57 protein-coding genes and 2 tRNA genes (1 of these 59 cut by a window edge) are annotated in these 54625 nt (G+C 72.1%); 32 read left to right on the top strand and 27 right to left on the bottom strand.

The genetic code is table 11. From position 1 onward, the window contains the following. Window positions 1-402, top strand: the final stretch of a protein-coding gene (gene cml / locus VGO20_RS20940; protein ID WP_327504323.1) for a CmlA/FloR family chloramphenicol efflux MFS transporter. The gene continues 801 nt to the left of window position 1, outside the view; 402 of the gene's 1203 nt are visible here — the last part of the coding sequence; its start codon lies off the left edge, out of view; it ends in the stop codon at window positions 400-402. 78 nt (window positions 403-480) lie between these two features. Here the strand turns inward: cml and VGO20_RS20935 are convergent, their stop codons facing one another. Both VGO20_RS20935 and VGO20_RS20930 read right to left on the bottom strand, forming a co-directional pair. Next, complete coding sequence (locus VGO20_RS20935; protein WP_327504322.1) at window positions 481-1365, bottom strand: DMT family transporter; 885 nt, start codon at window positions 1363-1365, stop codon at window positions 481-483. After that, entirely contained in the window at window positions 1362-2291 is a 930-nt protein-coding gene (locus VGO20_RS20930; RefSeq protein ID WP_327504321.1) for a bifunctional helix-turn-helix transcriptional regulator/GNAT family N-acetyltransferase, read from the bottom strand. The genes VGO20_RS20935 and VGO20_RS20930 overlap by 4 nt, the downstream gene beginning before the upstream one ends. A 201-nt stretch (window positions 2292-2492) precedes the next feature. Between VGO20_RS20930 and VGO20_RS20925 the strand changes: the two genes are divergently transcribed. Both VGO20_RS20925 and cydB read left to right on the top strand, forming a co-directional pair. Further along, a complete protein-coding gene (locus tag VGO20_RS20925) occupies window positions 2493-3899 on the top strand; it encodes a cytochrome ubiquinol oxidase subunit I (protein ID WP_327504320.1) in 1407 nt (468 codons plus the stop codon). 2 nt (window positions 3900-3901) lie between these two features. After that, complete coding sequence (gene cydB / locus VGO20_RS20920) at window positions 3902-4909, top strand: cytochrome d ubiquinol oxidase subunit II (RefSeq protein WP_327504319.1); 1008 nt, start codon at window positions 3902-3904, stop codon at window positions 4907-4909. On the opposite strand, the gene VGO20_RS20915 is transcribed toward cydB, so the two are convergent. From VGO20_RS20915 to cobT, 8 genes are all read right to left on the bottom strand, one after another. Continuing rightward, window positions 4903-6198: an MFS transporter gene (locus tag VGO20_RS20915; RefSeq protein ID WP_327504318.1), complete on the bottom strand. Its 1296-nt coding sequence runs from the start codon at window positions 6196-6198 to the stop codon at window positions 4903-4905. The two genes, cydB and VGO20_RS20915, sit on opposite strands and share 7 nt — an antisense overlap. Before the next feature lie 76 nt (window positions 6199-6274). After that, entirely contained in the window at window positions 6275-7144 is an 870-nt protein-coding gene (locus tag VGO20_RS20910) for a type 1 glutamine amidotransferase (protein WP_327504317.1), read from the bottom strand. Between the two features lie 8 nt (window positions 7145-7152). After that, window positions 7153-8325: an iron-containing alcohol dehydrogenase gene (locus VGO20_RS20905; protein WP_327504316.1), complete on the bottom strand. Its 1173-nt coding sequence runs from the start codon at window positions 8323-8325 to the stop codon at window positions 7153-7155. A gap of 20 nt (window positions 8326-8345) precedes the next feature. Next, window positions 8346-9737, bottom strand: a complete 1392-nt coding sequence (locus VGO20_RS20900) for an aldehyde dehydrogenase family protein (RefSeq protein WP_327504315.1) — start codon at window positions 9735-9737, stop codon at window positions 8346-8348. 7 nt (window positions 9738-9744) lie between these two features. After that, window positions 9745-11112 carry a glutamine synthetase family protein gene (locus tag VGO20_RS20895; RefSeq protein ID WP_327504314.1) on the bottom strand — a complete coding sequence of 456 codons (1368 nt, stop codon included), beginning with the start codon at window positions 11110-11112 and terminating at the stop codon, window positions 9745-9747. 18 nt (window positions 11113-11130) lie between these two features. Then, on the bottom strand, window positions 11131-12675 hold the full coding sequence (locus tag VGO20_RS20890; protein WP_327504313.1) for an amino acid permease: 1545 nt from the start codon (window positions 12673-12675) through the stop codon (window positions 11131-11133). A gap of 179 nt (window positions 12676-12854) precedes the next feature. After that, on the bottom strand, window positions 12855-13706 hold the full coding sequence (locus VGO20_RS20885) for a c-type cytochrome (RefSeq protein ID WP_327504312.1): 852 nt from the start codon (window positions 13704-13706) through the stop codon (window positions 12855-12857). A 112-nt stretch (window positions 13707-13818) separates the two neighbouring features. Continuing rightward, window positions 13819-14850, bottom strand: coding sequence for a nicotinate-nucleotide--dimethylbenzimidazole phosphoribosyltransferase (cobT, locus tag VGO20_RS20880; protein ID WP_327504311.1), 1032 nt, complete (start codon window positions 14848-14850; stop codon window positions 13819-13821). A gap of 156 nt (window positions 14851-15006) precedes the next feature. Here cobT and cobS point away from each other — a divergent pair, with 156 nt between their 5' ends. The 3 genes from cobS to VGO20_RS20865 are packed head-to-tail and all read left to right on the top strand — an operon-like array spanning window position 15007 to window position 17167. Continuing rightward, window positions 15007-15786, top strand: coding sequence for an adenosylcobinamide-GDP ribazoletransferase (gene cobS, locus VGO20_RS20875; RefSeq protein WP_327504310.1), 780 nt, complete (start codon window positions 15007-15009; stop codon window positions 15784-15786). Next, a complete protein-coding gene (locus tag VGO20_RS20870) occupies window positions 15783-16406 on the top strand; it encodes a histidine phosphatase family protein (protein ID WP_327504309.1) in 624 nt (207 codons plus the stop codon). Before cobS ends, VGO20_RS20870 begins: the two co-directional genes overlap by 4 nt. Continuing rightward, window positions 16403-17167: an FkbM family methyltransferase gene (locus tag VGO20_RS20865; RefSeq protein WP_327504308.1), complete on the top strand. Its 765-nt coding sequence runs from the start codon at window positions 16403-16405 to the stop codon at window positions 17165-17167. The genes VGO20_RS20870 and VGO20_RS20865 overlap by 4 nt, the downstream gene beginning before the upstream one ends. On the opposite strand, the gene VGO20_RS20860 is transcribed toward VGO20_RS20865, so the two are convergent. After that, window positions 17154-18743 carry a sulfatase-like hydrolase/transferase gene (locus tag VGO20_RS20860; RefSeq protein WP_327504307.1) on the bottom strand — a complete coding sequence of 530 codons (1590 nt, stop codon included), beginning with the start codon at window positions 18741-18743 and terminating at the stop codon, window positions 17154-17156. The genes VGO20_RS20865 and VGO20_RS20860 overlap by 14 nt on opposite strands. 52 nt (window positions 18744-18795) lie before the next feature. On the opposite strand from VGO20_RS20860, the gene VGO20_RS20855 reads away from it, so the two are divergent. Next, window positions 18796-19263, top strand: coding sequence for an MgtC/SapB family protein (locus VGO20_RS20855; protein WP_327504306.1), 468 nt, complete (start codon window positions 18796-18798; stop codon window positions 19261-19263). Window positions 19264-19374: 111 nt separating this feature from the next. Beyond that, complete coding sequence (locus VGO20_RS20850; RefSeq protein ID WP_327504305.1) at window positions 19375-20571, top strand: GAF domain-containing sensor histidine kinase; 1197 nt, start codon at window positions 19375-19377, stop codon at window positions 20569-20571. On the opposite strand, the gene VGO20_RS20845 is transcribed toward VGO20_RS20850, so the two are convergent. Both VGO20_RS20845 and VGO20_RS20840 read right to left on the bottom strand, forming a co-directional pair. Further along, window positions 20525-20743, bottom strand: coding sequence for an N-acetyltransferase (locus VGO20_RS20845; protein WP_327504304.1), 219 nt, complete (start codon window positions 20741-20743; stop codon window positions 20525-20527). The two genes, VGO20_RS20850 and VGO20_RS20845, sit on opposite strands and share 47 nt — an antisense overlap. 8 nt (window positions 20744-20751) lie before the next feature. Next, window positions 20752-21366, bottom strand: a complete 615-nt coding sequence (locus VGO20_RS20840) for a type 1 glutamine amidotransferase family protein (protein ID WP_327504303.1) — start codon at window positions 21364-21366, stop codon at window positions 20752-20754. A gap of 498 nt (window positions 21367-21864) precedes the next feature. On the opposite strand from VGO20_RS20840, the gene VGO20_RS20835 reads away from it, so the two are divergent. Beyond that, entirely contained in the window at window positions 21865-22965 is a 1101-nt protein-coding gene (locus VGO20_RS20835; protein WP_327504302.1) for a hypothetical protein, read from the top strand. 30 nt (window positions 22966-22995) lie between these two features. On the opposite strand, the gene VGO20_RS20830 is transcribed toward VGO20_RS20835, so the two are convergent. Then, on the bottom strand, window positions 22996-27864 hold the full coding sequence (locus VGO20_RS20830) for an NAD-glutamate dehydrogenase (RefSeq protein WP_327504301.1): 4869 nt from the start codon (window positions 27862-27864) through the stop codon (window positions 22996-22998). A 201-nt stretch (window positions 27865-28065) separates the two neighbouring features. Here VGO20_RS20830 and VGO20_RS20825 point away from each other — a divergent pair, with 201 nt between their 5' ends. Continuing rightward, complete coding sequence (locus VGO20_RS20825) at window positions 28066-29244, top strand: NAD(P)/FAD-dependent oxidoreductase (protein ID WP_327504300.1); 1179 nt, start codon at window positions 28066-28068, stop codon at window positions 29242-29244. An 88-nt stretch (window positions 29245-29332) separates the two neighbouring features. After that, window positions 29333-30391 (top strand): hypothetical protein, encoded by a 1059-nt coding sequence (locus VGO20_RS20820; RefSeq protein ID WP_327504299.1) that lies wholly within the window; start codon window positions 29333-29335, stop codon window positions 30389-30391. Between the two features lie 128 nt (window positions 30392-30519). On the opposite strand, the gene VGO20_RS20815 is transcribed toward VGO20_RS20820, so the two are convergent. Then, window positions 30520-31374: a universal stress protein gene (locus VGO20_RS20815; protein WP_327504298.1), complete on the bottom strand. Its 855-nt coding sequence runs from the start codon at window positions 31372-31374 to the stop codon at window positions 30520-30522. Between the two features lie 110 nt (window positions 31375-31484). Between VGO20_RS20815 and VGO20_RS20810 the strand changes: the two genes are divergently transcribed. The 3 genes from VGO20_RS20810 (at window position 31485) to VGO20_RS20800 (ending at window position 34267) form a co-directional block, all read left to right on the top strand. Further along, a complete protein-coding gene (locus VGO20_RS20810) occupies window positions 31485-32366 on the top strand; it encodes a helix-turn-helix domain-containing protein (protein ID WP_327504297.1) in 882 nt (293 codons plus the stop codon). Next, entirely contained in the window at window positions 32363-33130 is a 768-nt protein-coding gene (locus VGO20_RS20805) for a VOC family protein (RefSeq protein WP_327504296.1), read from the top strand. Before VGO20_RS20810 ends, VGO20_RS20805 begins: the two co-directional genes overlap by 4 nt. Before the next feature lie 192 nt (window positions 33131-33322). Further along, on the top strand, window positions 33323-34267 hold the full coding sequence (locus tag VGO20_RS20800; protein WP_327504295.1) for a DMT family transporter: 945 nt from the start codon (window positions 33323-33325) through the stop codon (window positions 34265-34267). A 6-nt stretch (window positions 34268-34273) separates the two neighbouring features. Here the strand turns inward: VGO20_RS20800 and VGO20_RS20795 are convergent, their stop codons facing one another. After that, the gene (locus tag VGO20_RS20795; RefSeq protein WP_327504294.1) at window positions 34274-34885 is read right to left on the bottom strand and encodes a TetR/AcrR family transcriptional regulator; all 612 of its coding nucleotides are present in this window, start codon (window positions 34883-34885) and stop codon (window positions 34274-34276) included. 103 nt (window positions 34886-34988) lie between these two features. Here VGO20_RS20795 and VGO20_RS20790 point away from each other — a divergent pair, with 103 nt between their 5' ends. Both VGO20_RS20790 and VGO20_RS20785 read left to right on the top strand, forming a co-directional pair. Beyond that, window positions 34989-35729: an SDR family NAD(P)-dependent oxidoreductase gene (locus VGO20_RS20790; protein WP_414639869.1), complete on the top strand. Its 741-nt coding sequence runs from the start codon at window positions 34989-34991 to the stop codon at window positions 35727-35729. A gap of 1 nt (window position 35730) precedes the next feature. Beyond that, window positions 35731-36048: a DMT family transporter gene (locus VGO20_RS20785; protein ID WP_327504293.1), complete on the top strand. Its 318-nt coding sequence runs from the start codon at window positions 35731-35733 to the stop codon at window positions 36046-36048. A 10-nt stretch (window positions 36049-36058) separates the two neighbouring features. Here VGO20_RS20785 and VGO20_RS20780 read toward each other — a convergent pair whose 3' ends face one another. After that, window positions 36059-36658, bottom strand: coding sequence for a TetR/AcrR family transcriptional regulator (locus tag VGO20_RS20780; RefSeq protein WP_327504292.1), 600 nt, complete (start codon window positions 36656-36658; stop codon window positions 36059-36061). Between the two features lie 77 nt (window positions 36659-36735). Here VGO20_RS20780 and VGO20_RS20775 point away from each other — a divergent pair, with 77 nt between their 5' ends. The 5 genes from VGO20_RS20775 (at window position 36736) to VGO20_RS20755 (ending at window position 39693) form a co-directional block, all read left to right on the top strand. After that, the gene (locus VGO20_RS20775; RefSeq protein ID WP_327504291.1) at window positions 36736-37731 is read left to right on the top strand and encodes an SDR family oxidoreductase; all 996 of its coding nucleotides are present in this window, start codon (window positions 36736-36738) and stop codon (window positions 37729-37731) included. Next, a complete protein-coding gene (locus VGO20_RS20770) occupies window positions 37731-38198 on the top strand; it encodes an anthrone oxygenase family protein (RefSeq protein WP_327504290.1) in 468 nt (155 codons plus the stop codon). Before VGO20_RS20775 ends, VGO20_RS20770 begins: the two co-directional genes overlap by 1 nt. Before the next feature lie 73 nt (window positions 38199-38271). Beyond that, on the top strand, window positions 38272-38622 hold the full coding sequence (locus VGO20_RS20765; RefSeq protein ID WP_327504289.1) for an ArsR/SmtB family transcription factor: 351 nt from the start codon (window positions 38272-38274) through the stop codon (window positions 38620-38622). Further along, window positions 38619-39092: an SRPBCC family protein gene (locus VGO20_RS20760; protein ID WP_327504288.1), complete on the top strand. Its 474-nt coding sequence runs from the start codon at window positions 38619-38621 to the stop codon at window positions 39090-39092. Before VGO20_RS20765 ends, VGO20_RS20760 begins: the two co-directional genes overlap by 4 nt. Window positions 39093-39108: 16 nt before the next feature. Continuing rightward, the gene (locus tag VGO20_RS20755; protein ID WP_327504287.1) at window positions 39109-39693 is read left to right on the top strand and encodes a glutathione S-transferase N-terminal domain-containing protein; all 585 of its coding nucleotides are present in this window, start codon (window positions 39109-39111) and stop codon (window positions 39691-39693) included. On the opposite strand, the gene VGO20_RS20750 is transcribed toward VGO20_RS20755, so the two are convergent. From VGO20_RS20750 to VGO20_RS20740, 3 genes are read right to left on the bottom strand one after another with little or no spacing between them, the layout of a single operon-like run. After that, the gene (locus tag VGO20_RS20750) at window positions 39627-41123 is read right to left on the bottom strand and encodes an MFS transporter (RefSeq protein ID WP_327504286.1); all 1497 of its coding nucleotides are present in this window, start codon (window positions 41121-41123) and stop codon (window positions 39627-39629) included. The genes VGO20_RS20755 and VGO20_RS20750 overlap by 67 nt on opposite strands. Before the next feature lie 37 nt (window positions 41124-41160). Continuing rightward, window positions 41161-42045, bottom strand: a complete 885-nt coding sequence (gene sigJ, locus VGO20_RS20745) for an RNA polymerase sigma factor SigJ (RefSeq protein ID WP_327504285.1) — start codon at window positions 42043-42045, stop codon at window positions 41161-41163. Between the two features lies 1 nt (window position 42046). Further along, window positions 42047-42472, bottom strand: a complete 426-nt coding sequence (locus VGO20_RS20740) for a carboxymuconolactone decarboxylase family protein (RefSeq protein WP_327504284.1) — start codon at window positions 42470-42472, stop codon at window positions 42047-42049. A 211-nt stretch (window positions 42473-42683) separates the two neighbouring features. On the opposite strand from VGO20_RS20740, the gene VGO20_RS20735 reads away from it, so the two are divergent. Beyond that, entirely contained in the window at window positions 42684-43370 is a 687-nt protein-coding gene (locus tag VGO20_RS20735; protein ID WP_327504283.1) for a glutathione S-transferase N-terminal domain-containing protein, read from the top strand. Here the strand turns inward: VGO20_RS20735 and VGO20_RS20730 are convergent. From VGO20_RS20730 to VGO20_RS20715, 4 genes are all read right to left on the bottom strand, one after another. Next, complete coding sequence (locus VGO20_RS20730) at window positions 43367-43798, bottom strand: RidA family protein (RefSeq protein ID WP_327504282.1); 432 nt, start codon at window positions 43796-43798, stop codon at window positions 43367-43369. The two genes, VGO20_RS20735 and VGO20_RS20730, sit on opposite strands and share 4 nt — an antisense overlap. Before the next feature lie 100 nt (window positions 43799-43898). Next, a complete protein-coding gene (locus tag VGO20_RS20725; RefSeq protein ID WP_327504281.1) occupies window positions 43899-44603 on the bottom strand; it encodes an SDR family NAD(P)-dependent oxidoreductase in 705 nt (234 codons plus the stop codon). Between the two features lie 111 nt (window positions 44604-44714). After that, window positions 44715-44789 (bottom strand) — tRNA-Gly (locus tag VGO20_RS20720). A 38-nt stretch (window positions 44790-44827) separates the two neighbouring features. Beyond that, window positions 44828-44902, bottom strand: a tRNA-Gly gene (locus tag VGO20_RS20715). A gap of 126 nt (window positions 44903-45028) precedes the next feature. On the opposite strand from VGO20_RS20715, the gene VGO20_RS20710 reads away from it, so the two are divergent. The 5 genes from VGO20_RS20710 to VGO20_RS20690 all read left to right on the top strand — a co-directional run bounded on the left by VGO20_RS20710 (window position 45029) and on the right by VGO20_RS20690 (window position 47867). Then, the gene (locus tag VGO20_RS20710; RefSeq protein ID WP_327504280.1) at window positions 45029-45571 is read left to right on the top strand and encodes a prolyl-tRNA synthetase associated domain-containing protein; all 543 of its coding nucleotides are present in this window, start codon (window positions 45029-45031) and stop codon (window positions 45569-45571) included. Window positions 45572-45646: 75 nt separating this feature from the next. Next, complete coding sequence (gene trxA / locus VGO20_RS20705; protein WP_327504279.1) at window positions 45647-46567, top strand: thioredoxin; 921 nt, start codon at window positions 45647-45649, stop codon at window positions 46565-46567. Continuing rightward, on the top strand, window positions 46564-47232 hold the full coding sequence (locus VGO20_RS20700) for an LON peptidase substrate-binding domain-containing protein (protein WP_327504278.1): 669 nt from the start codon (window positions 46564-46566) through the stop codon (window positions 47230-47232). The genes trxA and VGO20_RS20700 overlap by 4 nt, the downstream gene beginning before the upstream one ends. A gap of 30 nt (window positions 47233-47262) precedes the next feature. Continuing rightward, window positions 47263-47481, top strand: a complete 219-nt coding sequence (locus tag VGO20_RS20695; RefSeq protein WP_327504277.1) for a Trm112 family protein — start codon at window positions 47263-47265, stop codon at window positions 47479-47481. Continuing rightward, the gene (locus VGO20_RS20690) at window positions 47478-47867 is read left to right on the top strand and encodes a gamma-butyrobetaine hydroxylase family protein (protein ID WP_327504276.1); all 390 of its coding nucleotides are present in this window, start codon (window positions 47478-47480) and stop codon (window positions 47865-47867) included. The genes VGO20_RS20695 and VGO20_RS20690 overlap by 4 nt, the downstream gene beginning before the upstream one ends. On the opposite strand, the gene VGO20_RS20685 is transcribed toward VGO20_RS20690, so the two are convergent. Together VGO20_RS20685 and VGO20_RS20680 are read right to left on the bottom strand one after the other, a co-directional pair. Beyond that, window positions 47810-48670, bottom strand: a complete 861-nt coding sequence (locus VGO20_RS20685; RefSeq protein ID WP_327504275.1) for a helix-turn-helix transcriptional regulator — start codon at window positions 48668-48670, stop codon at window positions 47810-47812. The two genes, VGO20_RS20690 and VGO20_RS20685, sit on opposite strands and share 58 nt — an antisense overlap. After that, entirely contained in the window at window positions 48667-49125 is a 459-nt protein-coding gene (locus VGO20_RS20680; RefSeq protein ID WP_327504274.1) for an ester cyclase, read from the bottom strand. Before VGO20_RS20680 ends, VGO20_RS20685 begins: the two co-directional genes overlap by 4 nt. Window positions 49126-49383: 258 nt before the next feature. Between VGO20_RS20680 and VGO20_RS20675 the strand changes: the two genes are divergently transcribed. The 5 genes from VGO20_RS20675 to VGO20_RS20655 are packed head-to-tail and all read left to right on the top strand — an operon-like array spanning window position 49384 to window position 54368. Then, window positions 49384-50550 (top strand): extracellular solute-binding protein, encoded by a 1167-nt coding sequence (locus VGO20_RS20675; RefSeq protein ID WP_327504273.1) that lies wholly within the window; start codon window positions 49384-49386, stop codon window positions 50548-50550. Window positions 50551-50585: 35 nt separating this feature from the next. Continuing rightward, window positions 50586-51695: an ABC transporter ATP-binding protein gene (locus tag VGO20_RS20670; RefSeq protein WP_327504272.1), complete on the top strand. Its 1110-nt coding sequence runs from the start codon at window positions 50586-50588 to the stop codon at window positions 51693-51695. Window positions 51696-51698: 3 nt separating this feature from the next. Continuing rightward, on the top strand, window positions 51699-52583 hold the full coding sequence (locus VGO20_RS20665) for an ABC transporter permease (protein ID WP_327504271.1): 885 nt from the start codon (window positions 51699-51701) through the stop codon (window positions 52581-52583). 7 nt (window positions 52584-52590) lie between these two features. After that, window positions 52591-53403, top strand: coding sequence for an ABC transporter permease (locus VGO20_RS20660; protein ID WP_327504270.1), 813 nt, complete (start codon window positions 52591-52593; stop codon window positions 53401-53403). A 38-nt stretch (window positions 53404-53441) separates the two neighbouring features. Beyond that, window positions 53442-54368 carry a DUF6925 family protein gene (locus VGO20_RS20655; protein WP_327504269.1) on the top strand — a complete coding sequence of 309 codons (927 nt, stop codon included), beginning with the start codon at window positions 53442-53444 and terminating at the stop codon, window positions 54366-54368. Here the strand turns inward: VGO20_RS20655 and VGO20_RS20650 are convergent. Continuing rightward, window positions 54369-54625, bottom strand: a 257-nt coding sequence (locus VGO20_RS20650) for a hypothetical protein (RefSeq protein ID WP_414639867.1), incomplete at its 5' end; no start/stop codon positions are given.

Below are 54625 nucleotides of genomic sequence, written 5' to 3'. Positions count from 1 at the left end.
TTCGTGAAACGGTTCGTCACGACCTGGGGCGTCGCGGGCAGCCTCGCCCGGGGGATGGCGACGTTGCTTCTCGGTGCCGTGCTCCTGGCGGTCGGACACCTGGTCTCGGCCCCGTCGTTCTGGACCTTCGTCCCGCCGATGTGGGTCGCCGCGGTCGGGATCGTCCTCGCCTCCTCGGTGACGGCGAACGGCGCGCTCCGGGAATTCGGCCATGTCGCCGGAACGGCGGTCGCCCTCTACTTCTGTATCCAGAGCCTCGTCGTCGGCACCGTCGGCACGCTGATGGTCGTCCTGCTCGGGGGCGACACCGCCTGGCCGCTGGTGGGCTACTCCTCGGTCATGGCGCTGGTCACGCTGGTCGCCATGAGGCGCCTGCAAGCACGGCGGCCGGCGGTCGGATAGCCGGAGCCTAGCGAACCGGGACCGGGCTCGACCGCACCCTGCGAGCCCGTCCCTCCCGCCCGCCGTCCTCCGGCGCCGTCACCCGCGCACCGGTCGCCCCTCGGGAAGCGGCCGGTGCGCGAACCAGATGCCGAGCGCCACGCAGGCGACGCCTGCGGCGAGCGCCGGCGATACCGCCTCGCCCAGGAGCGCCCCGCCGAGCACCGAAGCCGCGACGGGGCTCAACGTCAGGAACACCGCCACCCGCGTCGGCGTCGCCCGCCCGAGCGCCCACAGCCACAGCCAGAAGCAGGCGCCGCTGCTGATCCCGATGAAGGCGACGGCGAGCCAGCCCGCGGCCGTGAAGCCGGGGACCGCCGCGAAGAACCCCTCGGCCGCGGCCGGCATGGCGAGGAACGCGATCGAGGCCAGCATGGCCAGGACGCCCACCGGCAGCGCCGGGTACCGGCCGAGATAGGGGCGGTAGAGGATCGTGCACGCAGCCCCGCACGAGGCGCTGGCGAGGATCGCCGCCTCGCCCGCCCACCCCGGCCCGCCCGTGAAAGCCCCCTCGCCCAGCGCCAGCGCCACGCCGAGGAGGGTCAGCAGGACGCCCGTCACTTTTGGCACCGAAGGGCTCTCGCGCCCGGCGGCGACGGCCAGCACCAGGGTCAGCAGCGGCATCGTCGAGAACAGGAGGGCGGCACGGCCCGCTGGGACGGTCTGCAGGCCGAGGTTCAACAGCGCGATCAGGACGCCGAACTGCCCGACGCCCAGCAGGGCGATCGGCAGCAGGTCGCGGCCGGCGATTCGGACCCGCGCCGTCGCGAGCAGGACCGGCAGCAGGACGAGCGCACCGATCGCGTAGCGCAGCAGGGCCAGGGACGCCGGCCCCGTCTGGTCGAGGACGAAGCGCGTCGCGACCATGGCGGCGCCGACCTGGATGCCGGTGACGGCCCCCGCCAGCGCCGCGGCGCCGCTCACAGGTCGCGTTCCCAGGTCTGCGCCATGAGGTCGTGGCCGAAGCTGTGGTGCCTCTCCTCCTCGACGAGGCGGAAGCCCGTCGCCTCGTAGATCCGGCGCGCGGCGACGAGCACGTCGTTCGTCCACAAGGTGATCTTCCGATAGCCCGCGAGCCGCGCGAAGCGGATGCATTCCTCGACCAGCCGGCGGCCGACGCCGAGGCCCCTGGCGGCAGGCTCGACATACAGCATGCGCAGCTTCGCGACCTCGTCCGAGTGGCGGACCAGGAACACGGAACCGATGGTCTCGCCGTCCTTCTCCGCGATCCAGCAGCGTTCGCGCCGCGGGTCGAGGTTCTGGACGAACTTGGCCGCGATCTCCGCGACCAGCGCCTCGAACCGCTCGTCCCAGCCGTATTCGAGCGCGTAGAGCACGGCCTGGCGGTGGATCACCCAGCCCATGTCGCCTGGCCGATGAGGCCGCAGCACGTAAGGCTCGGGGACTGCGGCGCGGTCGCCCAGGACCTCCTCGATCGTGCGCATCGCCTCCGTCAGGCGCCGCCGGTCCGCTTCGGGAAGGCCGGCCAGCAAGGCGGCGACCTCTTCATGCGAGCGGGCGTTCAACTCGCCGAAGGCCACACGGCCCGCCGCCGTCAGGGACAGCAGCATCTGGCGGGCGTCGTTCGGCGAGGGCACGCGCGTCACCAGGCCTTGGCGCTCGAACGCGCGCAGCATGCGGCTGAGATAGCCGGCATCCAGCCCGAGATCCTTCGCCAGCCCGGCCGCGTTCAGCCCGTCGCGATGCGCGAGTTCGTACAGGACGCGGCTTTCGGTCAGCGAGTAGGGGCTCTTCAGCAGCCCCTCGTGGAGCACGCCGATCTGGCGCGTGTAGAAGCGGTTGAAGCGGCGGACGTCCGCGATCCGGCCCTCGACGTCGACTTCCGTCATCTGTTCCTCCCAATATCGATGACATAGTCAACTAAATTAACTGCCTTAGTCAACTATCTGTTCGCCGCGTCCCGATGCCGCGGCCCGGCGGGCTTTCCCGCTGCCCGGCCGGCAACCATACTTCCTGCCAGGGGTTTCAAGCCTCGGAAGCCGCCCACCCTGGTCGGTTTCCGCGATTCCGCAGCCCGGGGAGTGGCCGTCGTGGACCTGGACCCGCTGATGCTTTCGCGTATCCAGTTCGCCTTCACCATCTCGTTCCACATCCTGTTTCCCGCCTTCACGATCGGCCTTGCGTGCTGGATCGTGGCGCTGGAGGCGCTGTGGCTGAGGGGTGGGGCGATCTACCGCTCGCTATCGGAGTTCTGGACCAAGATCTTCGCGATCTCCTTCGGCATGGGCGTCGTCTCCGGAATCGTGATGACCTACCAGTTCGGCACGAACTGGAGCGTGTTCGCGGACGCGACAGGCTTCGTGCTGGGCCCGCTGATCCAGTACGAGGTCGTGACGGCCTTCTTCCTGGAGGCGGCCTTCCTCGGCATCCTGCTGTTCGGACGCGACCGGGTGCCGAAGGGCATCCATTTCACGGCCGCCTTCCTGGTGGCGCTCGGCACCGTGATCTCGGCGTTCTGGATCCTGTCGGCGAACTCCTGGATGCACACGCCGGCTGGCGCCGAACTCGGCGAGGACGGGCGGTTCCGGGTCTCGGACTGGTGGGAGGTCGTCTTCAACCCCTCCTTCCCCTACCGCTTCTCGCACATGGTGACGGCGGCCTTCCTGACCACGGGCTTCGTGGTCGCCGGCATCTCGGCCTGGTTCCTGCTGAAGTACCGCCACGTCGAGCATGCGCGCATCGGTCTCGGCATGAGCCTGGGCCTGATCACCGTCCTCGCCCCGCTGCAGATCGTGCTCGGCGATCTGCACGGGCTCAACACGCTGGAGCATCAGCCGACCAAGGTCGCGGCGATGGAGGGCCACTGGGAGGGTGGGGCCGGCGCGCCGCTGATCCTGTTCGCGCTTCCCGACATGGAGGCGGAGACCAACCACTGGGAGGTCGGGATACCCGAGCTGTCGAGCCTGATCCTGACCCACAGCCTGACCGGCGAGGTGCCCGGCCTGCTCGACGTGCCGGCGGAGGAGCGGCCCTACGTGCCGCTCATCTTCTGGACGTTCCGGATCATGGTCGGGCTGGGCCTGCTGATGCTGGTGATCGCCGTGACCCATGTCGTGCTGCGCCTGCGCGGGCGGCTTTACGAGGCTACCTGGTTCCACCGCCTCCTGGTGGTGACGACGCCGATCGGGTTCGTCGCCATCATCGCCGGCTGGATCACGACCGAGGTCGGGCGCCAGCCCTGGATCGTCTACGGCCTGCTGCCGACCGCGGACGGCGTGACGCCGTCGCTGACCGGTGCGGCGGCGCTGGTGTCGTTGGTGACGTTCCTCGTCGTCTACGCGCTGATCTTCACGGCCGGCACCTACTACATCGTGCGCCTGCTGCAGCTCGGCCCCAAGCCGCCCTCCCACTATCTCGAGCCGCAGGCGGCACAGGTGGCGGGACGCCCGATGCGGCCTATGTCGAAGACGGTCGAATCCTTCGAACCGGGGGACTGAACATGGACTGGCAGGACCTGACGCTGATCTGGACCGGCATCTGCGCCTTCGCGGTCTTCATGTACGTCCTGATGGACGGCTTCGACCTGGGGCTCGGCATCCTGTTCCCCTTCGCCCCCACGGACCGCGACCGCGACATCATGATGAACTCGGTCGCCCCGATCTGGGACTTCAACGAGACCTGGCTGATCCTCGGCGGCGCCGGCCTGTTCGCGGCGTTCCCGGTCGCCTATGTGGTACTGCTGCCGGCCTTCTACCTGCCGCTGCTGGTGATGCTGGTGGCGCTGATCTTCCGCGGCGTCGCGTTCGAGTTCCGCTTCAAGGCGGGTGCCAGCCGTCATCTCTGGGACACGAGCTTCAATCTCGGCTCGCTGGTGGCCACCTTCTCCCAGGGCGTCGTGCTCGGTGCCTTCATCCAGGGCATCGCGGTCGAGGGCCGGCAATATGCCGGCGGCATGTTCGACTGGCTGAGCCTGTTCAGCATCCTGTGCGGGGTGGCGCTGGTCGCAGGCTACGGGCTGCTCGGCGCGACCTGGCTGATCTGGCGCAGCGAGGGCGCGCTGCAGGATTGGGCGCGGGCGATGTCCAAGCGCTTCCTGGTCGCGGTGCTGCTGTTCGTCCTCGTGGTCAGCGCCTGGACCCCGCTCGTCAACGCCGACATCCGCGCCCGCTGGTTCGAATGGCCGAACATCGCCCTGCTGTCGCCGGTCCCGATCGTGACCGCGCTGGTCGCCTACGGCCTGTGGCGCGCGGTCGAGACCGGGCGCGAGGTGAGGCCCTTCGCGCTCGGCATGGTGCTGTTCCTGCTCTCCTATCTCGGGCTGGCGATCAGCCTGTGGCCGAACATCATCCCGCCGGACGTCACGATCTGGGACGCCGCCTCGCCGCCGGAGAGCCAGATGTTCCTGCTGGTCGGCATGGTGTTCCTGATCCCGGTCGTGCTCGTCTACACCGTCTATTCCTACTGGGTCTTCCGCGGCAAGGTGAGCGCCGAAGGCTTCTATCACTGAGGCGGGCGCAGGGAGGCGGGCATGTCCGCCTTCTCCTCGCGCACGGCCAGCATCAGCGCGAAGCCCACGACGAAGGAGACGAGGATCGTCGCCATGCCGGCGCGCTGGCTCGCGAAGGCCTCGGTCGCCCAGGCCAGCAGCAGCGGGCCGACGAAGGCCACCGCACGCCCCGACAGCGCGTAGAGGCCGAACATCTCGGCCTCCATCCCCGCCGGCGACAGCCGGGCCATCATCGAACGGCCCGCCGCCTGCGCCGGCCCGAGGAACAGCCCCAGGCCCAGCGCCAGCACCCAGAACCAGAAGACGTCCCGGGCCAGCAGCAGCGGCAGCCCGAAGGCGATCAGGCCGAGGAGCGAGATCAGGATCGTGCGCTTGGCTCCGATCAGGTCGTCGATCCAGGCGAAGCCTGCCGCTCCCAGCCCTGCGGTCACGTTCAGCGCGATCGCGAAGACGACGATCTCGTCGAAGCTCATGCCGAAGGTGCCGGCGGCGAAGATGCCGCCGAAGGCGAACAGGGTGTTGAGCCCGTCGCGGTAGACGGCGCTTGCTATCAGATAGCGCAGGAGATTGCCGAGCCGGCGGACCGATCGGAGCGTCGCGGCCAGCACGCGCAGCCCCTCGCGCACCGCGCGCGCGGCCGGAACGCCGGTCGACGCCCGGTCGGGGGTCAGCACGAACAGGGGCAGCGAGAACACCGCGACCCAGGCCGCGACCAGCAGCGCAGTGGCGCGCACCGGCTCCTGCTCCTCCGCGTCCAGCAGCCCGAACAGCGGCGCCTCGGCCTGGACCAGCCCGAACAGGCACGCGACAAGCGCCGCCAGCCCGCCGACATAGCCGAGCCCCCAGCCCCAGCCCGACACCCGGCCGACATGGCCGGGTGGCGCCACGTCGGGCAGCATCGCGTTGTAGAAGACGTTGGCGAGTTCGAACGCGACGTTGCCGAGCGCCACCGTCAGGAGCGCGTACAGCACGTAGTCCGGGTCGGGCCGGACCCACCACAGCGCCGCGGAGAAGACGACGGTCAGCAGCGTGAAGAGCGCCAGCCAGGGCTTGCGCCGTCCGCCCCGGTCGGCGATGGCGCCCAGCACCGGCGACAGCAGTGCCACCGCGATGCCGGAGACGGCGAGCGCGCGGGCCCAGTCGGCCGTGCCCGCGACCTCGTTCTCGGCGACCCCGCGCGCGAAATAGACGCTGAACACGAAGGTGCCGATCACGGTGTTGTAGGCCGACGCCGCCCAATCGTAGAAGCACCAGCCCAGGATCGCCCGCCGGCGCACGCCAGTTTCCATGTCCGCCCCCCAATAGCCGCTTCCTTGTGATCGGAAGGGGGGACCGGCGCAAGCCCGGATGTCGCCAGCGGCCTTCTCAGCCCCTGCCCCTCGCGGCGGCGCGGGGAGCGACGACACGGTCGAGCCAGTTCGCGATCTCGGCCCGGCGCAGGGCCGGCTCCAGCACGTCGGGACCGAAGCCGTACAGCCAGGCGAGGTCCCGGCGGCCGGGATCGGCCTCGAGCGCCCGCAGGTCGACGACGAAGCGGTCCAGCGTCGCGCGGTCGGCGAACACCCCGGCCTCGACCAGCCGGGAGCCGTAGCGCAGGATCACGGTCGCGATCTCGTTGAAGTCGTATTCCGGGTGGTATTGCACCCCCCAGCAGGTCCCGCCGTCATGGACGATCTCGGCCGCCTGGACCCCGCTGATCGCGTTCCAGGCCAGCACGGTCGTGCCCGGTGCTGCGACCGCGACCTCGTCGAGATGGACGCAGATCGCATCGAACGGCCATTCCTTGCCGGCAAACATCGGATGCCCGGCGCCGGCCGCGGTCGGACGGATGCGCCGGGCGATGCCCAGCTCCCGCCCGCGCGGGTTCGCGCGCACCTCTCCGCCGGCCGCCACCGTCGCGACCTGCAGGCCCCAGCAGCTCCCGAACATCGGCGTGCCGGAGCGGAACACGGCGCGGGCCAGCGCGATCTGCGGCTCGATCGCCGGACCGCCCTGGTAGACGTTCAGGGCCGACCCCGTCCAGGCGACGCCGTCGAAGGCGTCGAGCCCCGTCCCCGCCGGCAGCTCCGCCCCGCCGGCTTCGGCGGGGCGCAGGATCGTGCAGTCGGCGTCCGGGCGCAGCGCACGCAGCACCGCCGCGTAGTGCTCCCCCGTGCGGCCGCCGCCGAAGGAGACATGCGCATCGTTGACGGCACGGGTGTTGCCGTCGACGATAAGCAACTTGAGACCGGCCATCTCGTCCCTCAGCCGAGCCGGCCGGCAACCGCGTCGCGGAACACGGCCTCCAGCGCCGCCGCGTCCACCGGGACGGGGTTGCCACCCGCGGACGGGTCGCGCGCGGCCAGCCGGCCGATCTCCGCCGCTCGGCCGTCGGGAACTCCGATACCGGCCAGCGTGTGCGGGATGCCGAGCCGGGCGCGCAGGTCCAGGACCCAGGCCAGCACACCGTCGAAGGACGCATCGGCGAGGCCCAGCATCCGGCCGAGCACGACCATGCGCTCCTCGATCGCCGGGCGGTTGTGGCGCATCACGTAGGGCAGCAGGACCGCGTTGGTCAGCCCATGATGGGTGTCGTACAGGGCGCCGACCGCATGGGCGACCGCGTGCACGGCCCCCAGCCCCTTCTGGAACGCGGTGCCCCCCATGCTCGCGGCGGCCAGCATGAAGGCCCGCGCCTCGATGTCCTCGCCCTGCGTGCAGGCCCGCGGCAGGTATGCCGCGATCAGGCGCATGCCCTCCAGCGCGATGCCGTCGGCCATGGGATGGAACCCCGGCGCGCAATAGGCCTCGAAGCAGTGGATGAAGGCGTCGAGCCCGGTCGCGGCCGTGACCGCCGCCGGCAGGCCGACGGTCAGCTCCGGGTCGGAAATCACGATCCCCGGCATCATCTTGGGATGGAAGATGATCTTCTTGGCGTGGGTTTCCTCGTCGGTGATGACGGCCGCCCGCCCGACCTCCGAGCCGGTGCCGGCCGTGGTCGGCACCGCGACGACCGGGGCGATCCCCGACGGGTCGGCCAGGGTCCAGTTGTCTCCGACGTCCTCGAAGTCCCAGATCGGCCGGCTCTGCCCGGCCATGAACGCGACCGCCTTGCCCGCGTCCAGCGCGCTGCCCCCGCCCAGCGCCACGACCCCGTCCGCGGCGTGCGCGCGGAACGCGTCCAGCCCGTCCGAGACGTTGGACCACACGGGGTTGCCCTTGACCCCGGCGAACAGCGCGGCCGGCAGGCCGGCGGCGGCGGCGTGGCCCAGCGCGGCGCGCACCATCGGCGCGGTTTCCAGCCCGCGGTCGGTCACGAGCAGCGGCCGCGCGATGCCGAGCGCGCGGCACGCCGCCGCCAGCTCGGCGAGGCGGCCGGGTCCGGCCCAGACGGTGGTGGGGTAGTTCCATTTGCCCGCGAGCGGGATGGCGGTCATGGATGAGGCTCCGATGGGAGTCAGGAGGTGGTGCGGAGGTGGAAGGATTTCGGCCGCGTCAGCTGCTCGTAGCCGAGCGGCGACAGCGTGCAGCCGATGCCGCTGTCCTTGACCCCGGTCCAGGCGAGCGCCGGGTCGAGGTAGTCGCAGCGGTTCATGTAGACGGTGCCGGTCTCGATCCGGTCGCCGAGCGCGAGCGCCGCCTCCTCGTCGCGGGTCCAGACCGACGCGGTCAACCCGTAGTCGCTGTCGTTCATCAGCGCGACCGCCTCCTCGTCGGAGCCGACCTTCATGATGCCGACGACCGGCCCGAAGCTTTCCTCGCGCATCACCCTCATCGAGTGGTCGACGCCGACCAGCACCTGCGGCGCCATGTAGGGCGTGCCCGGCGCCTCCGCCGGGAAGCCCGCCGGGTCGACCAGCGCGCGCGCACCGTCGCGCAGCGCGTCGGCGACTTGGCCGCGCACGAAGTCGGCGGCCTGGGCGCGGACCATCGGGCCGAGCGTGGTCCCGGCATCGAGCGGGTTGCCGAGCCGGTAGCCGCGCGTCGTCTCGACGAAGGCATCGACGAAGGCGTCGTGGAGCCGGGCGTGGACGTAGATGCGCTCGATCCCGCAGCAGGACTGTCCGGAATTGAAGAAGCTGCCGTCGACGAGGTTCTCGACGGCATGCGCGAGGTCGGCGTCGGCCCGGACATAGGCGGGGTCCTTGCCGCCGAGTTCGAGCCCCATGCCGACGAAGCGACCGCTCAGCGCGCCGCGCACCGCCCGCCCGCCCGCGACCGAACCGGTGAAGCAGACGAAGCCGACGCGCGGGTCGGCGACCAGCCGCTCCGTGTCGGCATGGTCCAGGTGGAGGTACTGGAACACGCCCTCGGGCAGCCCCGCCTCGGCGAAGGCCTCGGCGTAGCGCTCCGCGCACAGCGGCGTCTGGTGGGAGTGCTTCAGGATCACGGCGTTGCCGGCGGCCAGCGCCGGGATCACCGCGTTCACGGACGTCAGGTAGGGATAGTTCCAGGGCGCGACGACCGCGACCACGCCGACGGGCTCGCGCCGGACGAAACGGGTGAATCCCGGCTTCGGCGCCGGCTCGACGGGGGCCAGCGCGGATGGCGCCGCCGCGATCATGAAGCGCGCGCGCTCCTCGAAGCCTCGCATCTCGCCCGGGGTCTGGGCGACCGGCCGGCCCATCTGCCAGGTCAGCTCCTCGGCGATGGCCGGGGCGCGCGCCACCATCGCGTCGACCGCGCGCGACAGCAGCTCCTGCCGGCGCTCCAGCGGCGTCGACCGCCAGTCGCGAAACGCACGCGAGGCGCGGGCGAGCGCCTCCTCGACTGCGGCGGGGCCGTCGAGCGGCCGCTCGACGTAGACACGGCCGTCGACCGGGCTGACGGTCGCAAGCACAGGGGTCATCGGGTCCTCAGATGATTTCGAAATAGCGCTGGAGCTGCCAGTCCGTGATGGCCTTGCGGTGCTCGCGCTCCTCCCATTCGCGGGTCGCGGCATAGTGCTCGACGAAGGCGTCGCCGAACAGGTCGCGCGCCGCGCCGGATGTCCGCAGGCGGTCCGCCGCCTCGCCGAGCGTGCGCGGCAGGGCGAGGCCGTCCGGGAACTCCTTCTCGTAGGCGTTGCCCTCCACCGGCGGCGTCGGTTCGATCCGGTGCTCGATCCCCCACAGGCCCGAACCGATCGCGGCGGCCAGCGCGACATAGGGGTTTATGTCGGCGGCGGCGACGCGGTACTCGACGCGTTGCGACTTGGCCGAACCCGGGATGGCGCGCAGCGCGCAAGTCCGGTTCTCCACGCCCCAGCTCGCCTGGGTCGGCGCCCAGAAGCCGGGAATCAGGCGGGTGTAGCTGTTGACCGTGCAGGCGATCATGGACAGCAGCTCCGGCATCAGCGCCTGCTGGCCGCCGATGAACCAGCGCATGAGGTCGCCGATCCCGTGCGCCGCCGCCGGGTCGTGGAAGCCCGGCCGCCCGTCCCGGCCCTTCAGCGAGACGTGCAGGTGGCCGCTCTGGCCCGGCCATTCCGGCGACCACTTCGCCATGAAGGTCGCCATCCAGCCGCGGCGCTGGGCCAGGACCTTGGTATAGGTCTTGAACAGCGCGGCCTTGTCGGCCGCGGCAAGCGCCCCGTCGACGCCGATCGCCGCCTCCAGCACGCCGGGGCCGGTCTCGGTATGAAGGCCCTCGATCGGGAAGTCCATGCGCCGCGCGGTGTCCAGCAGCTCGCGGTAGAACTCCGCATGGACCGAGCTGCGCAGCATCGAGTAGCCGAAGAAGCCCGGCGTCACGTTGACGAGATTGCGGAAGTTCTTCTCGCGCACGGAGTGCGGCGTCTCCTCGAACAGGAAGAACTCGAACTCGGCCGCCGCGTTCACGTCGTAGCCGAGGCGCCCGGCGCGCTCCAGCACGCGGCGCAGCACCCCGCGCGGGCAGACCTCCTCTCCGCGCTCCGCGAACTCGCCCAGGAACAGCAGCATGCCGTCCTCGAACGGGATCTCGCGGCAGCTCTCGGGCAGGATGCGCACCGGGGCGTCGGGATAGGCGGTATGCCAGCCGGTGAACTTGGTGTTGTCGTAGAGCTGGTCGTTGCTGTCCCAGCCCAGCACGACGTCGCAGAAGCCGAAGCCGGCCTCCAGCGCGGAGAGGAATTTCTCCCGCGCCATGTACTTGCCGCGCATGATCCCGTCGATGTCGAAGACCGCGACCCGGACATGGTCCAGGCCGCGCTCCTCGACGATGCGGCGGGCGTCCTCGGCGGTTCGGACGTCCCTCGGCTGCATTCGTTTCCTCCGTCGCGCTCAGTGCGGCTCGCCGTGCCGGCCGCCGCTCATCGCGAACTCCTCCTCCGGCGACAGGACCAGCTTGTGGCGGCCGACCGCCGCGAAATAGGCCAGGCCCAGGCCGAACCATATCATGGCGCCCAGCACGCCCGCCCGGTACACCGGGTCGAGGAGCTGGAAGTAGATCGTCACGGCGGCGATCACCATGGTCAGCACCGCGCCCGGGACGCCCAGCGGGCTGCGGTAGGGCCGCTGGATGTGGGGCAGCTTCGCCCGCAGGCGGACGAAGGCGAGGGCCTGCATGATGTAGGAGATCATGGCGCCGAACACCGCCATGTTGAGCAGGGTCCCGCCGATGAAGGCGGCGCCCGCCTCCTGGCCGGTGGCGAACCACACGACCACCAGCACCGCGAGGCCGACCAGCGCGCCGGCGAGCAACGCCACGTGGGGCGTCTTGCGCGTGCCGTGGGTGACCGACAGCCAGGTCGGGAAGTAGCCGGCGCGCGACAGCGAGTAGATCTGCCGGCCATAGGCGAAGATGATGGTGTGGAAGCTCGCGATCAGCCCGATCACCGCGATCAGGGCCAGCACCTTCGCCGTCCCCTCGCCGTAGAGCGCCTTGAACCCGTCCAGCAGCGGCTCGCCGGACCGGCCGAGCGCGAAGGTGCCGTTCGGGATGCCGGTGTTCAGGAACAGGATCATGAAGGCCGAGAAGATCAGCGTGAAGATGCCGAGGATCAGGCCCTTGGGCATGTCGCGCTTGGGGTCGACCGATTCCTCCGCCGCGAGCGGCAACTGCTCGATCGCGAGGAACAGCCACACCGCGAAGGGCATCGCCGCCAGCGCGCCCGCGATGCCGAAGGGCAGGAACGGCCCGCCGCCCTCGGGCAGCTCGACCGCGGCCCCGGTCGCGTCGACCCCGACGTTGAGCGACCAGCGCGCGAAGTCGAAGGCCGGGATCGCGCTGATCCAGAACACCGCCAGCACCGCGAGCGCGGCCAGCGTCACCACCAGCGACACCCGGAACGACATGTCGACGCCGACCAGGTTCAGGGCCACGAAGATCGCGTAGCCGCCGATCCACCAGACCGGCTGGAAGGCCGCCCCCGTCTCGAAGATGCTGCCGAGGTAGGAGCCGATGAAGAACACGATGACGGCCGGCGTCAGGATGAACTCCATGTTCTCGGCAAGGCCGGTCACGAAGCCGCCCCAAGGGCCCATCGCCGTACGCGAGAACGAATAGGCGCCGCCGGTGTGCGGCAGGGCGGGCGACATCTCCGCGATGCTGAAGCACAGGCCCAGATACATCACCATGATCAGGGCGGTGGCGATCATCATGCCGCCGAATCCGCCGGAGGCGAGGCCCAGGTTCCAGCCCGAGAAATGGCCGGAGATCACCGCGCCGACGCCCAGCGCCCACAACGACCAGACCCCCGCGTAGCGGCGCAGGCCGCGCTTCTCGAAGTAGCTGCCGTCGACGGGGTTGTAGGTGACGCCGGCCGAGGCCGGCCGCCCCGCCTGCCCGAGCGGCGCGCCGCCGCCCGTGAGAGTAGGTTCGCTCATTCGCTTCTCCCTGCCTTTGCGTGCATCGCCGCCAAGCACCCGGGACCGTTGCCGGGGAAACGATCTTTCCAGATCGTCGCGTTTGAAAGAAACTATTCGGCAGCACCGGAAGCTTTGTCAATTCCACAAAAAAGGCCGGCCCCGCGCGGGGCCGGCCTCGTCGATCGACTGTCTTCAGGTCACCGGACCGCGTGGCGGACGGGGGCGAGGGTGCGTACCCAGGCGACGAGCGCGTCGAGGTCGTCGTCCGTCATGTTGGCGTAGTAGCCGAAACCCATCGGCGGCATCAGCCGCGTGCCGTCCGGGCGCATGCCGCGCGTGATCGCCGTCTTGATCTCCTCGTCGGTCCAGGTGCCGAGGCCGGTGACGGGGTCTTGCGTGATGTTCGCGGAGACGGAGACGCCCCAGGGCCCGTTGAACGCCATGCCGCCCGCCCCCGCGCGGGCGTGGTCCGGCCCTTCGGGGGTCATGGGAGTGTGGCATTCCAGGCAGTGGCCGATCGAGGCCAGGTAGGCGCCGTAGCGCAGCCGGTCGTCTCTCGGCACGTCGGGCACGCCGCCGACCGGCGGCCCGTAGGATGCCGGCAGCGGGATGCGGTATTCCGACGGCGGCACCTCGTTCGACACCGGCGGGACCGAGCGCAGATAGGCGGTGATCGCCGCGAGGTCGCCGTCGGACATGGCGCGGTAGAACGGCACCGGCATCGGCGGGCCGATCAGGCTGCCGTCCGGCCGTCGCCCTTCGCGGATGGCGGTGCCGATCTGCTCGTCCGTCCATTCGCCGATCCCGGTCGCGCGGTCGGGCGTCACGTTGGATGCGTAGGCGGTGAACGGCACCTCGTCGAACGGCGTCCCGCCCGCGAGTTCCCGGCCCGGCAGCGGCCCTTCCGGCCCCTGCGGCGTGTGGCAGTTGCCGCAGGCGACGATCGAATTCATCAGATAGGCCCCGCGCTCGAGCGGCGTCTCGGCCTGCGCGCCCTGAGCCGACGCCGCCAGCACGGCGGCCACCAGGATACCCTGTGTCCCCTTCATCCCTCCCCCCTCGCCATTTCCGTTCGTGGAATTTTCGTTGCTGATTCCGTACAGGAGTCGTCAACGATCTGTCGAGTGACGATTCGGGAGGAGGGAGATGCCCCTAGGGCGTCTACCGGTCGGACGGCCCGCTGACCCCCGCCTCGTCGAAGGTCGCCATGCCGCCATGGCAGGCGACCGCGGCCTTCACGAGGTTGATGGCGAGCGCCGCTCCCGAAGCCTCGCCGAGTCGCATGCCGAGGTCGAGCAGCGGCTCCTTGCCGATCGTCTCCAGCAGGCGGCGGTGCGCCGGCTCGGCCGAACGGTGGGCGACCAGGCAGTGGTCGAGGGCGCGGCGGTCCAGCCGGTGGAGCACGGCCGCCGCCGCGGTGCACGCATAGCCGTCGAGCAGCACCGGCGTGCGCGCCATGCGCGCGGCGAGCACGGCTCCCGCGATCGCGGCCAGCTCGAACCCGCCGAGGCACCGCAGCGCCTCCAGCGGGTCGGTACGCGCCGACGGGTTGGCCGCCAGCCCTTCGCCGACCGCCGCGGCCTTGCGCGCGATCCCCTCGGCGTCGACGCCGGTGCCGGGGCCGACCCAGTCCGCGGGCTCGCCGCCGTACAACGCAAGGCAGAGGGCGGCCGCCGAGGTGGTGTTGGCGATCCCCATCTCGCCCAGGCACAGCAGGTCGAGGCCGGGCTCGACCGCCATCATCCCGTACGCCATGGCCTTGGCGCAGTCGTCCCCGGTCATCGCGGGACCGGCCGTGAAGTCGCCCGTCGGGGTCTCCAGGTCCATCTCGTAGACGCGCAGGTCGGCGTCCGCCAGTTCGCAGAGCTGGTTCACCGCGGCGCCGCCGGCGATGAAGTTCTGCACCATCTGCGCCGTGACGCTCTGCGGGTAGGCCGAGACGCCGCGCGCCGCGACGCCGTGGTTCGCCGCGAAGACCGAGACGCGGGGACGGCGCAGCGCCGGCGGGTGGCGCCCCTGCCAGGTCGCCATCCACTCGGCGACGTCCTCGAGACGGCCGAGCGCGCCTCGCGGCTTGGTCAACTGCCGCTGGCGCTCGGCCGCGGCACTCCCGGCCTCGAGGTCGGGGCCCGGCAGCTCGCGGATCAGGGCGCGGATCTCGTCCAGGGTGCCGGCGGGATGGGGGTTCGACATGGTGGCATCCGAAGATTCCCGGTACCGGGCGGCGCGCCGAACCGGTACACAGGGCTTTGCATCCGTTTCCCGGGAGCACCCCGGGCGCGACGCGCCGGACAATGGCAGCAATCCGATGGTGGGTCAAAGCCTGTCGGCGCCTCATCCAGGGTGACCATGGACCAGTCCGTTCCCCCTCGCCGGCTCCCGGCCCCGTTCGACGAGATCGCGGCGGCGGCGATCTTCCTGACCCGGCTGCCGATCCGTTGGCCGGGCGAGATGCCGCCCGACCTCCATCCACGCTCGCTGGCCTGGTACCCGCTGGTCGGCGCGGCGCTCGGCCTGGCCGCGGGCGTAGCGCTCGTCCTGTGCGCCTGGGCCGGCCTGCCAGCACCCCTCGCCGCCCTGGTCGCGGTCGCGGCGCTGGTGGCCCTCACGGGCGCGCTGCACGAGGACGGGCTCGCCGACGTCGCCGACGGCTTCGGAGGCGGCCGCGACCGCGCGGCCAAGCTCGCGATCATGAGGGACAGCCGGGTCGGCACCTACGGGGTGCTGGCGCTGGGCTTCGGCCAGGCGATCCGGGTCGTAGCGCTGGCCGCCATGCCCGGCCCCGCTGCGGCCGTCGCGGCGCTGGTCGCCGCCGGCGCGCTGTCGCGCGCCGTGGTGCCGGCGGTCTACGCCTATCTGCCGCCGGCGCGCGCCGACGGTCTCGCGGCGACGCTGCCCCCGCCGCCGGGCGGCCGGGTCGTGGCGGCGCTGGCGCTCGGCGCGGCGCTCGCCGGCCTGGCGCTCGGCGCCGCCGCCCTTCCGGCCATCGCGGCGGCCCTGCTCGCGGCCATGGCGCTCGCCCTGCTGGCCGAGCGCCAGATCGGCGGGCGTACCGGCGACGTGCTCGGAGCCGGGCAGCAGGTCGCCGAGATCGCGGTCCTGCTGGTCCTGGCGGGGCTGCTGGAATGAGCCTCGCCGTGACCCGCTGGTGGCTGGTCCGACATGCCCCCGTGGCCGGTCCCCCGGGCATCATCCACGGGCAGGCCGACGTCGACTGCGAGATCGACCCGGCGGCGATGCGCCCGCTCGCCGCGGCGCTGCCGGCCGAGGCGGTATGGCTGATGACGCCGCTGCGCCGCTCCCGGCGCACGGCCGAGGCGCTGATGGCGCTCGGCGCCGGACGCGGCCCCGTCCCGGAGGTCGAGGCCGGACTGGTCGAGCAGCATTTCGGCGCATGGCAGGGCCTCGGCCACGACGCCCTCGCCGGCGACGCCGGGGCGGCCGAGTTCTGGCGCGATCCGGCGGCGGCCCGCCCGCCGGGCGGCGAGAGCTTCCTCGACCTCGCGGCGCGCGTGGCCGAAGCGCTCGCGCGGCGCTCGCGCCGGCACGCCGGCCGCGACGTCGTCGCGGTCTGCCATGCCGGACCGGTCCGGGCCGCGCTGGCCCATGCCCTGGGCATGGCGCCCGAGCGCGCCCTGTCCTTCGAGGTGGTGCCGCTCTCCCTAACGCGCATCGACCGCCTGGACGCGGCGGACGGCCCGCCCGCCTGGCGCATCGGCTGCGTCAACCTGATCGGGAACGGCACGTGACCGGCCCGGCATCCCGGATCGCCGCGCTGGCCGGCTTCGCGCGGTCGATCGCGATGTACCGCCTCAATCCCCTGAAGCGCCGCCGCCAGATCGCCTTCTACCGGCAGTTCGCCGGGCCGGGGGACCTGTGCTTCGACGTCGGCGCCCATCTCGGCGACCGGGTCTCGGCGTTCCGGGCGCTGGGCGCGCGGGTCGTCGCCCTGGAACCGCAGCCTGCCTTCGCGCGGGCGTTGCGCGTACTGTACGGCCGCGATCCGGGGGTCGTGCTGCTGGCGCAAGCCGCGGGCCCCGAAAGCGGGACCGCCGTGCTGCACGTCAACCGCCGGGCGCCGACGCTCTCGACGCTGTCGGCGGACTGGGCGGCGCGCGTCGCCCGCGCGCCCTCCTTCCGCGGGCAACGCTGGGAGGAGGCGGTCACCGTTCCGGTCACGACCCTGGACGCGCTGGTCGCGCGCCATGGCGTGCCCGCCTTCTGCAAGATCGACGTCGAGGGCTTCGAGGCAGCGGTGCTGGACGGGCTCTCGGCGCCGATCCCCTGCCTGTCCTTCGAATTCGTGCCGGCTACCATGGGCGGTGCCCTGGCCTGCCTGGACCGGCTGGCCCGGCTCGGCCGCTGGGAGTTCCAGGTCGTCTTCGGCGAGAGCTTCCGCTTCGCGCTGCCGGGCTGGACGGGGGCGGAGGAACTCGCCGCCCGGCTCGCCGGGCTGCCCGCCGACGCCGGCAGCGGCGACGTCTACGCACGTCTCCTCACGGCCGGCTGAACGTCTCGACGAAACGGTCGCGGAACGCCTCCATCGGCAGCGGCTCGCCGCCCGGCCGCGGGCCCGGCACGAAGCCCCAGCCCGCGAAGGCCTCGACCAGGTCGGCGCTGCGGCTCGCGACGTGGACCGGCACCGCGTAGGAGGCGTCCGGCCCGGCGACCAGCGGTGCCGGCTGGTGGTCGCCGAGCACGATGACGAGGCCGCCGTCCTCGACGCGCCGCTCGATCCACTCGAAGACCGAAGCCAGGCTGTAGCCCAGCGCCGTCGCATAGTCCTCCCGTATGTCCGCCCCGGCGGGGCGTTGCGCCGCGACGCGGTAGATCTCGCCCCCGGCGATCCGGTCCCAGTCCGCGACCATCGGCGGAACCGGACGCCACGGCCCGTGGCTGCTGACCAGCACCACCTGCGCGAAGACCGGCCGGCCGGCCGGCAGCACCCGGCCCAGCGCCGAGAGCGTGTACTGGTCGGGGATGCCGGCCCAGCCGTAGTTCGGGCCGGCATAGCCGAGGCGGTCGGCGTCGAGGATGTGCCCGAAGCCGAGCACCACGCCTTCGGGCCAGGCCCGCCGGATCGCCGGCGCCACCGCGGCGGTCTCGTAGCCCGCCCGGTCGAACAGATGGGCGAGCGTGGTCCTGCGGGCCGCGAGCGCCATGGCGTAGAGGGGCTGGCTGGACAGCCGCAGGCCCGTCAGCAGCGTGCCGTGGGCGAGCCAGGACTGCCCTCCGCGGACCGGCGAGACGAGCATGCCGCTGCGCAGATCGACGCCGGCCGCTTCCAGGCGGCGCCCCGCCCCGTCCAGCAGCGGCAGGATCGTGCGCGAGATGTCCGGGTCGTCCAGGGCCACCTCGCCGTAGGATTCGACGAAGACCACCGTCACGTCCCGTCCGCCGAGGCCGCCGAGCAGGCCGGCCGTCCCGCCGTCGCCGGCCAGGGGATCGGCAGCGATGCGCCGCCGATGTTCCTCCAAGAGCGCCGCCGTCTCGGCCGCGGCGCGGACCTGGTTCGCCGCGAGCGCGGTGGCGCTCCAGGACGGCGGCGGGAAGACGCCGAGCCCGAATGCGCCGGCCGCCCCGACCATCAGGGAGCCTGCCAGCAGCGGGGCACTGCGATGCCGGGCGGTCGTGGCGAGCGCGCCGGCCGCGGCGCGGTTGAGCGCCAGGATCGCCGCCAGCCCGACCGGGACCAGGACCGCCGCGACCGCCAGTTCCGTCCACGACGCCGAGGCGACGATCACTTCCAGGATCGAGGGCAGCAGCGGCAGGTCGAGCGCGAGGTTGACGGGGCGGCCGAGCATCAGGTTCGCCGCCAGGTCGCCCAGGCGCAGCAGCACCAGCACGAAGAGCGGGACGGCGACGGCCCAGGCCCAGGCGCGGCCCGGCGACCGGCCGAGGACGGCCGCGAGCGCCAGGACGGCAAGCAGCCCCACCGCCTCCGGCGCCAGGCGCGCGTGGTTGGCTCCGAACCAGTAGGGCGGCCAGTTCGGCAGGTTGAGCACGAGGCTGAGCCACGCGACCGCAGCCAGGAACCCGAGCCACCCGCCCGCCGTTCGTCTCTCGTGCCGGAACCGTCGCCGCATCCCACCGTCATGCGCCCGCAGCCGGCCGGAGTCAAACCCCGGAGAAGGGCACGTGGAGGAGTTTCAGTTCTCGACCTACACGCCGCTGGAGGAAATCGTCCTCCGCCTCGCCATGGCGGCTGCCTTCGGCCTGGTCCTGGGCCTCGACCGCGAACTGCGCCGCAAGCCGGCCGGCCTGCGCACGCACATGCTGGTCTCGGTCAGCGCCGCGACGACGACGCTGGTGACGCTGGAACTGTTCGAGGCGCTGCTGGCCATGGGCCATCGCGAGACCGACCCGCTCCGCGTGGTCCAGGGCCTCGCCCAGGCGATCGGCTTCATCTGCGCCGGCGTGATCTTCGTGACGCGCGGCGACGTGAAAGGCGTGACGACCGCCGCGAACATCTGGATGTGCGGGGCGATCGGCATCGCGGCCGGCGCCGGCCAGTACTGGATCGGCATCGTCGCCCTCGCCTTCGCGGTCCTGATCCTGACGGTGCTGTATTTCGTCGAGCGGTGGCTGCCCGGCAGCGACGGCTGAGGGACGGCGGCAGGCTGCCGCAGGGAATGACGTCGCGCCGGCCCCGTCACCATATCGGGGCATGTCGTCCACCGTTGCGGGCGAGGAGCCGCCGTGGAGAGTAGTAGCGCCGTGAAGAGCAGCATTGCCGACGATGTGGCCTTGGTGGCCAGGATCGACGTCGTTCCCACGATCCTGGAGGTCGTATGCCGGACCACCGGCCTCGGCTTCGCGGCCGTGGCGCGGGTGACGGAGGAGCGCTGGGTCGCCTGCGCCGTGCGCGACGAGATCGCGTTCGGCCTCCAGCCCGGCGGCGAACTCGAGGTGGCGACCACCATCTGCAACGAGATCCGCGCGAGCGGCGGCCACGTCGTCATCGACCACGTGGCCGAGGACGAGGTGTTCTGCCGGCACCCGACGCCCCGGCAATACGGTTTCCAGAGCTACGTCTCGATGCCGATATACCGGCCGGACGGCCGGTTCTTCGGGACCTTGTGCGCGATCGATCCACGGCCGGCCCGCCTCGAGACGCCGGAGACGGTCGGCATGTTCAAGCTGTTCGCCGACCTGATCGGCTTCCATCTCGATGCCCAGGAACGCCTGACGCTCAGCGAGAAGGCCCTTCTGGACGAACGCCAGAGCGCCGAGCTGCGCGAGCAGTTCATCGCGATCCTGGGCCATGACCTGCGCAACCCGCTGGCCTCGATCGATGCGGGTGCGAAGCTGCTGCTCAGGATGCCGCTGGCCGACAGGGCGGCGCAGGTGGCGACGCTGATCCAGAACAGCGCCGCGCGCATGGCGGGGCTGATCGACAACGTCCTGGACTTCGCCCGCGGCCGGCTGGGCGGCGGCCTTCCCATGAGCCGCACCCTCGATGCCGACCTGACGGCGGCGCTGGAGCAGGTCGTCGCCGAACTGCGGGCGGCTTGGCCGGACCGCGCAATCCTGTGCGACATCGTCCTGGACCGGCCGGTCCATTGCGACCGCGCGCGGATCGCCCAGCTGTTCTCGAACCTGCTGGCCAACGCGCTGGTCCACGGCGATGCCACCGCTCCGGTCAGGGTCCGGGCGCGCAGCGCCGATGGCGGGCTCGAGCTCTCGGTCGCCAATCCCGGCGAGCCGATCCCGCTCGACACCGTCGACCATCTGTTCCAGCCGTTCTCGCGCGCCTCCGTCAAGCCCGGGCAGCAAGGGCTTGGCCTCGGCCTCTACATCGCCTCGGAGATCGCCCGCGCCCATGAAGGCACGCTGGAAGTCGCCTCCTCGCCCGAGGAGACGCGCTTCACCTTCCGCATGGCCGGCCGCCTGGCCGGCACATCAGGATCTTGATGCCGTCCTCGCCGGTCGCGGCGAAACCGAACCGCTCGTAGAACCGGCGGGCGGGATTGTTGCGCAAGACCCCGAGGCGTACCGGCCGGTCCCGGCACCGCTCCTCCAGGACCAGCCGCAGCGCCTGCGGGCCGGTGGAGCCGCCGGGACGAAACCCGACCCGGCCGTCCATGGGCTCGCTCAGGCGGGCGGGCGGTGCTCGCCGCCGAGCATGGCCGCGAACGCCGCCGTCTCCTCCTGGCGGTCGGGAAGGACCGCCCGGAACACCTCGACCGCGAAGGATACCGGCGCCGTGCCGGCTGCGGTGACGACCCCCCGGTCGCTGACCGCCCGCGGCCCCGGATCGTAGAGGGCCTGCCCGGCATAGGCGGGGGCGTTCGTGCGCAGGAAATCGGCGGAGTTGCTGGTATGGCGCCGGTCGTCCAGCAGCCCGGCCCGGGCGAGCGCAAGCGTGGCTCCGCAGATGCAGGCGACCGTCCGCCCGGCGCCCAGCGCCGCCTTCAGGAGGTCGGACAGGTCGGGAGCCGCGGGCGTCGTCCAGATCATGCCGCCGCAGACCACGAGCGCGTCGAACCCGTCCGGCGTCGCCCCGGCGAGGTCCCGGTCCGTCGTGGTCAGCAGGCCGCCCATCGAGCGCACCGCCCGCCCGCCGGGCGAGGCCGTCTCGATCTCCAGCCCGAGATAGGAACGGCCGCTGCCGTGCAGCAGCCCGCATTCCCAGTCCGCGTAGTCGTCCGTCAGCACGGTCAGGATCTTCGGCATCATCTCCTCCGTCTCACGCAATTGCGTACGCATTATGTCATGTCCGTCGCACGCAGATGCGCGCGCGGCATGTCATGCGACGAGATGCCTCGCGAGGAACGGGATCAGGTGTCCGTGAAGTTCGTTCTCGGCGTGGCTGCCGAGGCTGTGGTCCTCGCCGTCGTATATATGGACCTCTGCGGTCGAGGGGGACGTCGACGATGTCGCAGGCGTTCCACGCGTTGCCCTTCCGGGCGTAAGGGAAAGGGAAAGCCAGGAACCCGTGGGCCGCGAGAAGGACCGCGTTGCGGTGGCTCCAGCCCGACCATCCTCCCTCCGAGCCATGGAGGACCATCACCGCCGGAAACGGTCCCTCGCCGGCCGGGCCGTAGGTCGTGCCCCATTCCGGGATCAGCCGCCGGACGATCGAGAGCGTCCCCGTCATCGCGTTCCTCCTCGTGGTGCAGCCCGGTCGCGGCGGCATCCGCTCGACATCGCGCACGACGCTACGGTATGCGATCCGCGTCTCCCGCCCAATGCGAAGAAGCCGTCTTGGAACCGATCCTGTCCCGGCGCCCCGTGCGCCTCCACGCCGCGATCACCGCCAACGGCTTCGGCCACGCGGTCCAGACCGGGGCGGCGGTGGCCGGACTGCGCCGCCTGCTGCCCGGCCTGTCCCTGTCCGTGCGCAGCGCCATTCCGCGCCGGCGCATCGAGGAGGTGATAGCCCCTCCCTTCGACCTGATCGTGCCCGACGACGATTTCGGCGTCGTCCTGCGCTCGGCGACCGAGCTGGACCTGCCGGCGACGCGTGCGGCTTACGGGAAACTGGCGGCACGCTGGGATGCCGTCGTGGCCGCCGAGGCGGCGCTGCTTCGGCGCACGGGCGCCGGCCTGGTGCTCTCGAACGCCTCGGCGGCCGCGGTCGCGGGCGCACGGGAAGCGGGCGTCCCGGTGGCGTTGATGGCGACGCTGACCTGGGGCGACATCCTGGCCGGCCTGTTTCCCGGCGACGCGGACATGCTCGAGACGGCGCGGCGGCTGCACGCCTGCTACGCCCGGGCCGACCTGGTGCTGCGCCCCGCCCCCTCGATGCCGTTCGCCGGCGCCCGGCGCATCGCCGATACCGGGCCGATCGGCCGGCGCGGCACGTGCCGGCGGGACGCGATCGCGGCGCGACTCGGCATGACCCCGGGTGAAAGGCTGGTGCTGGCGGCCCTCGGCGGCATGGGCGACGCGCCGCCTGCGGCGTCCTGGCCGGCGATCGAGGGCGTACGGTTCCTGGTGCCGGCCGGGGCGGGCACCGGGACGCGGGTGCACGACCTGTCCGCCCTCGGCCTGCCCTTCGAGGACGTGCTCGCCTCGCTCGACGCCTTCATCGGCAAGCCCGGCTACGGCAGCGTGGCCGGCGCTGCCATTCACGGCGTCCCTTTCCTCTATCTGCGCCGCGGCGACTGGCCGGAGGAGCCGTGGCTATTGGACTGGCTGCACGCCAATGCCCGCGCGGCCGAGATCCCGCGGGCAGCACTGGAGGCCGGCGACGTGCTGGCGGCGCTCGATGCGTTGTGGGCCGCCCCGCCCCGCCCGCCGGTCCCGGCCACCGGGGCAACCGAGGCGGCCGGGCTGATCGCCGGCCTCCTGCATGGCGGTTGAGGGAGCCGGTAGCAGAGGTAGGGCGTGTCCCTACCCCGCCACCAGGCCCCTGAGCTGCCGGTTGGCCACCGCGAGCATCGCGAGGTCGACCACCGGCTGGGCCCGCAGCTCGCCCAGGAGTTGGACGATCCGCTCCACCGGTCCCGGGCGGGCGGCGATCCAGTCGTCGATCAGGCGGTCGCCCTCGCCGGGCACGGCCGCCGCCGAGGACGACAGCACCTTGACGCTCAGGCTGCCCTGGAGCGCGAACAGGTCGTCGACGATCGCGCCGACCGCCTGGCGCTGCCAGTGGGTGTCGGTGCGGATGGTGTATGCCTGGCTGCGCAGCCATTCGAGCCCGAAGCGGTGGCCGAGCGCGTAGTGGACGGTCGCGACCTCCGGAACGGAGCGGCCGAGCTGCGAGGCGATGCGCGTCACCTCGAGCGCCGCCCCCATGAGGGGCAGCGCCGCGACCCGCGATGCCAGGCCGGCCGGCGCACCGGCGTCGATCCAGGGTGCCGCCCGGTCCGACAGGCGCTGGCGGTCGTCCTCGCACAGCACCGCCTCGATGCTCTCCGACAGCTCCGTCACTCCGGGCCCGAAGGCTTCGCGCGTCGCCAGCAGATCGAGGGGCTGCGGCTCGACATTGACCAGCAGCCAGGAGACCGCGCGGTAGATCAGGCGCTGCGTCTCGGCCAGCATTTCGTACTGGCAGGCCGTGGGCACGAGGTTGTCGAGGCCCTGGATCTCCTGCCACAGCCGTCGCAGGCCGAACGCCTCGCGCACCGCCAGATAGGCGCGCGCGACGTCGCTCGGCCCCATCCCCGTCTTCTCCATCGTCTCCATGACGAAGGTCGGTCCGCAGCGGTTCACCAGGCTGTTGGTCACCGCCGTCGCGACGATCTCGCGCCGCAGCCGGTGGCGGGCCACCGCCTCGGCGAAGCCCTCGCGCAGCGGGCCGGGGAAATAGGCCAGCAGGTCCCCGGTCAGCCCGGGATCGTCCGGCAGGTTGGAGGCGAGCACGTCCCGGTACAGCGCGATCTTGCCGTAGGCCAGCAGCACGGCCGTTTCCGGCCGGGTCAGGCCGGCGCGCGCGGCCATGCGGGTGCCGATCTCCTCGTCGCCCGGCAGCGCCTCGATCGCGCGGTCCAGGTCGCCCGCCTTCTCCAATGCGCGCATGAAGCGGGCCTGGTTCTCCAGCAGGTCCGGGGCCGCGACCTCGGTGAGGCTGAGCGCCTGGGTCTGGAGGTAGTTGTCGGCGAGCACCAGGGCCGCCACCTCGTCGGTCATGTCGACGAGCAGGCGGTCGCGCTGCTTGAGGGTCATGTCGCCGCGCCCGACCACGTCGCCGAGCACGATCTTGATGTTCACCTCGTGGTCGGAGGTGTCAACGCCGGCGGAGTTGTCGATTGCGTCCGTGTTCAGCTTGACGCCCCGGCCGGCCGCCTCGATGCGCGCGCGCTGGGTCATCGCGAGGTTGGCCCCCTCGCCGACGACGCGGGCGTGAAGCTCGTCGGCATCGACCCGGAGCCCGTCGTTGGTCTTGTCGCCGACTTCCGCGTGGCTCTCGTCGGAGCACTTCACGTAGGTGCCGATGCCGCCGAACCACAGCAGGTCGGTCTCCGCCTTCAGCATCGCCTGGACCAGCTCGGCCGGCGTCACGCGCTCGCGCGCGATGCCGAAGCGCGCCCGGATCTGGGGCGTCAGCTCGATCGACTTGGCCGCGCGCTCGTAGATGCGGGCCCCCGGCGAAAGCGCCTGCGCGTCGTAGTCGGCCCAGGTCGAGCGGGGCAGGTCGAACAGGCGCTGCCTCTCCTCCCAGCTCCGTTCGGGATCGGGGTCCGGATCGCAGAATATGTGCAGGTGATTGAACGCGCCGACCAGCCGGATGTGACGCGACAGAAGCATGCCGTTGCCGAACACGTCGCCCGACATGTCGCCGACGCCGACGACCGTGAAGTCCTGCGTCTGGATGTCGGTGCCCAGTTCGCGGAAGTGGCGCTTGACCGATTCCCAGGCGCCGCGGGCGGTGATGCCCATCTTCTTGTGGTCGTAGCCCTGCGAGCCCCCGGACGCGAAGGCGTCCCCGAGCCAGAAGCCGTAGTCGATGGCGATGCCGTTGGCGATGTCGGAGAAGGTCGCGGTGCCCTTGTCCGCCGCGACGACCAGATAGGGGTCGTCGCCGTCGAGCCGGACGACGTCCGGCGGCACGATCACCTCGCCGTCGCGCCCGAGCGTGTCGGTGACGTCGAGCAGGCCGCGGATGAAGGTGCGGTAGCACTCGATCCCCTCGGCGAGCCAGGCGTCGCGGCCCAGCGACGGTGCCGGCGGCCGCTTGACGACGAAGCCGCCCTTGGCCCCGACCGGCACGATCACCGCGTTCTTGACGGTCTGCGCCTTCATCAGGCCGAGGATCTCGGTCCGGAAATCCTCGCGCCGGTCGGACCAGCGGATGCCGCCGCGCGCGACCTTGCCGCCGCGCAGGTGCACGCCCTCGACCCGCGGGCTGTAGACGAACATCTCGACCCAGGGCCGCGGCAGCGGCAGGTCGTCGATCGACCGGCTGTCGAGCTTGAGCGCCAGATGGGGCTTGGGCATGCCGTCGGGCTGCGTCTGGAAGAAATTGGTGCGCAGGGTCGAGCGGACGAGGTTGAGGAAGCGGCGCAGGATGCGGTCCTCGTCCAGGTTCGCGACCGCGTCCAGCCGGTGCTCGATCTCGACCAGGATGCCGTTCGCCGCGGTCCGCCGGTCCTCCGCCGTGCCCGGCCGGGCGGGATCGTGCAGGGTCCGGAACAGGCGCACGATCTGGCGCGTGATCGCGGGATGCGCGGACAGCGCGTCTTCCAGGTAGTCCTGGCTGAACTGCAGCCGCGCCTGGCGCAGGTACTTCGCGTAGGCGCGCAGCACCATCACCTCGCGCCAGCCGAGCCCGGCCAGCAGCACCAGTCGGTTGAAGCCGTCGTTCTCCGTTTCGCCGGCCCACACGCGCGCGAAAGCGTCCTGGAACGCCTGCTTGACCTCCCGCAGGTCGACGGTGGCGCCGCTGCGCGTGCTCATCGCGAAATCGTGCATCCAGACCGGCTCCTGCCGGCCCATGATCCGGATCTCGAACGGCCCGGCCTCGGACAGCACCTTCAGCCCCATGCGCTCGAGCATCGGCAGCGCGTCCGACAGCGGCACGGCGGCACCCTCGTGGTAGAGCTTCAGGTGCAGCTCGTCGTCCCCCGCCTCGATCCGGCGGTAGAGGTTGAGGCCCAGCGTGCGCGTGTGCAGCGCCTGCTCGATGCGCTCGATGTCGAAGACCGCGACCTCGGCCCCGAAGTTCTCGCGGTACGAGGTCGGGAAGGCCCCGGTGTAGCGCCGGTGCAGCCTGAGCCCCTGTTCCTCGCCCCGGGCTTCGACCAGCGCGTCCAGCAGCCGGTCGGACCAGGCGCGGCTCGCCTCGATCAGGCGGGCCTCCAGCTCGGCGAGGTCGACGTCCGGGATCGCGCCCGGCGTCGTCTCTACGTGGAACTGGACGCGCGCCAGCACGCTCTCGGCGAGCTGGGTGTAGAAGGTCGTGCTGGTGCCGCGGAAGGCCGTCTCGAGGATGGCCTGGATGCGCCGGCGCAGGTCGGTGTCGTAGCGGTCGCGCGGCACGAAGACCAGGCAGGTCACGAACCGTTCGAACGGGTCGCGGCGCACGAACAGCGCGGTGCGCTGGCGTTCCTGGAGGTGCAGCACGCCGAGCGCGATCTCGTACAGCTCGTCGTCGCCGATCTGGAACAGCTCGTCGCGCTGGAAGCCCTCGAGGATGTGGATCAGCGCCTTGCCGTCGTGCGAGCGCGGCTCGAAGCCGGCGCGCTGCAGCACGCGGGTCACCTTCTTGCGCAGGAACGGGATGTCGCGCGTGCTGCGCGAATAGGCGACGGAGGTGAACAGCCCCACGAACAGGTGCTCGCCCGCGACCTCGCCATTCTCGTCGAACACCTTGACGAAGATGGCGTCCATCTGGGTCGGCCGGTGCACCGTCGACTTGCGGTTCGACTTCGTGACCAGCAACAGCCGCGGCTGGCGCATGAACTGCCGGACCTCCGGCGGCAGCGCCTGGAAGTTCCGCAGGCCCTGGAAGACCAGGTAGTTCTCGTCGCGCAGGATGCCGAGCCCGCTGTCGGGAACCACCGCCAGCGAGGCGTCCTCGCTGCCGTCCTCGAAGCGGTACGAGCGGCATCCGAGGAAGGTGAAGTTGTCGTCGTTGAGCCAGCGCAGGAAGTCGAGGCCTTCGTCCAGCTCGTCGCGGGGCACGGGCACGCCGGTCCCCCCCACCTCCTCGATCACCGCCTCGGCGCGCCGGCGCATCGCCTGCCAGTCCCCGACCGCCGCGCGCACGTCGCCGAGCACCCGCTCCAGGTCTACGCGCAGGGCCTCCAGCACCTCGGGCGAGGACACCTCGTCGACCTCGACATGCATGAAGCTCTCGGCCCGCGCCTCGGCCGGGGCCGCCTGGGGTTCGTACAGCTCGACCAGTGCGCCGCGGGCGTCGCGCCGGGCGCGCACGACCGGGTGGATCACGAGATGGACCGTCAGGTTGTGCCGGTTCACTTCCGCCGTCACCGAATCGACCAGGAACGGCATGTCGTCGTTGACGATCTCGACCACGGTGTGGCCGGCGGCCCAGCCCTGCTCCTCGACGCGGGGCGTGTAGACGCGCACGCGCGGCCGGTCGGGCTCGCGCTGCTGGCCGAACTGCCAGATCGACAGGGCCGCCCCGTAGAGCTGGTCCGGGCTCGACTGCACGATGTCGTCGGGCGGGACGTTGGCGTAGAACTGGCGGACGAACCTCTCCGCCGGGTCCGCCTTGTCGCGGTTGAGCCTGTCGCGGACTTGGCGGACGATCTTCTCGGTCAGCTCGCCTTTGAGCTGCTCGGCCTTGAGGGCCATGATGCGATGCCTCCTCGGAGCGAACGCGTCGCTTCTTTCGTTATGGTCGGCAGTTTAGCCGAACAACACGGCACTGTAAGGATGGTTACGAGCGAAATACGATCGCGGACGGCGCCCGCACGCGACTGAAAGGCGGCCCTCTTTCCAGGCGGGGCGGCACCCCTTATGGTGACGCGTTTCCCGGAACGAGGATAGGCGGACGTGGACGGACGGTACGACGTGGTGGTGGTCGGCGGCGGCGCCGTGGGCAGCGCGGTCGCGTATTTCCTGGCGGCGAGTCCCGGTTTCGACGGAACGGTCGCGGTCGTCGAGCGGGACCCGACCTACCGGGCGGCGTCCTCCGCGCTGTCCGCCAGCTCGATCCGCCAGCAGTTCTCGACCCCGGCCAACATCGCGATGTCGCGCTTCGGCCTCTCCTTCCTGCGCGCGGCCGGAGAGCTGCTCGCGGTCGACGGCGAGGGCCCGGACCTGGCGTTCAGGGAACCCGGCTACCTGTTCCTCGCGAGCGGGGCCGGGCGCGGCGTGCTGGAAGCCAACCACGCGGTCCAGCGCACGCACGGGGCGGACGTGGCCCTGCTGGAGCCGGCGGATCTGGCCCGGCGCTATCCCTGGCTGTCCACCAAGGGCATCGCCGCCGGCTCGCTCGGCCTGTCCGGCGAGGGATGGTTCGACGGCTACAGCCTGCTCCAGGGCCTGAAGCGCAAGGCGCGGGCGCTCGGCGTGGAGTACCTGACCGCCGAGGCGGCCGGCCTCGGGCGCGAAGGCGGCCGGGTCGCCGAGGTCCGGCTCGCCGACGGCCGCCGGATCGGCTGCGGCACGCTGGTGAACGCGGCCGGCCCGCACGCCCGAGCACTCGCCGCCATGGGGGGAGTGGATCTGCCGGTGGCGCCCCGGCGGCGCTCGGTCTTCGTCTTCGACTGCCGCGCGCCGCTGCCGGACTGCCCGCTGGTAATCGACCCGACCGGGGTCTATTTCCGCCCCGAGGGCGCGCAGTTCATCTGCGGCGTCTCGCCGCCGGCCGAGCGCGACCCGGACACGACCGAGCTGGAGGTCGACCACGCGCTGTTCGAGGAGACGATCTGGCCCGCGCTGGCCCGGCGCGTTCCCGCCTTCGAGGCGATCAAGCTGACGGGTTCCTGGGCCGGGCTCTACGAGTACAACACCTTCGACCAGAACGCGATCCTGGGGGCCCATCCCGAGGTCTCCAACCTCCTGTTCGCCAACGGCTTCAGCGGCCACGGCCTGCAGCAGGCGCCGGCCGCCGGCCGCGCGATCGCCGAACTGGTGGAGCACGGCGCCTACCGCACGCTCGACCTCGCGGAGTTCGGCTACGACCGTATCGCCGCCGGCCGCCCGATCCGCGAGTTGAACGTCGTGTGAAGCCATGGCCCGGCACGATGCCGCTTGACCGGATCGGCTCCCGCGGGTCAACACTGGACGCGAGAGAGAGCGGAGGGCTGGACCGACCATGGCGAGCACCGGTGCGTACGGAACGACGGGAGGCAGGCTGGCGGGAAGCAGGCCGGGCGGCCTGTTGATGGCCGCGGTCGCGGCGGCGCTGCTCGCCGGCTGCGTGACGGCCCCGAGCCGCGTCACGCCGGTGACGGCTCCCGCGCCGGCCTCGACGGCGTCCACCCCTGTAGCCATCTCCGCAGCACCCCATGCGCCGGCCGCTCGCACGCCGTTCTCCTTCGCCTGGCCCGTGCCGGCACTGGTGCCGGTCGCGGTGGAAGCCGAGTCGCTCGGCCGCCGTGCCCGGGCACGCTACGTGCTGGCGGTGTCGCCCTCGGCCGAGGGCGGCTTCGACGTCCGGGCGCAGGCGGCGGAACTCCTGCATCTCGACGCCGGCGAGGGCGCGGGCGGACCGATGCGTCCGGGCACCGCGCTGTTCGCCGCCGCCGCCGCCGCGCCGCCCGGCTACCGCATCGGTACCGACGGCCGCGTTGCCGGCGTGACCGGGCTTCCGGATGCGCTGGCGGCGCTGGCCGAGGCCGACGCCTTCGCCGGCCATCCCGCCGACCGCGACCTCGCGCGCGGCCTGATGCGCTCGGCCGCGGTGCACGACGTGCTGGCGGCCGCGGCCGAGGACCCGTGGAACGCCTGGGTCGGCTCCTGGATCGATTTCGGCCCGGCGCCCGGCGGCTCGAGCGTCGGCATGATGCCGGTCGCGGTGGAGGGCCGGCGGCTGATGCGGCCGGCCGTGCTGGAGAATCTCGGCCCCGACCGGGAATTCGCGTGCTGCGTCCGCCTGCGCGCCACGGCTCGACTCGACGGGCCGGAACTCGAGGCGGCCCTGTCGCGCCTGCCGCCGGGCCTGATCCCGGTGCTGGCCGGCGCCCGGGGCGCCGAGGCGCGGCTCGACGCGGTGGCCCGCGAAACCGTGACCGAAGCGGTGGTCGATCCGGCGACGCTGCGCCCGGTCCACGTCCGCAGCGAGGAATGGATCGTGCTGCACATCGCCGGCAAGCCCGTGCGCGCCGGCCTCGGGCGGCGGGACTACCGCTTCGACTGGCCCGACCTGGGCTGACGGGAGACGCCTTCGTCCCGATCGGCCGTGCGTCTCGCGGCGGGCCGGTGACCCGAGCGCCGGAGGCGCTCATCAGTAGACCCGAGCGCCGGAGGCGCTCATTCGATAGACCCGCGCGCCGGGCGCGCTCAATGGGCCATCAGCACCGGCAGATGCGCCATCTGGATGATCAGGCTGGTGGCGCCGCCGAAGATCATCTGGCGCAGCCGGCTCTGGGTGTAGGCGCCCTTGATCAGCAGGTCGGCGCCGAGCGTGCGGCATTCGCGCAGGATCGACCGCCCGGTGTCGCCGTCCCCGGCGACGTGGCGGGCCTCCGCGTTCAGCCCGACGCGGCGCAGCGCGCGGACCACGTCCGTGCCCTCGGGCCCGTCGACCATTCCGCCCTCGACCGACAGGATGACGATGCGCCGGGCGTCCTGCAGCAGCGGCCGGGCGAAGGCGAGGGTACGCGCCGTCTCGGTACTGCCGTTCCAGGCGACGACGACCGTATCGCCGATCGTCTCGGGCGCGACCGGCGGCGCCAGCAGGACCGGCCGCCCGCTCTCGAACAGGACGGTCTCGAAGGTGGAGCGCCGCGGCGCCGCCGCCCGCGGGTCGGGCTGGCCGAGCACGGCGACGTCGAACAGCCGGGCGTAGCGGGCGAGGTCGGCGTCGCCGGCCGCCGCATCGGACCGGAAATTGGACGCCGGCATGCCAGGCCGGCCAAGCTCGGGGCCGGGACCGGGGCCGCCGAGACCATGGGCCGCAAGCGCCTCGCGGAATGCGTCGCGGGTCTTCGCGACCGCCTCCCACGTCTCGCGCTCCAGGTCGGGGAGCACCACCGGGGCCGCCCCCATGTCGGTCTGGAAGGCCGCCGCCGTCGGGTCCGGGCGCAGCCAGGCGCCTTCGACATAGGCGCCGTAGCGCCGCGCGAACCGCATCCCCGTGCCGAGCACGGCGGGCAGCATCTCGCAGTCTTCGACGGGAATGAGAACGCTCAGCATCGTCGCCTCTCCCTCGCTCTTTCCGATACGCGGGATGCTACCATGGCCGAGCGGCGCCCCGGAACCGGGCCGTCGGCGCGCCCTTTGGCGGTAACCCCCTGCGAGGCCCCGTGCCCGTGACGTCCGACGAGAACCGCGCCGCACTCGCGCAGACACTCGGCCGCTATCGCGAGCGGGCGGCGGTCCCGTGCCTTCGCGGCCACTTCGCCCGCGTGTGGGTCCATCGCCTGCCGGCCGCCCCGGCCGGCAGGCCCATCCTCGTCGTGCCGGACGGCTGCGTCGATCTTCAGTGGTTCGAAGGCACGCTGCGGATCGCGGGCCCCGACCGCGGCCCGCAGCGCGAGATGCCTCGCCCGGGCTCGACGGTGGTAGGCCTGCGCTTCCGTGCGGGGGCGGCCGCCTCCTGGCTCGGCGTGCCGGCCTGCGAGCTCGTCGACCGGCGGGTGCCGCTGGAGGCGTTCTGGGGCGCGCAGGCGCGACGCATCGCCGAGGCCGCCGGCGAGACGCGCGGCCTGCCGGCGCTCGTCGAGGCGATCGAGACGGCACTCGCCCCGCGGGCGGCGGCGACCGGGCCGGCCGACCCGCGGATGAGGGCGGCGTTCGGCCTGCTGCGGACCGGCGCCCCGACGGGCGGCCAGACCGTCCGCTGGCTGGCCGGGGAGCTCGGCACCGCCGAGCGCACGTTGCGCCGGCGCTTCCACGAGGCCTTCGGCTTCGGGCCGAAGACGCTGGACGGCATCCTGAGATTCCAGCGCTTCCTGCGGCTCGCCCGCGCCGGCACGGGCACGCTCGCGGCACTCGCCGCCGATGCCGGCTATGCCGACCAGGCCCATCTCGCCCGCGAGTGCCGGCGCTTCGCCACCGCGACGCCAAGTGAGGTCGCGGCCGCCCTCGCCGGCGAGGAGGACGTGGCCGTTCCGTTCAAGACGCCGGCACCGGATCGGCCCAGCATGCGGCCCGACCAGAAGCCCGACCAGAAGGAGGAACCATGACGACGCTGGAATCGCGGACCATCACCGTCCGCATCGATCGCGACCGGGACGCGGTCTACGCCTTCGCGAGCCGGCCGGAGACCTTCGCGCTGTGGGCCTCGGGCCTGGGCGCCGGGCTTCGCCGGGAGGGCGACGCCTGGGCCGCCGAGGGACCCGAGGGGCCGATCACGATCCGCTTCAGCGAGCCGAACGGCTTCGGCGTGCTCGATCACGTCGTGACCACGCCGGCCGGCACCGAAGTCCGAGTGCCGCTGCGCGTCGTCGCAAACGGCACCGGCGCCGAGGTGGCGCTGACGCTGTTCCGTCAGCCCGGGATGAGCGACGCGGTCTTCGCGCGCGATGCGGACTGGGTGGTCCAGGACCTCGGCGCGCTGAAGGCGCTGCTGGAGGCGCCGGGCGGGGCGTCGACGGCGCCCGCCTCGTACCGGGACAGCCGCATCGACTACGTCGAGCTGGCGGTGGCGGACCTCGCGCGCTCGAAGGCGTTCTACGGCGCCGCCTTCGGCTGGACCTTCACCGACTACGGCCCGACCTATGTCGAGTTCGCGGACGGCCGGCTGAAGGGCGGCTTCACGACCGAGGGCATGCCGGCGCCGGGCGGGCCGCTGGTCATCCTCTATGCCGACGATCTCGAGGACGCGCTCGCCCGCGTCCAGGCGGCAGGCGGGCGGATCGTGCGACCGATCTTCGGCTTCCCCGGCGGGCGCCGCTTCCACTTCGCCGACCCCGACGGCTACGAGCTGGCGGTGTGGTCACGGGGGTGATCGGCCCGGCTCGGGCGCGGATCGGGAACGAGGTCCGGGAAGAACGTCGACCCGCCCAGCCAGCGGCCGGACACCCGGCGCAAAGCCGGTCACCACAGGCGAAAGTGGAACCATCACTATTTCGATTTCAGGCACTTACCCGGGGCCAATCTTCCTGACACCTTGATGCGAAGCCCCGATAGAGAGTTCGAGATGACGCAGAAACGGTTCGCCGGCCCGGAGATCGCCGCCGGCGCCGCTCCCCTGGCCGCGGCGTCGGCCGGACCCGGGGGCCTGCTCGCCCAGATGCTCGCCTGCTCGTTCCTGTGGGCGAGTTCCTTCCTGCTGATGAAGGTGATCGGGACCGACCTGTCGCCGCTGGCGCTGACCGCGGCACGCGGCGCCATGGGGGGCGGCCTGCTAGCGCTGTGGGTGCTGGCGCGCGGCGGGATCGCATGGCCGCGCGGGCGCGAGTGGCGCGACTGGATCGTCCTCGGCGTCGCCCAGGGCATCGTCCCCAATACGCTGACGGCCTATGCCCTGACCGAGATCACGGCCGGCCTCACCTCGCTGATCCAGGCTTCGGCCCCCCTGATGGTGGCGGTGCTGGCCCACGCGCTGTTCGCGGACGAGCGCCTGGACGGCAGGCGTGCGGCGGGCGTGCTGATCGGGTTCGCCGGCATGGCGGTCCTCGTCGGGCCTGCCGCCTTCGGCGGTGCCGGCAGCCTTCCCGGCACGCTGGCCATGGTCGCGACCGCGGTCAGCTACGCGATCGGCAATGTCTATGTGCGCAGCATTCCCGACCCGCGGCCTCTGCGCCTCGCCTTCGGCCAGCAGGTCTTCTCCGGCGTGCCGACCCTGGTCCTGGTGCTGGCGCTCGGCGGTCCCGCCGCCTTCGCGGCCGTGCCGCAGCACGCGGCGGCGCTGGCGGCCCTCGGCCTGTTCGCGACGGCGCTGCCGATCGTCCTGTACATGAACGTTCTGCGCCTCGCCGGCCCGACCGTGGGTTCGATGAACGGCTACCTCGTTCCGATCTGGACGATCCTGCTGGGCTTCGGCCTGCTGGGCGAGGCGGTCGGACTGCGCGAGATCGCGGGCGGCCTCGTCGTCCTCGCGGGCGTGGCCGTCGCCTCGCGGGCGCGCCGGCCGGCCGGCTGAGGCGCCTCAGGGCGCCGGCGCCACCAGCACGTCCCAAGCCTGCAGGGCGCAGTCGACGATCGCCTGCAGCGCCTCGCCGGAGGCGCCGTCGCGCGCCTGGATCGACAGCCCCTCGAGCACGGTCGTGTAGAAGGCGGCGAGGCGCGCCGTGTCGGTGCCCGGCGGGACGTCGCCCTCCGCGATCCCCCGGTCGAGCCGCCGGCGCAGCGCCTCCTGCCCGGCCCTGCGGTTCTCCGCCAGGCGCTCGCGCACGGCCCGGTTCTCCGGCGTGCCGAGGATCGCCGACAGAACGACCATGCAGCCCGGCGGCTTGTCGGACGCCGAATAGGCCTGGGCGTTCTCCCGCAGCATCGCCTCTACCGCGGCGCGCGCGGTCGGCCCGTCGCGCAGCGCGCGCTCGCCCGCGTTGCCCTCGACCGCGTCGTAGAGGGCGATCGCCTCCAGGAACAGTTCTTCCTTGCAGCCGAAGGCGGCGTAGAGGCTGGGCTTGTTGATGCCCATCACCTCGGTCAGGTCGCCGATCGAGGTTCCCTCGTAGCCGCGCGACCAGAACACCGTCATCGCCCGGCGCAGCGCCTGCGCGCGGTCGAACGCCCGCGGGCGCCCCCTCTCCGCCATCGCCGCCTTCCTTTCTGTACCTAGCAGTAAATAAATCGCTTGACCGCCGCTGGCAAGTCCCCTACCGATTCAGTACCGACAGGTACATAATTGGAGCTGAAAGATGGGGACCTTGGAGGGCAAGGCGGCGCTCGTGACCGGCGGCAGCCGGGGGATCGGCGCCGCGATCGTGAAGCGGCTGGCCCGGGACGGCGCGGACGTAGCCTTCACCTATGCGAGCCGGGCCGACGCTGCCGCGGCCGTGACGGCGGAGGTGGAGGCGCTCGGCCGGCGCTGCCTGGCGATCCGGGCCGACAGCGCGGACGCCGACGCGGTCGCCGGGGCGGTCGGGCAGGCGGTGCGCGCGTTCGGCCGGCTCGACGTCCTGGTCAACAATGCCGGGATCTTCCCCTACGGCCCGCCTGAGGAGGTTACCGTCGAGGAGATCGACCGGACGCTGGCGATCCACGTCCGCTCGGCCTTCGTCGCGGCGCAGGCGGCGCTGGCGCATATGGGCCAGGGCGGGCGCATCGTCTCGATCGGCTCGTGCCTCGCCCACCGCGTGCCCTATCCGGGAGTGGCGCTGTACGCCGCCAGCAAGGCGGCGCTGGTCGGGCTGACCAAGGGCCTCGCGCGCGACCTCGGCCCGCGCGGCATCACCGTCAACCTCGTCGATCCCGGCTCGACCGACACCGACATGAACCCCGCCGACGGCGAGGCGGCCGACGGCGAGCGCGCTTTCTCGGCCCTGGGGCGCTATGGCGAGCCGGACGACGTCGCGGCGATGGTCGCCCATCTCGCCGGCGAAGGCGGGCGGACCGTGACCGGCGCCGCGGTCGCGGTCGACGGCGGGTTCTGTGCCTGAGATGGGCTGGGTCCTCCTTGTCGCGGCGGGGCTGCTGGAGATCGTCTGGGCGACCGCGCTCAAGCACGCCGACGGCTTCGCCCGCCCGGTGCCGAGCGCGGTCGGGATCGCCACGGCGGCGGCGAGCTTCTACCTCCTGGCACTCGCGCTGAAGAGCCTACCGGTCGGCACCGCCTATGCGGCCTGGGTCGGGATCGGCACCGCCGGGGTCGCCGTCGCCGGCATCGTGGCGTTCGGGGAGCCCGCCTCCCCGGCCCGGCTGGGCTGCCTCGCCCTGATCCTGGCCGGGGTCGCCGGCCTCAAGCTGGTCGAGGGCTGAGCCGGCCGGTTCAGCCCACGCGCAGCAGGTCGCGCTCCAGCGACAGGCGGACCTGCCGCGCGGCGTCGGCGGGGTCCCATCCGCGGTCGGCGACGAGGTGGCACCAGCCGTCGAGATGGGTGCGGTGCCAGATCCAGTCCGCCGCCCGCTCGGCGGTCCAGCCCGGCGCCAGCAGCCCCGCGGCCGCCAGCCGCCCGGCGAGCGCCGTCGTCAGCCGGCGCAGCAGCGCCATCCGGTCCTCCCACGCGACCCGCGCCTCGGGATCGGTCAGCGACGCCGCCGACAGCATCTGCGCGACCGGCTGGATGCGCGGGATATGCGCGAACCACGCCTCGACATAGGTGCCGAGCGCGCCGGGAACGGGGTCCTTCAAAGCCGCGCGGGCGATCGCGCCGGTCGGGCTGGTGCGGTCGCGGTGCTGGACCGCGGCGAGCAGCAGGTTCGCGCGGTTGCCGAAATGCAGGTACACGGCCTGCCGCGACACGCCGGCCGCCTGCGCGATGTCGGCGATGCGGACCTGGAGGTCCCGGCTCTCCTCCATCAGCTTCCACGTCGCTTCCACGATCCGCTCCCGCGTATCCGGCGGTTCGTTCCGGGTCTTGCCGGCCATGTGCGATCTCCCACTTGACACGTGTAAAGTTCTAGCTCACTTGACACGTGTCAAGCAATACGGAAGGAGACCACGACATGGCACGACGCATCCTCATCGCCGGCGGCACCGGGCTGACCGGCACCCAGGTCGCCCGGCAGCTCAGGGCGACCGACGCCGGCGTCGAGATCGTCCTGGCCGCGCGGACGCCCGAGCGCGGCGAGGCGCTGGCGCGCGAGCTCGGCAACGCGCACACCGCCCGCCTCGACCTGACGGACGGCACCGGCCTGGACGCCGTCGCCGGCGCCGACCTGGTGGTCGCAGCACTCTACGACCCGGCCGGCGCGCTGCTGCACGCCGCGCTCGCCGCCGGCGCCGGCCATATCGGCATCACGACCAAGGCCGAGGACGTCGCCCCGGCCGCCTTCGCGGCGCTGGGCGGGGCGCCGTCGCGCCCGATCGTGCTGCTCGGCCACAGCATGGCCGGGGTCGCGACGATGGTCGCCCTCCGGGCGGCGCGGCGCTTCCGCCGGATCTCGAAGGTCGAGGTGACGGCCCTGTTCGACCCGCGCGACCCCGTCGGCCCGATGACCGGCGGCGACGCCGAGGGGCTGATCGCCCGCGCGCTGCTGCGCCGCGATGGCGCGTGGTCCTGGGTGCACGGCGTTGCCAGCGGCCGGGCGGTCGTGCTCGCCGACGGCAGCGAGCTGCCCGCCTACCCGACCGGCCTGCTCGACGTGCCGAGCCTGGCCGCGATCACCGGCGCGCCCGACGTGCGGGTGGACATCGCGGCCGGCGACTCGCTCGGGACCCGCGGCGGCGACGCGCCGTCGAGCGACGTGCTGATCGATCTCGAAGGCGTCCTGGAAACCGGCGAACCCGGCCGGCGGCGGACCATCCTGTCCGACCCGAAGGGTCTGATGCACCTGACGGCGCTCGGCGTCGCGACGGCGGCGGAGCGCGTGCTCGGCCTCGACGGCCGGCCGCCGGCCGCGGGCGGGCTGTACCTGCCGGAAACGCTGCTGGACGCGGACGCGGCCATCGCCCGGTTCGAGCGGACCGGCGTGCGCATCCTCGCCGAGGGAGCGGCGTGATGGCTGGCAGCCTGCTCGTGACGCTGGCCGCACTCGGCTCGGGCCTGGTGGCGGGCGTCTTCTTCGCCTTCTCGACCTTCGTGATGAAGGCCCTCGGCCGGCTGCCGCCGGCCGAGGGGATATCGGCGATGCAGTCGATCAACGTCGTCGTGATCAACCCGTGGTTCATGGTGCCGTTCCTCGGCACCGCGGCCGCCGGGGTCGCGCTGGCCGCCTGGGCGCTGCTGCGCTGGGGAGAGCCCGGGGCCGCCTTCATGCTCGCGGGCGGCGTCCTCTACGTCGCCGGCACGTTCGGGGTGACGATCGCGCTCAACGTGCCCTGGAACGACGCGCTGGCCGCCGTCCAGCCCGCGAGCGCCGAGGGGGCCCGCGTATGGGCGGCCTATCTCGAGCGCTGGACCCTGTGGAACCACTTGCGCACGGCCTGCGCGCTCGCTGCCGCGGCCTGCCTGCTGAGGGCGCTGTGAGGGTCCCGCAAAAACTTAAGCAAACGCTGAAGTTTCTCCTTGCCTCGTGGGTTCGGGGCCGATACTTAAGCATATGCCTGACCAATCAGACCCACTCGACGTCGTCTTCCAGGCCCTCGCCGATCCGTCGCGGCGCGCGATGGTCGAGCGGCTGTGCCGCGGGCCGGCTTCGGTCGGCGAGCTGGCCGGGCCGCTCGCGATGTCGCTGCCGGCGGTGATGCAGCATCTGCGGATGCTGGAGGCCAGCGGGCTGGTGCGGTCGGAGAAGGTCGGGCGCGTGCGCACCTGCCGGATGGACCCCGACGCCATGCGCCTCGCCGAGCGGTGGTTCCGGGAGCGGCGCATGTTCTGGGAGCGCCGCCTGGACCGGCTGGGCGAGTACCTGGACCAGACACACGAAGACCCCGAGGAGAAGAATCCATGACCGACCGCATCGTGGTGCACGGCACCGTCACGCTCGACCGCTTCTACCGCGCCACGCCGGCCCGGGTCTTCGCGGCCTGGTCCGACCCGAAGGCCCTGCTGCGCTGGGGCTCCCCCGGCGAGGGGTGGCACGTCGCGTATGAGCGCTTCGACTTCCAGGTCGGCGGGGGAGACCGCTGCCGGTTCGGCCCCGAGGGCGGCGAGACCTACGTGACCGAGAACCGCTACGAGGACATCGTGCAGGACACGCGCATCGTCTCCTCCAGCGTCATGACCGCCGGCGGCAGGCGGTCGTTCATCGGCCTCGTGACCGTGGACCTGCGGCCGGAGCGCGGGGGCTGCCGGCTCGTCTTCACCGAGCAGGGGGCCTATCTCGATGGCCTCGACCGGCCCGAGGGCCACGAGGCCGGCTGGACCGAGATGCTCGACAAGCTGACGCTCGAGGTCGAGCCCGCCGGCGGCGGCGCCTGAGCGGGAGGGCAGAGCCATGAAGTTCTACCACGCACCCGGCGCCTGCAGCCTGGCCGCGCACATCCTGCTGCACGAAGCGGGCCTGGCCTACGAGCCGATCCGGGTCGACATCCCGACCCGGCGCACCGAGGCCGGCGACAACTTCGCCGCGGTCAATCCCAAGGGCTACGTCCCGGCGCTGGCCTTCGAGGACGGCCGGGTCCTGACCGAGAACGTCGCCATCCTGGACTGGCTGTCCCGGCAGGCGCCGGAGCTGGCGCCGCGCGACGAGGCCGGGCGCACCCGGCTGATCGAAATGCTCGCCTTCCTGTCGACCGAGCTGCACAAGCCGTTCATCCGCCTGTTCTTCCCGGCCGGCGACGCGGAGCGGGACCAGATGGCCGAGGCGGTGGCCGGCCGCTTCGACTGGCTGGCCGGGCGCATCGAGGGCGGCTACCTGCTCGACGGCAGGTTCGGCGCCGCCGACGCCTTCCTCTACGTGATGTCGAGATGGGCGGGCACGCTCGGCGTGCCGCTCCCCGGGCCGGTCGCCGCTCACGCGGCACTGGTCGAGGGACGCCCGTCCGTGCAGGCCGCGTTGCGGAGCGAAGGGCTGTCCTGATCCCCGGCCCGCGACCTCGCGGCGCGGAGCGCCGTGAGGATGGCGAGGGCCGGCGCCGGCGCGAACAGGGCGCACAGCCACAAGGCGGCGGACGACGCCCCGGCCGGACCACCCGGCGCGGCGATGCCGGCGAGGTTCGCCGTCATCCCGGCGGCCGCCGCGCCGAACGCGGTCGCGAACAGCTGGACCGTGGTGACCGCCGCCGCGGCGAGGCCGCGTTCGGACGCGGGCGCGGCCCGGAACACCCCGGTCACGAGATGCGGCCAGGCGAGCCCGATGCCGAATCCGACCGCGACCAGCCCGGCGCAGACCGGGGCGAGCACCGCCCAGTCGCCGCCGCCCCGGACCGGCAGGAAGCAGGCCAGCAGGACGAGCCCCGCGAGCCCGCAGGCAGGGCCGGCGACGACGGCGCGGCGCGCCGCGGCACCGTCGCACCGGGCGCCGGCCATGGAGCCGAGCGTCCAGCCGATCGCCATCAGCGCCGCCAGATAGCCCGCGGCCAGCGGCGGCTGCCCGTGCAGGAGCTGGAGCAGGTAGGGCACGAAGATCTCCGGCTGCATGCCCATCACCAGCAGCGCCGCCGTCGCGTAGAGCGCGCCGAGCGGCGCCCCGGCGGAGAACGCGCCCGAGGGAAGCAGGCGGGTGCGCGAGCGCCGCTCGACCGCGATCAGCAGCCCGACCGCGGCGAGCGCTCCGGCGATGCCGCCGGCGTTCCATGCGAACTCGCGGCCGATGCTGCCGACCGACAGCGCCAGCACGGCGCCGGCCAGCAGCAGGAGCTGCGGCACCGGCAGCGCCGCCGCCTCCCCGCTTTCGCCTTCGCCCGTGCCGCGCCGGGGCAGCACCGCGAGCGCGAGTGCCGCGAAGCCGGCGGCGACGGGGACCAGCGACCAGAACGCGGCGCGCCATTCCCCCAGCTCCGCGAAGACGCCGCCGAGTGCCGGGCCGACCAGCGTGGCGACGCCCCAGGTCGCCGAGATCAGGCCGATCGCCCGCGACCACAGCGCTTCCGGCAGGACCAGGCGGATCACGCCGTAGGCGAGCGCGTAGAGCAGGCCGCCGCCGAAACCCTGGACGAAGCGGCCGAGGAGGAGTGCCGCCATGCTCGGCGCCGCCGCGCAGGCGAGGGTGCCGACGGCGAACACCAGGGTGGCGGCGACGTAGGCGCCGCGAGCACCCGCCCGATCGAGCAGCCGCGCCGACAGCGCGGAGCCCAGGATCGAGGCGACGACGAACAGCGTCGTGCTCCAGGCGTACCAGTCGAGCCCGCCGATATCGGCGACGGCGGAGGGCATGATGGTGATGGCGACGTAGATGTTGAGGGCGTGGAGGGCGACGCCGCCGGCGAGCGCCAGCGAGTGGACGGCGGTGCGTCCGGTGAAGAGGGCGCGCCACCCGGGCACGGGTGGGGCGTTGCCGGCTTCGGGCATGTCGATACCTCGGGGAAGGGCAGGAAGGGGGTGCGGCTTAGTGGATCGCGCCGGCGCCGAGCGCGGCGAGCTTGTCGGGGTTGCGCATCACGAAGACGTCGCTGACCAGGCCGGCCTCGTCATAGGCGAAGGACAGGGCGGCGACCGTGGCGCCGTCCTTGCGCAGCAGGATGCCTCGGCCGCCGTTGATGTCGGCGCGCAGCCACTCGTACCCGGCCCACCATTCGCGCAGGCGGTCCGCGACCAGGGCGAGAACCGTGGCCTTGCCTTGCAGGACGTCGAGGACCGTCGGCACCTTGCCGCCGCCGTCGGCGCTGAAGCGGACCTCCTCCGACAGCAGGGCGGCCAGCCGGGCGGTCGTCCCGCCGGCCACCGCCGCCTGGAAGGCGGAGAGCAGCTCCTCCTGCCGGTCGACCGGCGTGGCATGCCGGACCTTGGCCTGCTCGACATGGGCCTTGGCGCGCGACACCAGCTTGCGGCAGGCGGGCTCCTGCATCTCCAGTGTCCGCGCCACCTCGGCATAGGGGACGTCGAAGATCTCGTGCAGGAGATAGGCCGCCCGCTCCTTCGGCGTCAGGCGCTCCAGCATCAGCAGGAACGCGGTGGTCAGCGACGAGGCGAGGTCGAGCCGGCGCTCGGCCTCGTTCTCGACCGCGGTGTGCACCGGTTCGGGCAGCCAAGCGCCGACGTAATCGACGCGGCTGCGATGCGCGGAGCGCAGCAGGTCGAGGCAGCGCCGGGTGCAGGCCGCGGTCAGCCAGGCGGCCGGGTTCTCGACCGCGGCGCGGTCGGCCGTGCGCCATTTGAGGAAGGTGTCCTGCACCGCGTCCTCGGCGTCGGCGCGCGAGCCGAGGATGCGGTATGCGAGGCCCAGGAGGGTCGGGCGGACCTCCTCGAATACCCTGTCGTCGCGCTCGTCCACGTCAGTGCCTCGACACGTTGATGCGGTTCCAGAGATTGATCATCGCGACCGTGGCGGTCAGGGCGCCGATCTCTCCCTCGGAGAAATGTTCGCGCAGCCGGGCGCGCAGGCCGCCGAGATCGGTCCTGGGGTCGAGCCCGGTCAGCGCCTCGGTCCAGGCCAGCGCGGCCTTCTCGCGCTCGCTGAAGTCCGACACCTGGTCCCAGACGACGATGCGGTCGAGACGCTCGCTCGTCTCGCCGTCCTCACGGGCCTCTCGGATGTGCATCTTGATGCAGAAGGCGCAGCGGTTGATCTGCGAGGCGCGCAGCTGCACGAGGTGATGGACCGTGCGGTCCAGGCCATGGACGTCGATCGCTTCGTGGACCGCGGCCATCGCCTTCATGTCGGGGATCTCCTGCTCGTAGCGTACGGGCTTGGTGCTCATCGGTGGTCTCCGTCGGGGTTCGTTGCCTTTCACCTCCGACGATCGGATGCCGCGGCCTGTGACGCGGCCCGGACATTTTCCCCGGCCATGGCCCCATACGCGGGCTTCATACGATAGTGGCCCCATGCAGTCGCACGATTGTGGCACTTCCCCGATGCCGCGTCCGCACCCAACCTGCCGACGCGCGCATGCCGCGCCCGGCGGGGGGAGCATGATCGACCTTTACTTCTCGGCGACGCCGAACGGCCTGAAGATGAAGCTGTTCATGGAGGAGGCGGGGCTGCCCTACCGGGTCGTCCCGATCAGCCTGTCGCGGGGCGAGCAGCACGAGCCGGGCTTCCTCGCGATCTCGCCGAACGGGCGCATTCCGGCACTCGTCGACGACGCGCCCGGGGACGGCCGCGGCCCGCTGCCGCTGTTCGAGTCCGGCGCGATGCTGCTCTATCTCGCGCGCAGGACCGGGCGCTTCCTGCCCGCGGACCTGCGCGGCGAGACGGAGGTGCTGCAGTGGCTGTTCTGGCAGGTCGGCGGCCTCGGGCCGATGGCCGGCCAGAACGGCCATTTCGCCGTCCACGCGCCGGAGACGCTGCCCTACGCGATCGACCGCTACCGGCGCGAGACGGCGCGGCTCTACGGCGTGCTCGACCGCCGGCTCGCCGGCCGGGCCTACATCGCCGGCGACTATTCGATCGCCGACATGGCGACGTATCCCTGGATCGTGCCGCACGCCGCGCACGGGCAGGACCTCGACGACGTCCCGAACGTGAAGCGCTGGTTCGAGGCGATCGCCGCCCGTCCGGCAACCATCCGCGCCTATGAAGGCGTGGAGGACGTCTATGCCGGTGCCCAGCCCCTGTCCCGGGACGAGCGGCGCAGCCTGTTCGGCGGCACGCCCTAGGCGGGCAGCACCGCGGTCGCCTCGATCTCGAACAGCATGCCGTCGAGGGCCAGGCGGGGGACCGGGATCAGCGTGCAGGCCGGCTTGGCGCCGCTGCCGAAGGCGCGCTCGAGCTCGGCGCCGAAGACGTGCAGCCGCTCCTCGTCGTGGCCGACCACGAGCACGGTGAGCTTGGCGACGTCGCCCGGCCCGGCGCCGGCCGCCGCCAGCGCGGTGCGCAGGTTGTCCATGGCCTGGCGGACCTGGAGGCGGAAATCCGCCGGCAGCTCGCCCTTCCCGTTCTCGCCGCCCTGGCCGGCGACGAAGACCAGCCGCGCCCCCGGCGCCACCGCGGCGACGTGGGAATAGCCATTGGCCGAAGCGTCGTAGAGCCCGGCGGGGTTGGTGAAGGCGAGCAGCGGCGCGCAGCCGGTACTGGTGTCGTGCATGGGTTCTCTCCGTCCGTCTCGTTGCGGGTCGGTTCCATGACGATCGGGCGGGGTGGTTCGTGACGTCGGGAGGATCGACACCCGCTCGTCCGGAGCCCGGCTAGAACCTTTCGACCCAGGGCCGGAACTCGACCTCCCAGGTCCAGGCGCTGCGGTCCTGGCGCAGCACATGCAGGTAGCTGCGCGCGATGGCATCGGGATCGAGCATGGAATCGGGGGCGTCGGCAGGCTCCGGCCGCCGTGCGCTCCGGATCGCCCCGTCGATGACGAAATGGGCGACGTGGATGCCGAGCGGCGCCAATTCGCGCGCAATGCTCTGGGCGAGTCCGCGCAGGGCGAACTTGCCCATCGCGAACGGGGCGGAGCCGGGATAGCCCTTCACGCTCGCCGAGGCGCCGGTGAACAGGATCGCGCCGTTGCCCCGGGGCAGCATGCGCCGCGCGGCGGCCTGCGCGACCAGGAAACCGCCATGGGCGGTCACCGCCAGCACCCGCTCAACCCCGGCCGGATCGAGTTCGACGAGGGGACCGCGCAGGCGCGCGCTCGGATTGTAGACGACGACGTCGGGCGGGGTGCCGAAATGGCGCTCGGCCTCCGCGAAAAGAGCCTCGACCTGGGAGGGATCGGACGCGTCGCATGCGAACGCCGCGGCATCGGTCTCCTTCGCGAGGTCCCGCAGCTTTTCGGCGTTGCGGGCGGCGAGCGCGACGCGCATGCCGCCCTCGCCGGTCAGGATGCGGACGAGCGACGCGCTCAGCCCCTCGCCCGCCCCGACGATCAGGGCCGTCTCGTAGGTCGGGACCATCGCCGTGCTCCTCGGTCTACAGCCATTCTGCACCGGGGCATGGTTGCCGTCCAAGGGCGACGGGCGACCCGACGCCGGGTCGGCACGAAACCTGGATGTCCGGGAGGAGACTGGAGCGGGCGAAGGGATTCGAACCCTCGACCCCAACCTTGGCAAGGTTGTGCTCTACCCCTGAGCTACGCCCGCCCTGAGCGTTCGACAGTCGTCGCCGGAATTCCTGAAACTGGAGCGGGCGAAGGGATTCGAACCCTCGACCCCAACCTTGGCAAGGTTGTGCTCTACCCCTGAGCTACGCCCGCATCCGGCGGCCGGTCCGGGTATGACCGGCGGTGAGCGCGGACTATACGGATTGCCGGACAGAAAGCAAGGGCGAAAGCGGGCGGGATTTGTCGCATCGCGATCGGCGCGCTATAACGGCTCCCGCCATGACCGACACCCTCGAAACACAGCCCCTGGACCGGGCTCCGGCGACGCCGGAGGACCTGTTCGCCTTCCTCGACGCGCACGGCATCCGCACCACGACCGTGTCGCATCCGCCGCTGTTCACGGTCGAGGACAGCAAGGCGCTGCGCGGCGAGCTGCCGGGCGGCCACTGCAAGAACCTGTTCCTGAAGGACAAGAAGAACCGGCTCTGGCTGGTGGTCGCGCTGGAGGACACCGCCGTCGACCTCAAGACGCTCGACCGCCGCATCGGCTCGGCCCGGCTGTCCTTCGGCAGGCCCGAGCTGCTGTGGGAGACGCTGGGCGTGAGGCCGGGCGCCGTCACCCCGTTCTCGGTCCTGAACGACCGCGAGCACCTGGTCACGGTCGTGCTGGAACGCGCGATGACCGCGCACGAGCTCTTGAACTACCATCCGCTGATCAACGACCGCACGACCGCGATCCGCAGCGCCGACCTGCTGCGCTTCCTGCGGGCGACGGGACACGAGCCGGAGATCGTCGATCTGGGTCCGCCTTCCGGAAGCTGAAGGCTCCCGGGGGTGCCGCTTGCAAAACGAACGCCCGAACTCATGTAACACGCAGCCCGAGAATAGGACGCCATCATGCAGCCCATCTTCAGCCCGCCCGCCGGCACCCCGACCGATGCCGACCTGGTCAAGGACAGCAGCGACCGCGCGTTCATGACCGACGTCGTCGAGGCGTCGCGCACCGTCCCCGTCGTCGTCGACTTCTGGGCGCCCTGGTGCGGCCCGTGCAAGCAGCTGGGCCCGGTGCTGGAGAAGACCGTCAAGGCGGCACGCGGCAAGGTGCGGCTGGTCAAGATCAACATCGACGACAACCCGCAGATCGCGGGCCAGCTCCGCGTCCAGTCGATCCCGGCCGTCTTCGCCTTCTTCCAGGGCCGCCCGATCGACGGCTTCATGGGCGCGCAGCCGGAATCCCAGATCAAGCAGTGGATCGAGCGGCTGGCCAAGGCGGCGGGCGAGGGCGGGGACGACGGCATCGAGGAGGCGCTGGCCGCCGCCAAGGAGGCCCTGGAGGCCGGCGACCCCGACACCGCGGGCGCCATCTACAGCCAGATCGTCCAGGCCGACCCGACCTCGGGTGCGGCCTATGCGGGCCTGGCGCGCGTCTTCATGGCCAAGGGCGAGGCCGACCAGGCCCAGGCCCTGCTCGACCAGCTCCCGCCCGAGCTCGCAGCCGACAAGGACGTCGCGGCCGTGCGCACCGCGCTCGAGCTGCACCGCCAGACCGCCGATCTCGGCCCGGTGGGCGAGCTGAACGAGCGCCTCGCCCGCGATCCCGACGACCATCAGGCCCGCTACGACCTCGCCATGGCCCAGTATGCGGCCGGCCAGCACGAGGAGGCGGTAAAGGGGCTGCTGGAGATCGTCCGGCGCGACCGGGAATGGAACGAGCAGGCCGCCCGCAAGCAGCTCGTGAAGTTCTTCGAGGCCTTCGGGCCGACCGACAGGCTGACCGTCCTGGCCAGACGGAAACTGTCGTCCATATTGTTCTCATGAGCCAGAACCCATTCGACCCCGCCTTCGACGACCTGCCCGCCACGCTGCCGATCTTCCCGCTCGCCGGCGTGCTGCTGCTGCCGCGCGTCCGGTTGCCGCTGAACGTGTTCGAGCCGCGCTACCTCGCGATGACCGAGGACGCGCTCGCCGCCGGCAACCGGATGATCGGCATGATCCAGCCGGCCGACCCCGGGGACCGCGGCCACGAGCCTGCGGTCTATCGGACCGGCTGCGCCGGCCGGATCACCTCCTTCGCCGAGACCGAGGACGGCCGCTTCCTGATCACCCTGACGGGATCGTGCCGCTTCGCGGTCGCGGACGAGATCGCGACGACGCGCGGCTACCGCCGCGTCGTGCCGGCCTGGACCGCGTTCGCCGGCGACCTCGCCGAGCCCGTCGGCGCGAAGATCGACCGGCAGCGCCTGCTGGACGGCCTGCGCCCCTATTTCCGCCAGCATGGCCTGACCGCGAGCTGGGACACGGTGGAGAGCACCCCCGACGAGCGGCTGGTCAACTCGCTCGCGATGATCTGCCCGTTCTCGCCGTCCGAGAAGCAGGCGCTGCTCGAGGCGTCGGCGCTGGAAGAACGCGCGCGGCTGATGACGGCGATGATCGAGATGGCCGTCCTCGACCACACCGACGGCGACACCGCCGCCCGCCATTAGGCCAACCACCCCATCGAGGAGAAGCGAGACGTGACTGAAAAGCCGGCAACCCAGCCCAGGGTCGACCCCAAGCTGCTGGAGATCCTGGTCTGCCCCCTCACCAAGGGGCCGCTGCGCTACGACGCCGACCGCCAGGAACTGGTGAGCGAGCGCGCCGGCATCGCCTATCCGATCCGCGACGGCATCCCGATCATGCTCGTCGACGAGGCGCGCCAGATCGACGGGCAGAAGGCATCGGCCCGCCCATGACCGGGGACCGCTTCTCCACGCGGCACTGGCCGGTCGAGATCCGGCTGGAGACGGCCGAGAAGCGGCTCAGGATCGATTTCGACGACGGCAGGAGCTTCGGCTACCCGGCCGAGTTCCTGCGCGTCGAGAGCCCGTCCGCGGAGGTCCAGGGCCACGGCCCCGGCCAGAAGCAGGTCGTCGCCGGCCGCCGCCACGTCGGCATCCTGGGCGTCGAGCCGGTCGGGAACTACGCCATCCGCATCCGCTTCGACGATCTGCACGACACCGGCATCTTCTCCTGGTCCTATCTCTACGAGCTGGGCGAGCGCCAGGAGGAGCTGTGGGCGCGCTACCTGGCCGAGCTGGACGCCCGCGGCCTGTCCCGGGACCCGCCGCGCCGGGGCTGAGCCGGAACCGCCGCCTGCGCCGGGGCTCCCCCGGCCGGAACGGCGGCGCAGGCTTTCCGGTACTCCGTCGGCGCCATGCCGGAGAACGCGCGGAAGGCGTGGATGAAGGAGCTCGTGCTCAGGAACCCGGCCGCCAGCCCCACCTCGGTCACGGGCTCGCCTGTCGAGGACAGCAGGTCGGCGGCCTTGATCATGCGGGCGCGGCGGCGGTAGTCCCGCCACGTCATGTGCAGCTCCGAGGAGAACCGCCGCGCCAGCGTCCGCGGAGACAGGATCGCCGCGGACGCGACCTCCTGCAGCCCGACGTCCTGGTCGAGCGTGGCCAGCGTATAGTCGGCGGCGCGCCGCAGCGCCTCGGAAACGGCCCGCGGCATCCAGGTGTCGGTCGGGGTGCACGCGAGTTCGGCGACGACCGCCGCGAGCGCGGGAAAGAACACGTCCGCGGTCCGGTCGTGCCCCTGCCGGCCGCCATCCCAGCGCATCGCATGGCCCGTCATCTCCCGGGCGAGGTCGGACATCGCGAACACCCGCGCTCCGGCCGGCGGCCGTTCGAAGTCCCGGTCGGAGAACAGCACCGAGGAGGACGTCGCCGGCCCCGAGGACCAGATGCGCACGGCGGTTCCCGCCCGCACCAGGGCCGCCCTGTGCGGCGGCAACAGCCACTGCCGGTCCTCCGCCTCCAGGTTGAAGGCTCCCGCCGAGGCGTACAGGAGGTAATGCGCGTCGAAACTGCGCCATCGCGTGTCGAACGGCCGTTCGAACGTCTTGTGGAAGGCATGGGACAGCGTCGGGTCGCCGCTCACTCGTTCGCCCTTTCGGCCGCGCCGGCCCGGGCTTCGGCGGTATGCGGCGCCGCTTCGATCTGCCTCAGGAACGCCGCCGTGTCAAACAGCGCCCAATGCTCCGCGATCAGGCCGCCCTCGATCCGGAACGTCCGGTATTGCCGCGCGTCGATGCGGTTGCCCGAGGCGGGGATCGCGCGGAACGGCCCGAGATGGGTGCCCCTGACGCGCAGCTCGCAGACGACCCTGTCGTCCTGCGCCGTGGTCCGCTCGATCGTCCACGCGGCGTCCGGGACCGCGGCCAGCAGCGTGCGCACCGTCGCCGCGTGCCCCTCCCGGGTGCGGGGCTCGTACGCGTTCTCGACGAACCCGGCCGTCACGAAGTCGGTGATCCGCTCCACCCGGCCCTGCTGCCAGACCTGCTCGATGAAGCGTCGGACCAGATCGGTGTTCTCGTGCAAGGCTGCAGTGTCCATGGGTCTCTCCGGCTGAAGGGGCGATGGCGGAAAGCTAGCCCTTTGCCGCGGGCGATGCTTGCGCCGGGGTGACGAAGAATTGTCGCGATCGGCCAAATGCGCCCAGGCATTGCCGGAACCACGCGGAGAACGTTGCAATTCCATGAAAATGCGAGCGAGTGCCATTTGAAAAATTGCCGCGGAACGGCGCCTCGGGCATAGTCGCGCGGAGAAGGGCCGGCGGCCCGCACCACACGAAGCGCCAGGGAGAACCACCCCATGACCGACAACGCCGAACGGGATTCGAGCCGCGCCACGCAGATCGCCGCGAAGCGGTTCACGCGCCGTACGCTGCTGAAGAGCGCGGCCGCCGCCGGTACGCTCGCTGCGGTCGGGCCTTGGTACGTCAAGAACGCGCGCGCCTCCTCGGGCGAGCTGCGCATCTTCGCCTGGGCCGGATATTTCAACGATGCCGTGCTGGCCGGCTTCGAGGAAGCGACGGGGATCAAGCCGATCTACGTACCCTTCGCGACCAACGACGAGCAGCTCAACCAGCTCCGCGCGTCCGGCGGCTCCGGCTTCGACGTCATCATGCCAACCGTCGACCGCGTGCCGAACTACGTCGAGCAGGGCTTCGTCCAGCCGCTCGACGAGTCCAAGGTCGAGATGGACCGCATGATCGCTTCCGCGATCAAGGGCTCGGCCGAGAACGGCGGGGTCGTGGACGGCGAGCGCTACTTCGCCCCGACCCATTGGGGCACCGAGGCGCTGTGCTTCGACCGCCAGGCCGCCCCGCTGACCTATGGCGCCAGCCTCGGCGACCTGTGGAAGCCCGAATACGCGAACCGAGTCACCGTGCGCGGCCATTCGGGCCTCGCCGGCATCGGCCGCTGGATGGAAGCGCAGGGCAAGCTGCCCCATCCCTTCGTGGAGGGCTTCAAGGACGAGGCCAAGATGCGCGCGATCTGGGACGAGATCCTGAAGGTCGCGGTCGCCAACAAGCCCTCGGTCGGGCAGTTCTGGAACTCGGCCAACGAGGCCCTCGGCGCTTTCCAGGCCAATGGCTGCGTGATCGGCCAGAACTGGGACGAGACCGCGGTGGCGCTGCAGAAACAGGGGCTCGACATCGGCTACCTCGCCCCGATCGAAGGCGCGTTCGCCTGGATGGAGGGCTATTCCATCCTCAAGGACGCGAAGAACGTCGACCAGGCTTATGCCTGGATCAACTACTTCCTGCGGCCCGAGGTGGGCGCCGCCTTCGCCGCCTCCAAGGGCACCAACTCGGTCGCCGTCGGCGCCGCGGAGCACCTGCCCGAGGAGGCGCGCCGCTTCTTCAACGAGGCCTTCCCGCAGGATGCCGTCGAGAAGCTGTGGTGGTGGCCCGTCCAGGAGACCTGGTACGTCTCCCTGCGCAACGAGTACACCGACCGCTATCTCGCGGCCTGAGGCACCCGGGGCCCGTACGGGCCCCGGACGTCGACATGAGCCAAGACGTGGAGTTGGACCGGGTCACCATGCGCTTCGGCGAGGTGACCGCGGTCCGGGACGTGAGCCTGACGATCCGGGCCGGGGAGTTCTTCAGCTTCCTCGGCCCGTCCGGCTGCGGCAAGACGACGATCCTGCGCCTGATCTCGGGCTTCATGGAGCCGAGCGGGGGCGCCGTGCGCATCGGCGGCCGCGACATGCGCGGCATCGGCCCGAACCGGCGGCCGACCGCGCTGATCTTCCAGAACCTGGCGCTGTTCCCGCTGATGACCGTCGCCGAGAACATCGGCTTCGGCCTGGAGGTCCGCGGCATCGGCGCGGCGGAGCGGCGCCGGCGCGTGGACGCGCTGCTGGACCTGGTGGCGCTGCCCGAGGCGGGGCGGAAGAAGGTCTCCGAGCTGTCCGGCGGCCAGCGCCAGCGCATCGCGATCGCCCGCGCGCTCGCGGTCGAGCCGTCGGTGCTGCTGCTGGACGAGCCGCTGTCGGCCCTCGATCTCAAGCTGCGGCAGCACATGCGCGCGGAGTTGCGCGCGATCCAGCGCCGTACCGGCGTCACCTTCATCTACATCACCCACGACCAGGGCGAGGCGCTGACGATGTCCGACCGGATCGGGGTGATGTCCGGCGGCGTGCTGGAGCAGGTCGGCGACGCCCGCAGCCTGTACGACGCGCCGGAGACCGCCTTCGTCGCCAGCTTCGTCGGCGAGAACAACCGCTTCCCCGGTACCGTGGCGCAGCTGGACGGCGGCATGGCGGCGCTCGATACGCCGTTCGGCCGGCTGGTCGGACGCAATCCCCGCGGCGTCAGGCAGGGCGAGCGCGCGATCCTGTTCGTACGCCCGGAACGCTTGGCGCCCGCCGGCAACCCTCCCGCCGGTGCCCCTCCCGCCGGCAACGTCGTCGAGAGCCGGGTCACCCACCAGGATTTCGAAGGCGCCTTCGTCAACACCTTCCTGGAAGGCACCGGCTCCGGCCCGATCGTGGTCCAGACCCCCCATACCGGCGCGCCGCCGCCGGTCCCGGCCGACGGCCCCGCCCGCCTGCGCTTCGAGGCCGCCGACGCGATCGTGCTCCCGGCCGGCGGTCTCGCCGACGAGCGGGGCTAGGCGATGGGCGAGGTCGTCCGCCGGTACGGGCCCTGGCTCAGCGCGCTGATCGTCGGGCTGGTCGGCTTCTGGATCGTCGTGCTGGTCGTGCTGCCGCAGCTGATGATGGTGGACTTCTCCTTCCGCCCGATGCTGCCGCCGGCCGAACTGGGCGGACCCCAGGACGTCTACACGCTGCGCAACTACGAGACCCTGTGGGCCAACACGATCCACCGCAGCATCTTCTTCCAGACGATCTGGGCGAGCGCGCTGGTGACCGCATGCACGCTCGCGGTCTGCTACCCGATCGCCTATTTCATGGCCCAGGTGGCCGACCGGAAGACCCTGCCGCTGCTGGTGCTGCTGCTGATCATCCCGTTCTGGATCAACGAGCTGCTGCGCACCTTCGCCTGGTACGTCGTGCTCGCCTTCAACGGGCCGCTGAACTGGCTGCTGCTGTCCCTCGGCCTGATCGACGCGCCGGAGCGCTGGCTCGGCACGCCGGGCGCGGTCATCCTCGGCATGGTCTACGTCTACATCCTGTTCATGGTGTTCCCGATCTACAACGCGATGGAATCGCTCGACCGCAACCAGGTCGAGGCGGCGCGCGACCTGGGCGCCTCTTGGACGCGGATCCACCGGCGCGTCGTGATCCCGCACGCCAAGCCCGGCATCGCGGTCGGCTGCATCATGACCTTCATGCTCGCCGCCGGCTCCTACGCCGTGCCGTCGATCCTGGGCGGCCCGAACAGCCGCTGGTTCACCGAGATCATCTACAACTGGTTCTTCGAGGGCGGGAACTGGAACCAGGGGGCGGCCTACGCCTTCATCCTGCTGATCCTGTGCGTCGGCTTCATCCTGCTGATGATGCGGCTGTTCAAGGTCGGCCTGACCGACGTCGCGAAGTGAGGCGGACATGACGGCCGACCGCTTCCGCACCACCCTCGTCGGCGCCTATCTGGCGCTGTTCTTCATCTACCTGTTCCTGCCCCTCGTCGTGATGGGGGTCGCCACCTTCAACACCAGCCGCTTCCCGACCGTGACGCCCTGGATGGGCTTCACCACCCAGTGGTTCGCGGCCCTGTTCGCCGACGGCCAGCTATGGCGGGCGCTGTGGACCAGCCTCGCGATCGGCGCCGGGGTGGTGGCGCTGGCGGTGCCGATCGGGCTGTCGGCGGCGCTGCTGCTGTGGCGCCTGCACAGCCGCGCGCGCACGCTGGTCTATGCGGTGATGGTGTCGCCGCTGCTGACCCCCGGCGTCATCATCGGCATCTCGACCCTGGTGTTCTGGGACCGCTGGATCGGCGTCGGCGGCGGGCTGGTCCTGACCGTCCTCGCCCAGTCGAGCTTCATCGCGGCCTATGCGATGCTGTTGTTCATGGCCCGCCTCCAGCGCTTCGACCCGGCGCAGGAGGAGGCGGCCCTCGATCTCGGGGCCTCCCATTTCCAGGTGTTCCGCCGCATCACCCTGCCCTACCTGATGCCGGCCGTGCTGTCGGCGGCCTTCATCGCCTTCCTGCAGAGCTTCGAGAACTACAACACCACGATCTTCGTGCGCGGGCTGGAGACGCCGCTGACCGTCTACATCGCCTCCAAGGTCCGCACCGGCCTCACCCCCGCGATCAACGCGCTGTCGCTGATCCTGATCGCCGTCACGGTCGCCGGCGCCGTCGTCTACGAGATCATGCGCCGCCGCGAGGCGCGGCGCGCGGCGGCGGCCGCGGGCTGAGGCCCGTGCCGACGCCCGCCGATACCGTAGCCGGCCCCATGGCCGAGCTCGTCGCCGGCAGCCTCGCCGATCCCGGCGCGACCTGGAGCCTCGGCACCTTCGGCGCCATCGCGGAGTTCCTGCGCGACCCGGCCGAGCCGGCCGAGATCGACCTCGCCGGCCGGTTCTCTGTGGCGACCGCGCGGGGCGCCATCCGCATCGCCTCGCTCGCGGGCGTGCGCGCGGTCGCCTGGGAGCAGCCGACCTCCGGCATCGACGGCTGGTCCCACGCCGTCGCCTTCTGCCTGCCGGCCGGGACGGCGAAGGCCGTCGCCGCCGAACTCGGCCCCGATCGCGGGGCTGTGGCCGAGGCCGACCGCGACAAGATCCTGTTCGACCTCGGCCTCGGCGCCCATGGCGCACAGGTCTGCGCGCGCGCCGCCGACCACGGGGAGGCGGTGGCCTTGCGGCGCGCACTCGCCCGCGGCGGCGACGCGCTGGCGGCGGCCGTCGCCGAACTCCGCCCCGTGTCCGTGTTCCGCTGCCGCTTCGCCCGGATAGAGGTCCGGCAGGCGGCACCGGATGGCCCGCACATCCATGTCCTGCCCTCGATCCTGAAGCTCGGCCGCTCCCACGCCGCGACCGCGCCGGTCCCCGCCGGCTGGGCCCCGCTGCTGCACCTGCACCCACCCCATCCGCAGCGCGACGCGCTGGGGCGCGGGACGCCGTTCGCGCGCCGGCACTTCGACGCCTTCGCCGCGGTGCTGGACCGGTTCGGCGACCCGGCCCTGCTCGCGGTCAAGGGCAGGGTGACCGACGCGGTCCGGCGCGGCCTCGGCCCCGAAGCGCACGCGCCACCGGACGGGCGCCATGCCCGGGCCGCGGTCCGGGTGGCGCTGCGCCAGATGCTGGCGACGGACGGCCGCGGCCCCGTCCTCGACGCCTGGCGCGCGGCCTTCGACCGCTCGTCCCTGCGCGCAGGCTGATCAGCCCGCCCGCCGGACGCGCGGCGCACGCAGGCCCACCTGCACGGCGAGGCCGAACGCGAGAACGGCCGGCACGGCGCCGGCAAGGCCGACATTCGCGATCCCCCAGCGCTCGACCGCCCATCCGCCCAGCGCGGCGCCGCAGGCGATCCCCAGATTGCTGGCGGATATGTTGAGGGACATCGCGAAGGCCGGCGCCAGCGATCCCGCCAGCATGACGCGGACCTGGCACAGCACGAAGGCGGCGGCATGGGCCG

This window comes from Arenibaculum sp., assembly GCF_035998295.1.
Lineage (GTDB): Bacteria > Pseudomonadota > Alphaproteobacteria > Azospirillales > Azospirillaceae > DASYHS01.
The sequence above is the reverse complement of the archived record's forward strand: the minus strand, read 5'-3'. Positions and strand labels throughout refer to the sequence as shown.

Excerpts from the sequence above, each read along its gene's own strand:
- VGO20_RS20930 (WP_327504321.1), bottom strand. The coding sequence starts at position 2,291 with ATGACGGAAGTCGACGTCGAGGGCCGGATCGCGGACGTCCGCCGCTTC.
- cydB (WP_327504319.1), top strand. The coding sequence starts at position 3,902 with ATGGACTGGCAGGACCTGACGCTGATCTGGACCGGCATCTGCGCCTTC.
- VGO20_RS20915 (WP_327504318.1), bottom strand. The coding sequence starts at position 6,198 with ATGGAAACTGGCGTGCGCCGGCGGGCGATCCTGGGCTGGTGCTTCTAC.
- VGO20_RS20910 (WP_327504317.1), bottom strand. The coding sequence starts at position 7,144 with ATGGCCGGTCTCAAGTTGCTTATCGTCGACGGCAACACCCGTGCCGTC.
- VGO20_RS20905 (WP_327504316.1), bottom strand. The coding sequence starts at position 8,325 with ATGACCGCCATCCCGCTCGCGGGCAAATGGAACTACCCCACCACCGTC.
- VGO20_RS20900 (WP_327504315.1), bottom strand. The coding sequence starts at position 9,737 with ATGACCCCTGTGCTTGCGACCGTCAGCCCGGTCGACGGCCGTGTCTAC.
- VGO20_RS20895 (WP_327504314.1), bottom strand. The coding sequence starts at position 11,112 with ATGCAGCCGAGGGACGTCCGAACCGCCGAGGACGCCCGCCGCATCGTC.
- VGO20_RS20890 (WP_327504313.1), bottom strand. The coding sequence starts at position 12,675 with ATGAGCGAACCTACTCTCACGGGCGGCGGCGCGCCGCTCGGGCAGGCG.
- VGO20_RS20885 (WP_327504312.1), bottom strand. The coding sequence starts at position 13,706 with ATGAAGGGGACACAGGGTATCCTGGTGGCCGCCGTGCTGGCGGCGTCG.
- cobT (WP_327504311.1), bottom strand. The coding sequence starts at position 14,850 with ATGTCGAACCCCCATCCCGCCGGCACCCTGGACGAGATCCGCGCCCTG.
- cobS (WP_327504310.1), top strand. The coding sequence starts at position 15,007 with ATGGACCAGTCCGTTCCCCCTCGCCGGCTCCCGGCCCCGTTCGACGAG.
- VGO20_RS20870 (WP_327504309.1), top strand. The coding sequence starts at position 15,783 with ATGAGCCTCGCCGTGACCCGCTGGTGGCTGGTCCGACATGCCCCCGTG.
- VGO20_RS20860 (WP_327504307.1), bottom strand. The coding sequence starts at position 18,743 with ATGCGGCGACGGTTCCGGCACGAGAGACGAACGGCGGGCGGGTGGCTC.
- VGO20_RS20845 (WP_327504304.1), bottom strand. The coding sequence starts at position 20,743 with ATGGACGGCCGGGTCGGGTTTCGTCCCGGCGGCTCCACCGGCCCGCAG.
- VGO20_RS20840 (WP_327504303.1), bottom strand. The coding sequence starts at position 21,366 with ATGCGTACGCAATTGCGTGAGACGGAGGAGATGATGCCGAAGATCCTG.
- VGO20_RS20830 (WP_327504301.1), bottom strand. The coding sequence starts at position 27,864 with ATGGCCCTCAAGGCCGAGCAGCTCAAAGGCGAGCTGACCGAGAAGATC.
- VGO20_RS20820 (WP_327504299.1), top strand. The coding sequence starts at position 29,333 with ATGGCGAGCACCGGTGCGTACGGAACGACGGGAGGCAGGCTGGCGGGA.
- VGO20_RS20815 (WP_327504298.1), bottom strand. The coding sequence starts at position 31,374 with ATGCTGAGCGTTCTCATTCCCGTCGAAGACTGCGAGATGCTGCCCGCC.
- VGO20_RS20805 (WP_327504296.1), top strand. The coding sequence starts at position 32,363 with ATGACGACGCTGGAATCGCGGACCATCACCGTCCGCATCGATCGCGAC.
- VGO20_RS20800 (WP_327504295.1), top strand. The coding sequence starts at position 33,323 with ATGACGCAGAAACGGTTCGCCGGCCCGGAGATCGCCGCCGGCGCCGCT.
- VGO20_RS20795 (WP_327504294.1), bottom strand. The coding sequence starts at position 34,885 with ATGGCGGAGAGGGGGCGCCCGCGGGCGTTCGACCGCGCGCAGGCGCTG.
- VGO20_RS20790 (WP_414639869.1), top strand. The coding sequence starts at position 34,989 with ATGGGGACCTTGGAGGGCAAGGCGGCGCTCGTGACCGGCGGCAGCCGG.
- VGO20_RS20785 (WP_327504293.1), top strand. The coding sequence starts at position 35,731 with ATGGGCTGGGTCCTCCTTGTCGCGGCGGGGCTGCTGGAGATCGTCTGG.
- VGO20_RS20780 (WP_327504292.1), bottom strand. The coding sequence starts at position 36,658 with ATGGCCGGCAAGACCCGGAACGAACCGCCGGATACGCGGGAGCGGATC.
- VGO20_RS20775 (WP_327504291.1), top strand. The coding sequence starts at position 36,736 with ATGGCACGACGCATCCTCATCGCCGGCGGCACCGGGCTGACCGGCACC.
- VGO20_RS20770 (WP_327504290.1), top strand. The coding sequence starts at position 37,731 with ATGGCTGGCAGCCTGCTCGTGACGCTGGCCGCACTCGGCTCGGGCCTG.
- VGO20_RS20765 (WP_327504289.1), top strand. The coding sequence starts at position 38,272 with ATGCCTGACCAATCAGACCCACTCGACGTCGTCTTCCAGGCCCTCGCC.
- VGO20_RS20760 (WP_327504288.1), top strand. The coding sequence starts at position 38,619 with ATGACCGACCGCATCGTGGTGCACGGCACCGTCACGCTCGACCGCTTC.
- VGO20_RS20755 (WP_327504287.1), top strand. The coding sequence starts at position 39,109 with ATGAAGTTCTACCACGCACCCGGCGCCTGCAGCCTGGCCGCGCACATC.
- VGO20_RS20750 (WP_327504286.1), bottom strand. The coding sequence starts at position 41,123 with ATGCCCGAAGCCGGCAACGCCCCACCCGTGCCCGGGTGGCGCGCCCTC.
- VGO20_RS20740 (WP_327504284.1), bottom strand. The coding sequence starts at position 42,472 with ATGAGCACCAAGCCCGTACGCTACGAGCAGGAGATCCCCGACATGAAG.
- VGO20_RS20735 (WP_327504283.1), top strand. The coding sequence starts at position 42,684 with ATGATCGACCTTTACTTCTCGGCGACGCCGAACGGCCTGAAGATGAAG.
- VGO20_RS20730 (WP_327504282.1), bottom strand. The coding sequence starts at position 43,798 with ATGCACGACACCAGTACCGGCTGCGCGCCGCTGCTCGCCTTCACCAAC.
- VGO20_RS20725 (WP_327504281.1), bottom strand. The coding sequence starts at position 44,603 with ATGGTCCCGACCTACGAGACGGCCCTGATCGTCGGGGCGGGCGAGGGG.
- VGO20_RS20710 (WP_327504280.1), top strand. The coding sequence starts at position 45,029 with ATGACCGACACCCTCGAAACACAGCCCCTGGACCGGGCTCCGGCGACG.
- trxA (WP_327504279.1), top strand. The coding sequence starts at position 45,647 with ATGCAGCCCATCTTCAGCCCGCCCGCCGGCACCCCGACCGATGCCGAC.
- VGO20_RS20700 (WP_327504278.1), top strand. The coding sequence starts at position 46,564 with ATGAGCCAGAACCCATTCGACCCCGCCTTCGACGACCTGCCCGCCACG.
- VGO20_RS20690 (WP_327504276.1), top strand. The coding sequence starts at position 47,478 with ATGACCGGGGACCGCTTCTCCACGCGGCACTGGCCGGTCGAGATCCGG.
- VGO20_RS20680 (WP_327504274.1), bottom strand. The coding sequence starts at position 49,125 with ATGGACACTGCAGCCTTGCACGAGAACACCGATCTGGTCCGACGCTTC.
- VGO20_RS20675 (WP_327504273.1), top strand. The coding sequence starts at position 49,384 with ATGACCGACAACGCCGAACGGGATTCGAGCCGCGCCACGCAGATCGCC.
- VGO20_RS20670 (WP_327504272.1), top strand. The coding sequence starts at position 50,586 with ATGAGCCAAGACGTGGAGTTGGACCGGGTCACCATGCGCTTCGGCGAG.
- VGO20_RS20665 (WP_327504271.1), top strand. The coding sequence starts at position 51,699 with ATGGGCGAGGTCGTCCGCCGGTACGGGCCCTGGCTCAGCGCGCTGATC.
- VGO20_RS20660 (WP_327504270.1), top strand. The coding sequence starts at position 52,591 with ATGACGGCCGACCGCTTCCGCACCACCCTCGTCGGCGCCTATCTGGCG.
- VGO20_RS20655 (WP_327504269.1), top strand. The coding sequence starts at position 53,442 with ATGGCCGAGCTCGTCGCCGGCAGCCTCGCCGATCCCGGCGCGACCTGG.